This is a genomic window from Nonomuraea sp. NPDC051941, assembly GCF_044593615.1.
On sequence record NZ_JBIUCF010000018.1, the window covers coordinates 57672 to 115342 of the forward strand.

The 57671-nt window shown below is 71.1% G+C and carries 39 protein-coding genes (2 of these 39 cut by a window edge); 27 read left to right on the plus strand and 12 right to left on the minus strand.

Annotated features, from left to right (window positions below; translation table 11 throughout):
- Positions 1-1364: the 5' portion of an ATP-binding protein gene (locus ACIHFD_RS28790; protein WP_397369510.1), read on the minus strand. 739 nt of this gene lie to the left of the window's left edge; 1364 of the gene's 2103 nt are visible here — the first part of the coding sequence; the start codon lies at positions 1362-1364; its stop codon lies beyond the left edge, outside the window.
- A gap of 2 nt (positions 1365-1366) precedes the next feature.
- A complete protein-coding gene (locus ACIHFD_RS28795) occupies positions 1367-3721 on the minus strand; it encodes an ATP-binding protein (protein ID WP_397369511.1) in 2355 nt (784 codons plus the stop codon).
- Positions 3722-3978: 257 nt separating this feature from the next.
- Between ACIHFD_RS28795 and ACIHFD_RS28800 the strand changes: the two genes are divergently transcribed.
- The gene (locus ACIHFD_RS28800; protein ID WP_397369512.1) at positions 3979-5487 is read left to right on the plus strand and encodes a serine/threonine-protein kinase; all 1509 of its coding nucleotides are present in this window, start codon (positions 3979-3981) and stop codon (positions 5485-5487) included.
- A gap of 3 nt (positions 5488-5490) precedes the next feature.
- Here ACIHFD_RS28800 and ACIHFD_RS28805 read toward each other — a convergent pair whose 3' ends face one another.
- The 5 genes from ACIHFD_RS28805 to ACIHFD_RS28825 form a co-directional block, all read right to left on the minus strand.
- Positions 5491-6369, minus strand: a complete 879-nt coding sequence (locus tag ACIHFD_RS28805; protein WP_397369513.1) for a nucleoside hydrolase — start codon at positions 6367-6369, stop codon at positions 5491-5493.
- Positions 6370-6400: 31 nt separating this feature from the next.
- A complete protein-coding gene (locus tag ACIHFD_RS28810) occupies positions 6401-7219 on the minus strand; it encodes a carbohydrate ABC transporter permease (RefSeq protein WP_364255120.1) in 819 nt (272 codons plus the stop codon).
- Between the two features lie 2 nt (positions 7220-7221).
- Positions 7222-8082, minus strand: a complete 861-nt coding sequence (locus tag ACIHFD_RS28815; RefSeq protein WP_397369514.1) for a carbohydrate ABC transporter permease — start codon at positions 8080-8082, stop codon at positions 7222-7224.
- Positions 8083-8279: 197 nt separating this feature from the next.
- Complete coding sequence (locus ACIHFD_RS28820; protein WP_350733818.1) at positions 8280-9563, minus strand: sugar ABC transporter substrate-binding protein; 1284 nt, start codon at positions 9561-9563, stop codon at positions 8280-8282.
- A gap of 166 nt (positions 9564-9729) precedes the next feature.
- A complete protein-coding gene (locus ACIHFD_RS28825; RefSeq protein WP_397369515.1) occupies positions 9730-10245 on the minus strand; it encodes a hypothetical protein in 516 nt (171 codons plus the stop codon).
- Between the two features lie 175 nt (positions 10246-10420).
- Here ACIHFD_RS28825 and ACIHFD_RS28830 point away from each other — a divergent pair, with 175 nt between their 5' ends.
- The 18 genes from ACIHFD_RS28830 (at position 10421) to ACIHFD_RS28915 (ending at position 36314) form a co-directional block, all read left to right on the plus strand.
- Entirely contained in the window at positions 10421-11740 is a 1320-nt protein-coding gene (locus tag ACIHFD_RS28830) for a pectinesterase family protein (protein WP_397369517.1), read from the plus strand.
- Positions 11741-12114: 374 nt separating this feature from the next.
- On the plus strand, positions 12115-13437 hold the full coding sequence (locus tag ACIHFD_RS28835) for a hypothetical protein (protein WP_397369518.1): 1323 nt from the start codon (positions 12115-12117) through the stop codon (positions 13435-13437).
- Between the two features lie 56 nt (positions 13438-13493).
- Positions 13494-14390, plus strand: a complete 897-nt coding sequence (locus ACIHFD_RS28840; RefSeq protein ID WP_397369519.1) for a nucleoside hydrolase — start codon at positions 13494-13496, stop codon at positions 14388-14390.
- 704 nt (positions 14391-15094) lie between these two features.
- Positions 15095-16117, plus strand: coding sequence for a sugar-binding transcriptional regulator (locus ACIHFD_RS28845; RefSeq protein WP_363966733.1), 1023 nt, complete (start codon positions 15095-15097; stop codon positions 16115-16117).
- Positions 16118-16833: 716 nt separating this feature from the next.
- Positions 16834-19005 (plus strand): Ig-like domain-containing protein, encoded by a 2172-nt coding sequence (locus ACIHFD_RS28850; protein ID WP_397369520.1) that lies wholly within the window; start codon positions 16834-16836, stop codon positions 19003-19005.
- A gap of 16 nt (positions 19006-19021) precedes the next feature.
- Positions 19022-21004, plus strand: a complete 1983-nt coding sequence (locus ACIHFD_RS28855; protein ID WP_397369521.1) for an ABC transporter substrate-binding protein — start codon at positions 19022-19024, stop codon at positions 21002-21004.
- Between the two features lie 9 nt (positions 21005-21013).
- Complete coding sequence (locus tag ACIHFD_RS28860; RefSeq protein WP_397369522.1) at positions 21014-22012, plus strand: ABC transporter permease; 999 nt, start codon at positions 21014-21016, stop codon at positions 22010-22012.
- 6 nt (positions 22013-22018) lie between these two features.
- Positions 22019-23149: an ABC transporter permease gene (locus tag ACIHFD_RS28865; protein ID WP_355201089.1), complete on the plus strand. Its 1131-nt coding sequence runs from the start codon at positions 22019-22021 to the stop codon at positions 23147-23149.
- A complete protein-coding gene (locus tag ACIHFD_RS28870) occupies positions 23124-24119 on the plus strand; it encodes an ABC transporter ATP-binding protein (RefSeq protein ID WP_397369523.1) in 996 nt (331 codons plus the stop codon). The genes ACIHFD_RS28865 and ACIHFD_RS28870 overlap by 26 nt, the downstream gene beginning before the upstream one ends.
- Positions 24116-25156, plus strand: coding sequence for an ABC transporter ATP-binding protein (locus ACIHFD_RS28875; RefSeq protein ID WP_397369524.1), 1041 nt, complete (start codon positions 24116-24118; stop codon positions 25154-25156). The genes ACIHFD_RS28870 and ACIHFD_RS28875 overlap by 4 nt, the downstream gene beginning before the upstream one ends.
- Positions 25153-26193, plus strand: coding sequence for an exo-alpha-sialidase (locus ACIHFD_RS28880; RefSeq protein WP_397369525.1), 1041 nt, complete (start codon positions 25153-25155; stop codon positions 26191-26193). The genes ACIHFD_RS28875 and ACIHFD_RS28880 overlap by 4 nt, the downstream gene beginning before the upstream one ends.
- Positions 26190-27371, plus strand: coding sequence for an exo-alpha-sialidase (locus tag ACIHFD_RS28885; protein WP_397369526.1), 1182 nt, complete (start codon positions 26190-26192; stop codon positions 27369-27371). The genes ACIHFD_RS28880 and ACIHFD_RS28885 overlap by 4 nt, the downstream gene beginning before the upstream one ends.
- On the plus strand, positions 27368-28810 hold the full coding sequence (locus tag ACIHFD_RS28890; protein ID WP_397369527.1) for an ABC transporter substrate-binding protein: 1443 nt from the start codon (positions 27368-27370) through the stop codon (positions 28808-28810). The genes ACIHFD_RS28885 and ACIHFD_RS28890 overlap by 4 nt, the downstream gene beginning before the upstream one ends.
- Complete coding sequence (locus ACIHFD_RS28895; protein ID WP_397369528.1) at positions 28807-30195, plus strand: DUF5060 domain-containing protein; 1389 nt, start codon at positions 28807-28809, stop codon at positions 30193-30195. Before ACIHFD_RS28890 ends, ACIHFD_RS28895 begins: the two co-directional genes overlap by 4 nt.
- 2 nt (positions 30196-30197) lie before the next feature.
- Complete coding sequence (locus tag ACIHFD_RS28900; protein ID WP_397369529.1) at positions 30198-31193, plus strand: DUF5605 domain-containing protein; 996 nt, start codon at positions 30198-30200, stop codon at positions 31191-31193.
- Entirely contained in the window at positions 31190-33196 is a 2007-nt protein-coding gene (locus ACIHFD_RS28905; protein ID WP_397369530.1) for a hypothetical protein, read from the plus strand. Before ACIHFD_RS28900 ends, ACIHFD_RS28905 begins: the two co-directional genes overlap by 4 nt.
- Positions 33193-34494: a glycoside hydrolase family 28 protein gene (locus ACIHFD_RS28910; protein WP_397369531.1), complete on the plus strand. Its 1302-nt coding sequence runs from the start codon at positions 33193-33195 to the stop codon at positions 34492-34494. The genes ACIHFD_RS28905 and ACIHFD_RS28910 overlap by 4 nt, the downstream gene beginning before the upstream one ends.
- 206 nt (positions 34495-34700) lie before the next feature.
- Positions 34701-36314, plus strand: coding sequence for a hypothetical protein (locus tag ACIHFD_RS28915; protein WP_397369532.1), 1614 nt, complete (start codon positions 34701-34703; stop codon positions 36312-36314).
- A gap of 105 nt (positions 36315-36419) precedes the next feature.
- On the opposite strand, the gene ACIHFD_RS28920 is transcribed toward ACIHFD_RS28915, so the two are convergent.
- Positions 36420-38291: a glycoside hydrolase family 127 protein gene (locus tag ACIHFD_RS28920; protein ID WP_397369533.1), complete on the minus strand. Its 1872-nt coding sequence runs from the start codon at positions 38289-38291 to the stop codon at positions 36420-36422.
- 325 nt (positions 38292-38616) lie between these two features.
- On the opposite strand from ACIHFD_RS28920, the gene ACIHFD_RS28925 reads away from it, so the two are divergent.
- Genes ACIHFD_RS28925 through ACIHFD_RS28935 form a run of 3 tightly spaced genes read left to right on the plus strand, consistent with a single transcriptional unit; the run spans position 38617 to position 44217 of the window.
- Entirely contained in the window at positions 38617-40323 is a 1707-nt protein-coding gene (locus ACIHFD_RS28925) for a hypothetical protein (RefSeq protein ID WP_397369534.1), read from the plus strand.
- Entirely contained in the window at positions 40317-42983 is a 2667-nt protein-coding gene (locus ACIHFD_RS28930) for a family 78 glycoside hydrolase catalytic domain (RefSeq protein WP_397369535.1), read from the plus strand. Before ACIHFD_RS28925 ends, ACIHFD_RS28930 begins: the two co-directional genes overlap by 7 nt.
- 22 nt (positions 42984-43005) lie before the next feature.
- Positions 43006-44217, plus strand: a complete 1212-nt coding sequence (locus ACIHFD_RS28935; RefSeq protein ID WP_397369536.1) for a GDSL-type esterase/lipase family protein — start codon at positions 43006-43008, stop codon at positions 44215-44217.
- On the opposite strand, the gene ACIHFD_RS28940 is transcribed toward ACIHFD_RS28935, so the two are convergent.
- Positions 44154-45818: an acyltransferase gene (locus tag ACIHFD_RS28940; protein WP_397369537.1), complete on the minus strand. Its 1665-nt coding sequence runs from the start codon at positions 45816-45818 to the stop codon at positions 44154-44156. The two genes, ACIHFD_RS28935 and ACIHFD_RS28940, sit on opposite strands and share 64 nt — an antisense overlap.
- A gap of 15 nt (positions 45819-45833) precedes the next feature.
- Positions 45834-48758 (minus strand): glycoside hydrolase family 2 TIM barrel-domain containing protein, encoded by a 2925-nt coding sequence (locus tag ACIHFD_RS28945; RefSeq protein ID WP_397369538.1) that lies wholly within the window; start codon positions 48756-48758, stop codon positions 45834-45836.
- Between the two features lie 135 nt (positions 48759-48893).
- On the opposite strand from ACIHFD_RS28945, the gene ACIHFD_RS28950 reads away from it, so the two are divergent.
- The 4 genes from ACIHFD_RS28950 to ACIHFD_RS28965 are packed head-to-tail and all read left to right on the plus strand — an operon-like array spanning position 48894 to position 55282.
- Positions 48894-50381, plus strand: a complete 1488-nt coding sequence (locus ACIHFD_RS28950; RefSeq protein ID WP_397369539.1) for an alpha-L-fucosidase — start codon at positions 48894-48896, stop codon at positions 50379-50381.
- Between the two features lie 15 nt (positions 50382-50396).
- Complete coding sequence (locus tag ACIHFD_RS28955) at positions 50397-52889, plus strand: family 78 glycoside hydrolase catalytic domain (RefSeq protein WP_397369540.1); 2493 nt, start codon at positions 50397-50399, stop codon at positions 52887-52889.
- A complete protein-coding gene (locus ACIHFD_RS28960; RefSeq protein ID WP_397369541.1) occupies positions 52865-53881 on the plus strand; it encodes a hypothetical protein in 1017 nt (338 codons plus the stop codon). The genes ACIHFD_RS28955 and ACIHFD_RS28960 overlap by 25 nt, the downstream gene beginning before the upstream one ends.
- A 9-nt stretch (positions 53882-53890) precedes the next feature.
- Entirely contained in the window at positions 53891-55282 is a 1392-nt protein-coding gene (locus ACIHFD_RS28965) for a glycoside hydrolase family 28 protein (protein WP_397369542.1), read from the plus strand.
- A gap of 17 nt (positions 55283-55299) precedes the next feature.
- On the opposite strand, the gene ACIHFD_RS28970 is transcribed toward ACIHFD_RS28965, so the two are convergent.
- Together ACIHFD_RS28970 and ACIHFD_RS28975 are read right to left on the minus strand one after the other, a co-directional pair.
- Positions 55300-55956 (minus strand): response regulator, encoded by a 657-nt coding sequence (locus ACIHFD_RS28970; RefSeq protein WP_397369543.1) that lies wholly within the window; start codon positions 55954-55956, stop codon positions 55300-55302.
- A complete protein-coding gene (locus ACIHFD_RS28975; protein ID WP_397369544.1) occupies positions 55953-56945 on the minus strand; it encodes a histidine kinase in 993 nt (330 codons plus the stop codon). Before ACIHFD_RS28975 ends, ACIHFD_RS28970 begins: the two co-directional genes overlap by 4 nt.
- A gap of 322 nt (positions 56946-57267) precedes the next feature.
- Here ACIHFD_RS28975 and ACIHFD_RS28980 point away from each other — a divergent pair, with 322 nt between their 5' ends.
- Positions 57268-57671 carry the 5' end (the start) of an SLC13 family permease gene (locus tag ACIHFD_RS28980; protein WP_397369545.1) on the plus strand. It continues 883 nt past the right edge of the window, so the window shows 404 of its 1287 coding nt (coding positions 1-404); its start codon is at positions 57268-57270; its stop codon lies off the right edge, out of view.

The following is a 57671-nucleotide window of genomic DNA, read 5'->3' on the forward strand; positions in this document are numbered from 1 at the left end:
GCGACGCTCGATCGGGGTACGAGCGCGAGGCCGCGCTTCAGCCAGTACCGGCCTTCGCTGAGACCACCGGCGACGAGCCAGTTGGCCCACAGCTCGGCGGCGATCTCCAGACCGGCGGCGGCGGCGCCGGGCCGGCCGAAGCAGAGGTCGAGGGCGACGCGTACGTTGGGCAGCTCCGGCTCCAGCCTCCGCATGCGATCGATCTGGCCCGGCTCCACCCGGTCCACGCGCACCTGCTCGACCAGTTGGCGATAGTGCTCGATGTACCGCTCGCGCAGCGCCTCCGCGTGCGCGGGGGGCAGCTGTTCGCGGCCGTACGCGCGGATGGTCTCCAGCATGCGGTGGCGGGCCCCGGCGCCGTGCGGCTCCGCGACGCCCAGGATGGACTTGTCCACCAGCCCCATCATCAGATCCAGCACGTCCTCGCGGGCCAGGCCCTGCCCGGGGCAGACCGCTTCGGCGGTCTCCACGTCCACTCCCCCCGGGAACATCGACAGCCGTTCCCACAACCGCCGCTCGCCGGCTGAGCACAGCCCGAAGCTCCACTCCATGGTCGCCCGCAGGGTCTGGTGGCGTGCCAGCCTGCCGGGCCCGGCCTCGGCCAGCGCGTCCAGGCGCTCGTCGAGCTCGTTCACGAGGTCTTCCACGGAGGTCGTCCGCAGCCGCACCGCCGCCAGCTCGATGGCCAGCGGGATCCCGTCCAGGCGCCGGGCCAGCCGGGCGACGGCCCGGGCGTTGGCCGCGTCGACGTGGAAGCCCGGCCGGATCGTCGCCGCCCGCTCCGTGAAGAGGCGCACGGCGTCGCGCCGGGCGATGTCGCGGGTACGGTCGCCGGGCCGCGGGATCGGCAGGGACGGCACCGGCAGGACCCGCTCGCCGTACACTCCGAGCGACTGCCGGCTGGTGGCCAGGATCTGCAGCCGCGAGGTGCCGTACAGCAGATGCTCCACCAGCCGGGCGCACGCGCCGAGCAGATGCTCGCAGTTGTCCAGCACCAGCAGCAGCTGTTTGTCCCCCAGGTGCTCGATCAGCTGGGCCTCGAGGTCCGGCGTGCGGTCGTGGATGCCCAAGGAGGCGGCCACGGCGGGGGCCAGCAGGTCCTCGTCGTCGATGGTGGCCAGCTCCACCAGCCGGACGCCCTCCCGGTACCTCCGGGGCAGGATCTCGCTGACGCGGCGCGCCAGCCGGGTCTTGCCAACCCCGCCCACGCCGGTCAGGGTCAGCAGGCGGGTCTTGGCCAGGAGCCGCCTGACCTGGGCGATCTCGTGCCGTCGTCCGACGAAGCCGGAGGCCTCGGCCTGCCGCCGGTCCGCCGCCGGCTCCTCGGCGTCCGGAGGGCTCCAGATCGTGTCTTTCACGGACATGATCACTCGCCGCCGGGCGGCCTCTCGCCGGTGCGGCGGGCCTGCTCCGCGACCCAGCCGACGATCTGGGTCCTGGAGTTGAAGCCGAGTTTGCACAGAATGTGCTCGATGTGGCCCTCGACGGTGCGCTGAGCGATCACCAGCGCCGCCGCGATCTCCTTGTTCCGCATCCCCCGGGCGATGAGCTGGGCGATCTCGGTCTCCCGCGGGGTGAGCGGCGTGTACTGGTCCTCCCCGCCGGACGGGCCGGGCGAGGGCGCCTCCTCCATGAGGGCGTACGCGAGCGCCTGGTCGGCGGAGCGCCTGGTCCCGCGCTTGACGGCCGCCTGGAAGGCCGGTTCGCCAAGAGCCTGGCGGGTACGGTCCTCGCATTCGTCGTGGTACCGGACGAGGTGGCCGAATCCCAGCAGGGGTGTGCCGATCGCCTCCCAGACGTTGCGCAGAACGCCCAGCAACGCGCCGGCCCGCGGGTACTCCTCCTGTGCGGCGGCGATCCAGGCCAGCACCTCGATCGTGAGCCCGACCCCGACCGAGTCGTCCAGAGCGTGGAAGACGCGCAGGCTCTCCTGCTCCAAGGCGGTCGCGCGCCGCACGTCGCCCTGGCGCCAGCGTTCGATGCCGAGCGCCGTCATCGTGTACGCCCGGTGCCAGCCCTCGCCGTGGGCGTCGCAGATGGCGATGCCCTCCTCGGCGGCGGCGACGGCGCTGTCCGAGCCGCCGAGGAACGAGTGCGCCAGGCAGAGCCAGGTCAGCGCCTGGACCTGGCCCGCCGGGTCCCCGCCGGCGCGATGATGGGTCACCGCCTCCTCGAAGGACTTGACGGCCGACTCGGTGTCTCCCGCGTGCATGGCGACCATTCCGGAGTAGAGCGCGACGTAGCCGAGCACCGGTTCCAGCCCGAGTTTCTCGCCGAGCGTCCTGCTCTTGGCCAGCAACCCGACGGCCGAGGCCTGATCGCCCTGGATGATGGCGAGCGAGCCGCATGCCCACAGCGCCCGGGCCCTGACCTCGGACCGGGCGGCGGGCTGCGCGAGTCCCTGTTCGAGCCAGTCGCGGCCTTCGCCCAGGTGGCTGCTGGTGATCCAGTGGTCGAGCAGGTCGCTCGCCATGTCGATGCAGAGCCCGGCGCGCTCGGCCTGGCAGTACTCCAGGGCGGTGCGCAGGTTGGGGTGCTCGACGCGCAGCCGGGTCAGCAGTTGCGCCTGCGCCGGGCCGAACAGCTGCGCCTGCGCCTCACGCGAGAGCCGCCGGTAGTAGTCGCGATACCGGCGTTTCAGCTCCTGCTCCTGCCCGGAGGCCACGAGACGCTCGCGCCCGTACTGCCGGATCGTGTCCAGCAGCCGGAATCGCACTCCGTACGGATGTTCCTCGCGGATCAGGACGGACTTCTCCACCAGGCCGATCATCAGATCGAGGATCTCGTCATGGGCGATGCCGGCCCCGGCGCAGACCGCTTCGACCCCCTCCAGATCCAGGCTGCCGGTGAACACCGACAGGCTCGCCCACAGCCGGCGTTCGTCCTCGGTGCAGAGCCCGTGACTCCAGTCGATCAGGGCGCGGAGCGTCCGGTGGCGGGACACCGTGGCGCTCGGCCCCGTGTTGAGCAGCCCGAACAGATCGTCCAGCCGGTCGAGCAGCTGGTGGAGCGAGAGCACGCGCAGCCGTACGACGGCGAGCTCGATGCCGAGCGGCAGACCGTCCAGGCGGCGGCAGATCTGCTCGATCATGTCCTGGTTCTCGCTCGTGACGGTGAAATCGGGCAGAACGGCCGTGGCTCGCTCGGCGAAGAGCCTTACCGCGTCGGACATGGCGGACGCGGTGTCAGGCTGGGAGTCGCAGCCCGGCAGCGGCAACGTCGGCACGGGGAACGCCTGCTCGCCGACGGCTCCCAGCGGCTGCCGGCTGGTGGCCAGGATGCGCAGGTCCGGGGCGCAACGCAGCAGCGCCTGGGCCATCACGGTGGACTCGTCGAGGACGTGCTCGCAGTTGTCCAGGACGACCAGCGCCCGCCGTGCGCGCAGGTGCTCGGTGAGCACCTGGAGGGGCGGCCGGGCGGTGTGACTCTGGATCTTCAGCGCGGCGATCGTGGCCTGGGGCAGCAGTGCCGGGTTGTCGAGTTCGGCGAGCTCGACCAGCCAGACCCCGTCGGGGAAGGCCCGCCGCAGGTCGGTGGCGACGCGCAGGGCCAGCCGGGTCTTGCCGACGCCGCCTGGACCGGTGAGGGTGACCATCCGGGCCTCGGAGAGCAAGCGCTTGATCGCCGCTACTTCGTGCCGACGCCCGATGAAACTGGTCACCTCAGCGGGCAGACCGCCGGCGTACGCCTGCGCCGAGGCGCGCAACGTGGCAATGGTCATAGATGCCTCGCATCGGCTCCAGCGAGTGGGTCACCGTACGCGACCAAGAGCCGATATAACCAACATATGCCCAGGACGGGCGCCGATGACCCGGACGATATGCCTGGTCAACGGGCATATCTGGACCTTGTACCGAATCATGGGCAACCCCGGCCTCGCGCGTGGAACAAATTTTGCGCTGAGTGCCTGACTCGTCACTTAACTGACCTTGGCGGTGCTCTGATACGATCTTGGCCCACTGACGGGCTGGAGGCTTGGTGGCCGAAGTGTTGGCCCTGTTGGCCGAGGATCCCAGGACGGTGGGGTCCCACCGCCTGGAAGGGCGGCTTGGGGTAGGCGGGCAGGGCACCGTCTACCTGGGGCGCGGCGGCGACGGCGGCCCGGTGGCGGTCAAGCTCCTGCATCCCCACCTGATGGCCGACCACCGGGAGCAGAAACGGTTCCTGCACGAGGTGGAGACCGCCAGGCGGGTGGCGCCCTTCTGCACGGCCCAGATCCTCGACTGCGGGTTTGTCGGGGGCAGGCCGTACATCGTCAGCGAGTTCGTGGACGGGCCGTCGCTGCATGACGCCGTACGCGACAACGGGCCGCGCGGGGCGGCCGCCCTGCAGCGGCTGGCGATCAACACCGCGACCGCCCTGATGGCCATCCACGAGGCCGGCGTGGTGCACCGCGACTTCAAGCCCGGCAACGTGCTGCTCGGGCCCGAGGGGCCGGTCGTCATCGACTTCGGCATCGCCCGGGCGCTGGACCTCAGCCAGTCGGTCGTCAGCAGCCAGGCCATCGGCAGCCCCGCCTACATGGCGCCCGAACAGATCTCCGGCGGCGACGTCGGGCCCGCGAGCGACCTGTTCGCCTGGGGCGCGACCATGGTCTACGCGGCCACCGGGCAGCACGCCTTCGCCGGCGAGTCGATCCCCGCCGTCCTGCACACGATCCTGCACGGCGAGCCGGACCTCGGCGGGCTGGACGGGGCGGTGCGGGCGCTGCTGGAGGAGTGCCTGTCCAAGGTCCCGGCCCGGCGGCCCACCGCCGCGCAGGTGATCGAACGCCTGCGCGCTCTGCCGTCCCCCGTCTGGAACACCGTTCCGGTGAGCCGACCGGGACGCCCGGCCGTCGCCGTTCAGAAGGCGGACGGCCGGAGGCGCGGCCTGATCATGGGTACGGCGGGCGCGACCCTGCTCGTCGCCGCCGCGGCAGCCGGCTACTTCGCGCTCGTGCCCGCCGCGTCCGGCAGCAAGGCGACCGGGACGACCGCGGCGACCGCGGTGGCGTCGGTGCCCGTGGCCATGCCTTCCTCCAGCGCGCCTGAAACGCCGACCACGCAGGACACACCCGCCCCGGCGGAGATCGAGCGGTCGTCGGCGGCCGAGGCCGTGCCCAGTACGAGCGCCGTCCCGCGCGGCACGTCTAGCCCGACCCGCAGGGCGCCGCGTACGAAAGCCCCGGTCGTCGAGCCCACCCAGAAGCCGACCAAGAAGCCGACCCGCAAGCCCACGACCAGGCCGACCAGAACCACAACGCCCCCGAGCAGCCCGCCGGCGCCCTCCCAGGGCTCGATCACCTTCAACGACGCCCATGAATACTGCAAAGCGCAGGGCTACAGCATGGCCGCCGGAAGCTGGAGCTCCCTGTCGTGCTTCGGCATGACGACCAAGCCCATCACCGCGACGGCGGTGTGCCAGTGGAAGTACCAGGGCCGCGAGGCGGTCGCCGAGGAGCCTCAGTTCGCGTACTCGCAGGAGACGGCCTGCCGGCTGTCATGATGATCATGCCTTCGTGGCGGCGGCCACGATACGGCGGACGATCTCCTGGGCGATGGGCTCCGGCGAGCCCGAGACGGTGACCCGGGTACGGCCGCCCCCGGGCACGAACGTGCTGGAGCCGTCCGCCCCCACCTCCACCCGACCCTCCGGGCTGAAGGCGAACAGGTCCGGCGCCAGCATGCTCAGCACCGTGATCGGGTCGTGCGGGCTGTTCCACTCCTCGTTCCAGAACCGCCACCACTGCTCGATCTCCGCCTTCAGCGCCTCCCCCAGCGCCCCGGCCCCCGCGACGGCGGCCACGTCGGCGGCGTCCATCCGGACCGTGGTGGTGATCTCCAGGCCGGTCACCGTGATCGGCGCCCCCGAGCCGAAGACGATGGCCGCCGCCTCCGGGTCGCAGCGCAGGTTGTGCTCCGGCTCGGGGGCGTCGAAGCGGCCGCCCATGATCCACAGGTGCCGGACGTCCCGGGCGAACGACGGCGACGCCGTCAGAGCGTTGGCGAGGTTGGTGAGGGGCCCGACCGCCACGACGTCCACCTGGCCGGGCGCGCGGCTCACCTGGTCCACCAGGTACGCCGCCGCGTCCCCGGAGTCGACCGCCTCGGTCTCCAGGTCGGTGAAGAGCCTGCCCTCGTGACCCGCCCACCAGACGGGCCGGTCCGTCAGGGTCTTGGCCGCCCCCGGGATGACGGTCAGGGACCGGTCCGCGAGACGTACCAGCCGCTTGGCCAGGCGCGCCCGCAGCAACGTGTCACCGTAGACGGTCGTGCAGCCGACCAGGTCCACCTCCGGCGAGCCGAGCAGGACGGCGAGCGCCAGCGCGTCGTCCACGTCGGAGCCGATGTCGGTGTCGAAGATGACGCGCATGGTCGAAGAACTCATGGAGACCCTTCTCGGAGGTTGTTCTCGGAGGTTATTTGAGGCCCGTGGTGGCGATGGACTGCGTGAAGTGACGCTGGAAGCGCAGGATGATCAGCAGCGGGATGACCGTCAGCACGATCGAGCCCGCGAACAGTTGCCCGTAGTCGATGGTGAACTGGCCGCGCATGTTCGCCAAGGCGATCGGGCCGAGCTGGTGCTCGGCGTCGGTGCCGATGAGCAGCGGCCAGACGTACGACTGCCACTGGAAGATGAACAGCGTCAGGCCCGCGCTCACCAGGGCGGGACGCGAGAGCGGCAGGTAGATCCTGGCGAACACGCCGAACCAGCCGAGCCCGTCGATGCGCGCCGCCTCCACCAGGTCCTTGGGGATGGCCAGGAAGAACTGGCGCAGCAGGAAGATGGCCAGGCCGTGGCCCAGGCCCGGGAGGATGAGCCCGGCGTACGTGTTCGTCAGGTCCCAGTCGCGGAACAGCGTGGCGAGCGGGATCGCGATCGCGTCGAAGGGGATGAGGAAGCTGAGCACCACGATCGCGAACAGCGCCCCCTGGCCCCTGAACCGCACCGCCGACAGCCCGAACGCGGCCGCCGCCGAGATCAGCAGGCCCACGGCCACGGTGGCCAGCGCCACGAGCAGGGAGTTGAGTATCGCGCGGCCGAAGTCGCCGGTGACCAGGCTCGCGTAGTTTCCGAGGGTGGGATCGGCCGGTACGAGCGTCTCCCACGACAGCCGCGAGATGTGCCGGAAGATCTCCGAGCCGCCGCGCAACGAGCTGGACAGGGCCCAGAGCAGGGGCAGCGCGAAGGCCAGGCCGATGATCGTGCCCAGCAGGGCGTACAGACGTCTGGACACGGTCAGTCCCTCCCCCGGAGCAGCCGGAACTGCACGATCACCACGGCCAGGACGAGCAGCACGAGCAGCATCACCTCGGCCTGGGCGAGGTTCAGGTCGCCCACGGAGTAGGCGCGGGTGAAGATGTCGAACATGGTGACGTTGGTGGAGCCCTGCGGGCCGCCGTTGGTCAGCATCTGTACGGGGGCGAAGACGAGGAAGTTCGAGACCGTGTCCGCCACCAGCACGAACGCCAGCGGCCTGCGCAGCAGCGGCAGCGTGACGTGCCAGAAGCGCGCCCAGGCCGACGCGCCGTCGATCGCGGCGGCCTCGTACAGGGAGGTGGGGATGTCCTGGAGCCCGGCGATGAGGAACATCATCCAGTAGCCGACGCCGATCCACGACAGCAGCACGATCAGCGACCACAGGGCCTGGCCCGGCGAGGTGAGGAACGGCTGCGGCGGGATGCCCAGCACGCTCAGCACCGAGTTGAGCAGGCCGTCCGGCCGGTACGCGACGCTCCAGATCGCCGCCGAGACCGCCGGGGGCACCGCGATCGGCAGGATCACCAGCACCCGCAGGAACCGGACGCCCGCGAAGCGGCGGGTGAACAGGACCGCGAGGGCCAGGGCGGCGGCGATCTGCAGCGGGTTGACGATCAGGCTGAACACGAGCGTGACGCGGACGCTCTGGAGGAACGTCGGGTCGGCGAAGAGCGTGGCGTAGTTGCCCAGGCCGACGAACGCGGTCTCGCCGGTGACCAGGCTGGTGTGGCTCAGGCTGCTGGCGAACGCCATGACGGCGGGGATCAGCCGGAGGACGAGGAGCGCGACCAGGGCGGGCGCCAGGAACGCCAGCGACACCAGCACCGGCCGCCCGACCACCCGGCCGCTCCGCTTACGCCGAGACGACGGCCACCCGCCCGCCACGCCTCCGCCTTTGCCTCCGCCTCCGGATGACGGCCGCCCATCCGGCGCGCCTTCGCCGCCGGACGACGGCCGCCCATCCGGCGCGCCCGACATACCCGCCAGGCCTCCGCCTCCGCCTCCAGACGACAAGTGGTGCCCGTCCGACGCACCCGTCATCGCAGCTGGGCCCAGGCCGTCTTGACCTCCTGCGTGGCCTGTTCGAGCCGGGTCTTGGGATCGGCTCCGTTCCGGATGTCGGCGAACGCCTTGGTCATGATGTCCTCGAACTGGATGTACCCCACCGACCTGGGCCGCGCGACCGCCGTGTTGTCGGCGTCGTACGTGAGGATCTCGCCGACCCCCTTGCTCTTGTCACCGCCCAGCGCGTCGAGGGTGGGGACGTACTTCTCGAAGGCGGCCCGGTTCGACGGGATGATCGTGGTGGCCTTCGTGGTCAGCAGGTTGCCCTCGGGGTCGAGCGAGGCGTACTCGAGGAACTTGCGCGCGAGCGGCTGGTTCTCCGACGCCGGGTTGATGCCCCAGGACCACGAGCCGGTCGGCGTCACCTGCTTGCCACCCTTGAAGTAGGGGTACGGCGCCACGCCCCAGTCGAGGTCCTTGGCCCCCGAGAAGACGCCCACGTCCCACGGACCGCCCGCGAAGAAGGCCACCTTGCCCTCGCTGAACAGCGGCGAGGTCTGGAACGAGCCGACCCCGCGCGGCGCCAGCTTGTTCGCGAACAGGTCGCGGTACCACGTCATCGCCTTCACCCAGCCGTCGGTGGTCAGGTCGGGCGTCAGCATGTCGGGGCCGGTGATCCCGGAGCCGCCGCCGAGCGACTCGGCCAGGCTCTGCAGCTGGTAGTACTGCTCGATCTGCTCGGGGATGAACGCCCACTGGGCGCCGCCCTCGGCCTGCGCCTTCTTGCCCGCCTCGATCGTCTGCTCCCACGTCCAGCGCTTGGCGGGGTCGCTCGGCGGCGGGGTGATCCCGGCCTTCTTCAGCAGGGTCTTGTTGTAGAAGAGGAACTGGTCGGAGGTCCAGATGGGGACGGACCAGAGCTTGCCGTTGTGTTCGTTGACCTCGTACTGGGCGGGCAGGGCCGCCTGCTTGACCCGGTCCTTCCAGTCGCTCAGGTCGACCAGGAACCCCCGGGTGGCCAGCGCCGCGACGCGCGGCTGGTCGACGGTGTAGACGTCGATCGTGTCGTCCTTGGCGGCCAGCCGCTGCTGCAGCGTGCTGTTGAGCTGGTCGAAGGGGATCTGCGTGTACGCGACCTTCACGCCGGGGTTCTTGGCCTGGAACCCGTCGATGACCGGCTGGAACGTCTTGGGATCTTCGGGCCCGACGAACCGCAGCGTCTTCGACGCCGAATCTCCCCCGCCCCCGCCTCCTCCGGATCCGCACCCGGCCGCCAGCACGGCCAGCAGGCTCACCAGGGCCAGGCTCTTCTTCATGGCTTTGCTCCTTCAAGCCTTCCGGCCGCTGACCAGGTCAAGCGCCGACTCTACACGTGTCACATCCACGATGGCCGCCCAGCATGCCACGAACCCCCACGAACCGACAAGACCTCCCACTCTTGACCGATCTTGTCGAGACGTCTACATATATATTCAAAGCCAACTATCCATTCGCTCTCAGAGAGGTGAATGTGAAGGCCCCGATCACCGCGCTCCTCACCACAGCGCTCGCCTTATCCCCCACTCCCCCACCCTTCACCTCCCCGGGAACGACCCCCCTAGCCAGCGCCGAGACCGCATCCACCAGCAACACCTCACCCACCACCGCCAGGACGACCACCAGCAGAGCCACAACCACCATCGGCGGGACAACCACCGGACACGCCCCCGTCCACCGTGACCGGCACCGCCGAGCCACAACCACCACCGACGGGACGACCACCCGCACCAGAACCACAGCCACCCCCAACGGAGCGACAACCAGCGCCAGCACGACAGCCGCGACCACCGCGGCAGCGGCCACCACCAACAGGGGCCCAGCCACCATCGACGGAGCCACGACCACCAGCAGCAGAGCCAACGCCGCCATCGACAGAGCGACGACCAGCGGAGCCGCAGCCGCCATCGGGGCGGCAAGCGTCAACGGACCAAGCACGACCGAGGCGGCGGGGACCCTCACGCAACCAACCGTGGCCGATGGGGCGGGGGCCCTCAGCGGACGGGATGTGCCCAACGGGGCGGGAACCCTCGGCGGACCAGACGTGGCCGATGGGGCGGGGACCCTCACGGAACCAACCGTGGCCGGTGGGGCGGGGGTGCGGTTTTCGGTGCCGGGGCGGGCGAGGGGGACCTGCGTGGACGCGCCGTTGAAGATCAGCTTCCCGGCACCCCCGACGCTGGGGTCCTCTGGCGCGATCGAGGTGCGCCGGGTCACCGACGGCACGTTGGTCGATCGGGTCGAAGCCGCCGCGGCCAAGGCCGACAAGAAGAACATCGGCGCCGCCGTCTCCGACACGGGCCTGCCGCACGACTTCTCGTACGAATCGATCATGATCGACGGCAACACGGCCAACGTGTACCTGCACCGGCAGCTCGAGTACGGGCAGGAGTACTACGTCACCGTCGACCCCGAGGTGTTCGCGGGGTTCGGCGGGGTGCAGGAAGCCGGAAGGTGGGGCTTCAAAACCCGGAAGCGGGGGGTTCAGAGCCGGCACCTGACGGTTTCCGGGGCTGGGACCGGGGACTTCTGTACGGTGCAGGGCGCCGTCGATGCCGTGCCGACCGGCAATCAGTCGCCTGTGACGATCGATGTCCGGCCGGGTGTCTACACCGAGATCGTCTACGTACGCGAGGACCGGCCGCACATCACCGTGCGCGGGGCGGGTGCGGGCCGGACCGTGATCCAGTACGCCAACAACGATCTACGCAACGGCGACGCGGCACTGCGTCAGGGCGGCCCCGCCGATGTGTGCCCGCGCCGCGTGCTGGAGACCTCGGACCTGCACAACTGCTGGCGCGCCATGTTCGGGGTGGACGCGGCGGACTTCCGGATTCAGAACCTCACACTTCACAACACGACCCCCGACGGCGGCTCGCAGGCGGAGGCGTTCCGGGGCAACAACGAGCGGATCGCACTCGAACGCGTGGACCTGCGCAGCCACCAGGACACCCTGCGCCTGCAGGGCAAGGGGTTCGTCACCGGCAGCCGGATCAGCGGCGACACCGACTTCGTGTGGGGCACCGGCACGGTGTTCATCCAGGACTCGGTGCTGGAGTCGACGGATGCCGGCTACATCTCGCAGAGCCGTAACGACGTCACCAGGCCGGGCGCGGTGTTCGTCCGCACCAAGCTGACGCGCGCCCCCGGCGTTCCGGACGGCTCGGTGGTGCTGAGCCGCAGCGCCGTGTGGCGGTTCACGCACAGCCAGGCGGTGTTCATCGACACCGAGATGGACGGCCACATCGCCCCTGTCGGCTGGGCCATCGACCCGAACGACTGCGCGCAGGCACAGACTCTCTCCTTCTGGGAGTACGGCAGCACCGACCTCACCACGGGCCGCGCCATCGACACCGCGCAACGACTGCCCTGCTCCCGCCAACTGACGACCGCCGAGGCGGAGAAGTGGAGCGACCCGTCGTTCGTCCTGGGCGGCTGGAATCCCCAGTCACGCTGAGCCGGGCAGCGGCGCACCTCTGGCCACCGAACCAGGGCGATGCGCTCCTGGCGAAAAGGACCGCCGCGGTACCTCTCCAGGCCACCGGACCGGAGCGGTGCACCCCGGCCACCGGACCAGGGCAGTGCGCCTCCTGGCCGCCAGACCAAGGCGGTGCACCTCCCGACCACCGAACCAAGGCGAGACGCCTCCCAGAGAACGAGCCAGGGAGGTGCACCTCCCGGCCACCGGACCAAGGCGGCGCATCCCGGCCATCGGATCGGGGCGATACGGCTCCGGCCACTGAGCCGGGGCGGTGCACCTCCCGGTAACCGGGTCGGGGTGGTGGCGGGGGCTGAGATCACGGGTTTGACGTAGTGGAAGGAATGGATGAGATGGACAAGTTGGCGAGTAGGCGTGCTCTGCTGGGCGGGGTGCTGGGTGGTATCGGGGCTGCCGTCGTCGCGGGGCCGGCCGAGGCGGCGAGTCGTACCGGTGCGGGGGCCGGGGTCGTGGGCCGCGCCGGGAGCGGGAGCGCGGCCGGGGCCGAGAGTGCGGCCGGGAGCGGGAGTGCGGCGGGGACGGGTGGGCTGAACGAGGGGGTGCGCGGGGGGAAGGGGGCGCCGCGGCCGGTGGCGCCGGTCAATCAGGAGGTGGCGGACAGGTTCGGGCCCGAGTACAAGACGCTGCCGGCCGCCGTCGCCGGCGTCGACATCGAGCCGCTGATCGGAATCGCGTCGGCCGCCGACATCGCCGCCAAACGCAAGGGCATGATCGACTACATCTGGAAGGGCGCGGGGCAGCCGAAGACGCTCCCCACCGTTGAGACCGACGTGTCGGCTCCCGACTTCGCCTCCCTGACGGGTGTTCGCCGGATCGACCGGCTGACGGTCCCCCTGGGCTACCAGGTTTCGGCCAAGGTGTACGACATCGTCCCGCGCCGCGCCTGGAACCGGCGCCTCGCGCTCTACCACAACGGCCACGGCGAGCCGTTCGACACCATGCTCCGCACCGTCCAGGCCCTGCTCGACCGCGGTTATCGGGTGATGGCGTACGCGATGCCGTTCCAGCACTGGAACCAGCAGCAGATCGCCGACCCCAAGGACCCGGCGAAGCTGCTGCCGAACCCCTCCCACCGCGAGCTCCCGCCCTGGGAGAGCACCGAGTTCTCCGCCCTCACCTTCTTCCTCGAACCGCTCACGATCACCCTCAACTATGCGCAGGCCACGTACCGGCCGGCCTCCGTCGAGATGATCGGCCTGTCGGGCGGGGGCTGGACGACAACGGTGTTCGCGGCGCTCGACCCGCGCGTCACCCGCAGCTATCCCACGGCCGGGTCGCTGCCGTTCTTCCTACGCCCCGCCTCGCCGAAGCCGCGCCCCACGACCGGCGACTGGGAGCAGACCAAGGAGGCGCTGCCCGGCTTCTACGCCGCCACCTCCGACGACTTCCTCGACATGTACGTGCTGGCGTCCGTCGGTCCGGGGCGCGGGCAGGTGCAGATCCTCAACCGGTTCGACGAGTGCTGCTTCAACGGGGTCGGGCACCGCGTCTACCAGGCCCCGGTACGCGACCGGGTGGCGCTGCTCGCCGGCGGGCGGCCCGAGCACGGACGGTGGGATCTCCTTGAGGACGCCACGCACGACGACCACACCATCTCGCCGTTCGCGCTGTCCGTCATCCTCTGGGACCTTGACACCACAAATGTCACAACATAATATCGGAATATAGATACGTACTTGAATAGATATTCAAGATAATTGGAAGGGTGTGCATGGCGGGCCGTACCTTTTCCCACCGGCGCAGAGTGATCGTCAACACCGACGCCAAAAACGAGGCGGACGACCAATTCGCCATCGTGCACGCCCTGCTCTCACCGAGCCTCGATATTCGCGGGCTGATCGCCGCGCATTTCGGCAATCGCCGCACCCGGTCGAGCCTGGAGGAAAGCCGCGCGGAAATCGACCTGTTGCTGCGGTTGATGAAGCTCGACGGCACGGTCAGGGTCGAGGACGGCGCCCCGTACGCGCTGCCCGACGTGGTCACCCCGGTCCCGTCGCCCGGCGCGGACCTGATCATCGAAGAGGCCATGCGGGACGTCCCGGAGCCGCTGTACGTGGCCTTCCTCGGCCCGCTGACCGACATGGCCTCGGCCCTGCTCCTGGAGCCGCGCATCGCCGAGCGGGACGTGACCGTGATCTGGATCGGCGGCAACGGGTACGACGGGCGCGGCGGCCTGCCCGCCCGGCCGGAGTTCAACCTGTCCAACGACATCGTGGCGGCCAATGTCGTGTTCTCCTCGGCGGTCAAGGTCTGGCAGGTCCCGGCGCCGACGTACCGGATGACGGCGGTCGGATACGCCGAGCTCGACGCGAAGGTGGCGCCGTACGGCGAGATCGGCGAGTACCTCGTGCGCCAGCTCGTCGAGTGGAACGAGCAGCACAGCGGGCCGTCGATCGAGTTCCGCGCGCTCGGCGATTCGCCCGCGATCGGGCTGATGCTCCACCCCGACTGCGGGACGTGGGTGGAGCGCCCCGCCCCGAACTTCCGCCACGACGGGTCGTACGACTTCTCCCTCGAAAATCGGGCGATCCGTACGTACGACTCGATCGACTCGCGGTTCATCTTCGAGGACTTTTTCGCGAAGCTGCAGGCCTTCGCCCGGCGGTAGGCGCGATGGTGGGAGGGAGGGGTGCGACGTGGGCTCGCTGGCGTTCGGGGGTGGGAGCGGGGCGGTCGGGCACCCTGCCGGCGGCCTGCGGCTCGGGCGGGGCTCGCCCGGCTCGCGACCCTGGGCCGGAGGAGTGGGCTGCACACGATGCTGGGGTCGTTCGGCGGCCTCGGCGCGGCGCGGACCAGGTCGAACGGGCCGCGGGCCGATGGTGCTGACCCGACCACGTCGAACGGGCCCTTCCGCGGCGATGGACGGGCGACGGCGACCTGGGAGCGGGCCGACGGCGCTCGACCGACCACGTCGAACGGGCCCTTCCGCGGTGCCGGACGGGCGACGGCGACCTGGGTGCAGGGCGACGGTGCTGGGCCGACGACCTCGAAGGGGCCGTTCGGTGGTGCCGGACCGACCACGGCGACCCGGGTGTGGAGGGACGGTGCTGGGGCGGCTGCGGCAACCGGGGCAGCGGGGCGACGGTGCTGGGGCGGCGTGGCTGGCGGGTGGAGCCGGCGGGGGTGGCGGTGGCGCGGTCGGTGTACGGTCCCGTCGGGTGCTGTCCTGGGTGGCGGGTCGTGGCGCGTGCCACGTACCCGGGGCATCGTGGTGCGAGCGTGGCCGCGGGCTAGCAGAATGGCACTCGGCAGTGGCCCGGGCTCGCCACCGGACCAGCATGAGCGGCGGAGCCGAAGCGGAGGCCAGCGATCGTGGGAGCTGACAGTCAGTTCGAGAAGGGCCGCTCCGGCGGTGAGCCCATGAGGTTCAGCGGTCGCCGGCTCAGCCAGGAGTCGGAACGCATGCGGCTCCTGGTGCGGGTCGCCCGCCTCTACCACGAGCACGGGGTACGCCAGCCGCAGATCGCGGCGCAGCTGCGCATCTCGCAGCCGCGGGTGTCGCGGCTGCTCAAGGAGGCCGCGGAGATCGGCATCGTACGCACGGTGGTCGTGGTGCCCAGCGGCGTGCACGCGTTACTGGAGGAGGACCTCGAGCGCAAGTACGGCGTGGAGCAGATCATCGTCGTGGACGCCACCGGCGACAACCACGACGTGGTGGCCGCGCTGGGCTCGGCCGGCGCCACTTACCTGGACGCCACGCTGATCGGCGGCGAGCACCTGGGCATCTCGTCCTGGAGCGCCAGCCTGCTGGCCACGGTGGAGGCCATGCAGCGCCGCCCGGTGCAGGTGGCGGAGGAGGTCGTCCAGCTCATCGGCGGGGTGGGCAAGGGCTCCGCGCAGGTCCAGGCCACCCGCCTGGCCGCCCACCTGGCCGACCTCACGGGCGCCGAGCCCGTCTTCCTGCCCGCGCCCGGCCTGGTCGGGTCCGCCGCCGCCCGGCAGGCGCTTTCGGACGATCACGTCGTACGGCAGGTCGTGGATGCCTGGTCGCGGCTGACCACGGTGCTGGTGGGGATCGGGAGCCTGGACCCGTCGCCGCTGCTGCGTGACAGCGGCAACGCCATCTCGGAGGAGGACTTCGAGACGTTGCGGGAGTTGGGGGCGGTGGGTGACGTGTGCCTGCGCTTCTTCGACGCCGAGGGACGGCTGATCGCGTCGCCGCTCGAGGAGCGCATTCTTGGCATCTCGGCGGCTGATCTGCTGCGGGTGCCGCGGCGGATCGCCATCGCGGGGGGTCGCCGGAAGACGGCGGCCATTCGGGCGGCGTTGCGTGGGGGGTGGGTGAACACGCTCATCACGGATGTGGGCGTGGCTGAGCAACTCCTGAAGGACTGACCTTCGCCTGGTCAGGGGGCGGTCTTGCTGGGGCCCGGTTGGGCGCGGCTGCCTGAGGGCCGGTGAGGAGCCGGCTGGGCGCCGTGCCTCGTGCGCCGAGCCGCGCCCGCGTGCCGGAGGGCGGTAGGTCTTGCGCGGCGGAGGTCGCCTGGCTTGCATGCCGGAGGAGGCCGCCGGGGTTGCGTGCCGGAGGTGTGCCGGGCTTGGGCGGCGGGTCGGCGATCCCGCGCGACGGAGGCCGTCGGCGTGCGCGCCCAAAGGCGTAATCACGGCATCGGGCTAGTGAGGGCCTCAGGCTCGTGGGGGCGGGGCAGGCCGGGCGGCCCGGGGCGGTGTGAGGTGGGTGGGCGGGTTCGGGTGGGCCCGCTGCGGGGGTTGACGCTGGATCTGGCGGGTTGGAAAGCGCTCTTGACAGTCACAACGGTGTCGTTCACGATGTGATGAATCCACTCCATTCATGGCTGAATAAAAATTCTCACTTAGCGACAGCGTGGTCCGGAGTCGTGCCGAAAGACGGCACAGCCCTGTCTATTCGGGGCAGAAAGCGAGCGTTTCGCATGAGCGAGGCCGAAGGCTTCGATCGCCAGCAATCAGAATTCAGTCGCCGGGATTTCGTGCGGTCCGCGGCGTTGGTTCCGCCCGCCGTGGCATGGGCGGGCACCTCCGGTGTGGCGGCACCGCCCAGCCCGAGCCCCACGCCCACCATCGCGCCGAAGGTGAGGGCGAAGGGTGTGCCCGCCTTCCCCGGCGCCGAGGGGGCCGGGATGTACTCCACCGGCGGCCGGGGCGGCGCCGTGTACGAGGTGACCACCCTCGACGACGACGGCCCCGGGTCATTACGCGAGGCGGTGGCGAAGTCCGACGGGACGGTCGTCTTCCGGGTCTCCGGGAACATCAAGATCAAGGGCGGCCTCGACATCACCGGCTCGAACCTCACCATCGCCGGCCAGACCGCCCCCGGTCACGGCATCACCGTCATCGGCAACGAGACGCAGATCAAGGGCAGCAACATCATCCTGCGCCACCTGCGCTTCCGCGGCGGCGACGAACTCGGCACCGCCATCGACACCTTCGGCGCCCGTGGCGTGCGGGACATCATCATCGACCACTGCTCCTTCAGCTGGGGCGTGGACGAGTGCTTCTCCGTCTACGGCAACACCAACGTGACCGTCCAGTGGTGCATCATCTCCGAGGGCCTGGTGAACTCGGTGCACCCCAAGGGCCGGCACGGCATGGGCGGCCTGTGGGGCGGCGACACCATCACCTACCACCACAACCTGCTCATCCACGAGAACGGCCGCAACCCGCGCTTCAGTTTCACCGAGGGCATGAGCCTGGTGGTGGACCACCGCAACAACGTGATCTACAACCCCGGGATCACGACCTGCTACGGCGGCGAGTGGGCCAACGGCATCAACATCATCGGCAACTACTACAAGCCCGGCCCCAACACGCTGCCCCCGATCGCCAGAACGATCGTGGCACCCGGCCGGTTCGGCGAGTGGCACGTCAGCGGCAACACGGTCGAGGGCCACGCCGACCTCACGACCGACAACACGCTCGGCATCACCTACCCGACCGGCGGCATCACGCTGCGGCCCAGGCCGGTGGAGTTCGAGAACGGCATCACGGAGCAGCCCGCGCAGCAGGCGTTCGCGACGGTCCTGGAACAGGCCGGAGCCATTCTGCCGCGACGGGACGCCATCGACGCCAGGTTGATCAACGAGGCGCGCACCGGCACGGGACGCCACATCAACTCCCAGAAGGACGTGGGCGGCTGGCTGCCGGCGCCGCCCGAGGCGCCCGCTCCCGCCGACAGCGACCACGACGGCATGCCGGACGAGTGGGAGACCGCCCAGGGGCTGAACCCGGAGAACGCCGACGACGCCAAGACGGTGGACGGCAGCGGGTACACGAACCTGGAGCGCTACCTGAACTCCATCCAGCGAGCCGGGGCCCGCAACCCCGAGGTGGCGATTCTCTCCCCCAAGATCGACCAGGTGTTCGCGGCGGACACGGACCAGCAGTCCGTCGTCGTCCAGGCCGACGCCAAGGCCCTCGACGGCGCGTCCATCGCCAAGGTCGAGTTCTTCCACGGCGACAAGAAGATCGGCGAGGCCACCGCGGCGCCGTACCAGGCGACCTGGACGGACGCGACCGACGGCACCTACTCCCTGACGGCGCGCGCGACCGACAGCACAGGGTCGGCGACCACCTCGTCGCTGGTGCCGATCCACGTCACCCGCACCATGACCCACAAGCCGTGGACGGCGAAGGACATCGGCGAGGTGGCCATCCCCGGGAGCACGGCGCTGAAGGACGGCGTGTTCACGCTGAAGGGGTCCGGGAAGATCGCCGGTTGGAAGGACTCCTTCCACTTCGCCTATCAGGCCGTCGGGTTCAGCCAACGGGGCGAGGTCATCGAGATCACCGCGCGGGTGGACAGCATCAGCATGGGGCACGTCGACGCCGTCGCGGGCATCATGGTGCGTCAGGACCTCGCGCCGAACTCACCGTTCATGATGGCCGGCATCGGCCTGTCCGCGAGCGGTGACGACGGCGCCGGCATGCGCGCCAAGGCCATCAGGGTCGCCTCGAACGGCAAGCAGCCCAGCGTCGGCATCTGGCCGGCCGCCGGCGAGGACCCGCTGAACCCGAAGAAGCCGTACTGGCTGCGCCTGGTCTGCCGGAGCCTGCTGACCGGGGACAACGAGTTCGAGGCCTTCCTGTCGTCCAACTCGCTGAACTGGGACCGCATCGGCTACGAGCGCATCGTGATGCGGACCGGCCGCTTTTACATCGGCCTCGCGGTCGACGGCAACCAGGAGGCGAACGCGGTCCACGCCTACACCACGGCCAGATTCAGCCTGGTGCAGGTCAATCGTTAGAACTGGAGTACCCCCCATGACCCACCAACCGTTCACGAGGAGGAACCTCCTCCGCGGCGGCGGCCTTCTCCTGCTGACCACCGCCACTGGCTGCAGCTTCCTCGACACCAGCCCCGACACCGGCGGCGCCGTCCAGGCCGCCGACATGTCCGCCAAGGAGTCCCCGGCGCTGGCGCAGCTGGTCAAGAGCGGCAAGCTGCCGCCGCTGGAGCAGCGCCTGCCGAAGAACCCCCTCGTCGTCACGCCGCTGAAGGAACCGGGCGCGTACGGCGGCACCTGGGCCTCGGCCATCGTCGGCGACGACGACATCGACTGGCTGATCAACACCATCGGGTACGAGCCGCTGGTCAGGCTCAAGCCCGGCACGAACGGCCAGAAGGGCCCCGAGGACATCGTGGCCAACGTGGCGGAGTTCGAGGTCAAGGACGCGGGCCGGGAGTACGTCTTCCGCCTCCGCGAGGGCCTCAAGTGGTCGGACGGCCAGCCGTGCACCGCCGACGACCTGATGTTCGCCTTCGAGGACGTGGCCACGTACCACGACCTGCACACCACCGGCATCTACGACCTCTTCCTGGAGAACGGCAGCACCACCGAGCGGGTGAAGGTCGAGAAGGTGGACGACCGGACCGTCCGCTATGTCTACAAGGAGCCGAAGGCGGGGTTGCTGTTCCAGATCGCGGTCGCGACCTTCGAGCGGCCCGGTTTGAGCGGGTTCCTGCTGCCCAAGCACTACCTCAAGCAGTTCCACAAGAAGTACAACCCGGAGGCCGACCAGCTCGCGAAGGACCAGCAGCTCGAGGACTGGACGCAGCTGTTCATGCTGAAGCAGGACCCGTGGCACAACGCCGACCAGCCCACGCTGCACGCCTGGAAGGTGACCAACCCGATCGGCAAGGGCACGGCGCTGGTGGCCGAGCGCAACCCGTACTACTGGAAGGTCGACCAGCAGGGGCGCCAGCTCCCGTACATCGACCGCTACCGGGCGGAGGTGCTGGGCGACGTCCAGGTCGAGCTGCTGAAGATCATGAACGGCGAGATCGGCATGCAGCTGCGCAACTTCAACACGCCGGAGAACAAGCCGCTGGTCTCCCAGAACTCCGCCAAGGGCAAGTACCGGCTGTTCGACATACCGAGCCGGCTCAGCAACACGATGATCATCCAGTTCAACCAGAACATCGCGGACGACGAGCTGCGCAAGCTGTTCCAGAACAAGGACTTCAGGATCGGGCTGTCGTACGCGATCAACCGCAAGGAGATCATCGACGGCGTGTACGCGGGCCAGGGCGAGCCGTGGCAGGCCGCGCCGTCCAAGCGGAACGTGGTCCACAACGAGGCGTTCGGCAAGCAGTACACCGAGTTCGACGCGGCGAAGGCGAACGAGCACCTCGACAAGGCCGGGCTGACCAAGAAGGACGCCGACGGCAAGCGCCTGGGCCCCGACGGCAAGCCGCTGATCGTCACGGTCATGGCCAGCACCGAGTTCCCGCACCACACCGAGGCGCTGGAGTTCGTCAAGAAGGGCTGGGAGGCGGTCGGGGTCGGGCTGCGGGTGGACCCGGTGGCGGGCACGCTGTTCACCGAGCGCACGATGGCCAACCAACCGCAGGCCTCCACGTACACGTGCAGCGACTTCGACATCATCACGGGCACCGGCGGCGACCACTACTACGTGCCGAGCAACTCCGGCAGCGCCCGCTACGCCATCCGCTGGGCGCAGTGGTACGGCAGCAAGGGCAAGGCCGGCGACGAGCCGCCCAAGGAGGTGCGCGACCAGCTGGAGGCGTTCACCACGATGCGCACCGAGCCCGACACCACCAAGGCGATCGAGTCCGCCAGGAAGGTGGTCGAGATCGCGGCGCAGCAGTTCTACGCGATCGGGATCAGCACGTACCCGGACGAGTACGGCATCGTGTCGAACAGCTTCAAGAACGTGCCCGACTCGATGGCCAACGCACTCACCAGCCCCGGGCCGACCCAGCCCGAGCAGTACTCCCTCTGAGGAGCCGACGTGCTGGGATACTTCGGCCGCCGCCTGGTCTACGTGGTGGTGACGCTCTGGGCGATCTCGATCGTCACGTTCGTCATCATCAACCTGCCGCCGGGCGACTACGTCTCGACGCTCGTGGCCAACGCGCAGGCGGGCGGCGAGGGCCTCACCCCCGCGGAGATCGCCAACCTCAGGCACCGGTACGGCCTCGACGACCCGCTCCTGCTGCAGTACTGGCGCTGGATCACGGCGATCCTCCTGCACGGCGATTTTGGTCAATCGTTTGCCTGGAACCAGGCGGTCTCCACGCTCATCGGCGAGCGGGTCGCGCTGTCGGCGGTGCTGTCGATCAGCTCGCTGCTCATGGTCTGGGCGATCGCGTTCCCGATCGGCATCTACAGCGCGGTCAAGCAGTACTCGTGGGGTGACTACGGCTTCTCGTTCCTGGGGTTCATCGGCATGGCGGTGCCGGAGTTCATGCTGGCGCTGGTCCTCATGTACGTCGGCTTCCGCTTCTTCGGCCAGAGCGTCGGCGGCCTGTTCTCCCCCGAGTTCCAGGACGCCGCCTGGAACCTGGGCAAGGTCCTCGACCTGCTCGGCCACCTGTGGGTGCCGATCGTGGTGATCGGCGTGTCGGGCACCGCCGGCATGATCCGGGTGACCCGGGCGAACCTGCTGGACGAGCTCTACCGCCCGTACGTGCACACGGCCAGGGCCAAGGGCCTGCCGGAGTGGAAGCTGCTGCTGAAGTATCCGGTGCGGATGTCGCTCAGCCCGTTCTTCAGCACGGTCGGCTGGCTGCTGCCCGGCCTGATCGGCGGGGAGACGATCGTGTCGGTGGTCATGAGCCTGCCGACCGGCGGCCCGCTGCTGCTCAACGGCGTCATGAACCAGGACATGTACCTGGTCGGCAGCTTCATCATGATCCTCAGCACGCTGACCGTGATCGGAACCGTGGTGAGCGACCTGGCGCTGGCTTGGTGGGACCCGCGAATCCGTAAACGGTACAAGAGAGAGTAGCGCCGCATGTTCCTCAGGCGACCGACCAAGGAAGTGGGAACGCTGCCGCAGTGGCGGCTGATGTGGCGGCAGTTCCGCAGGCACCGGCTCGCGCTGGCCGGGATGGCCATCCTGGTGCCGGTGTATTTCGTGGCGATCTTCGCGGAGTTCTTCGCGCCGATGTCCAGCTCGACCGCGAACACGTCGATGACGTACGCGCCGCCGCAGGTGCTGCGCTTCTCGGGCGACCTCGGCCTGTACGTGCACGGCTACCGCACCGAGCGCGACCCGAAGACGTACGAGCAGCGTTACACCGAGGACCCCGGGCAGCGGATCGACGTCGGGCTGTTCGTGCACGGCGACGAGTACGAGCTGCTGGGCCTGATCCCGTCGGACCTCCACCTGATCGGCCCGGTCACCAAGGGCGAGCCGGTCTTCCTGCTGGGCTCCGACCAGAACGGGCGCGACCTGCTGTCCAGGCTCATCCACGGGGCCCGGGTGTCGCTGTCGATCGGCCTGGTGGGGGTCGCGGCGAGCTTCTTACTCGGCATGCTCATAGGCGGCATATCCGGATATTTCGGGGGCGGCGTGGACAACGCCGTGCAGCGGGTCATCGAGTTCCTGATCGCTATCCCGACGCTGCCGCTCTGGATGGCGCTCTCGGCCGCGCTCCCGACCGACTGGGGGCCGCTGACGAGGTATTTCGCCATCACGGTGATCCTGTCGCTGATCGGGTGGACCGGGCTGGCGAGGGACGTGCGCGGACGCTTCCTGTCGCTGCGCGAGGAGGACTTCGTCATGGCCGCACGGCTGGACGGCGTGGGCCGGCTGTCGATCATCTTCCGGCACATGATCCCGTCGTTCGCCAGCCACATCATCGCGTCGCTGTCGCTGGCCATCCCGAGCATGATCCTCGGCGAGACCAGCCTGAGCTTCCTCGGGCTCGGCCTGCAGGCGCCGGCGGTGAGCTGGGGGGTGCTGCTGGAGGGCGCCCAGAACATCCGCGTGGTCGCGAACGCCCCCTGGCTGCTGGCGCCGGGCGTCGCGGTGGTGGTGGTCGTGGTGGCCATGAACTTCTTCGGTGACGGCTTGCGTGACGCCGCCGATCCGTACGGGAACAGGAGGGTCCGGCGTGGCCGCAGACGACGTGCTGCTTGAGATCGAGGACCTGCGCACCCACTTCCTGCTCGACGACGGCGTGGTCTGCGCGGTGGACGGCGTGGACCTGCGGGTGCGCAAGGGCGAGACGCTCGCCATCGTCGGCGAGTCCGGCTGCGGGAAGAGCGTCATGGCCCGGTCGATCCTGCGCCTGGTGGACCCGCCGGGCCACATCGAGGGCGGGCGGATCACGCTGCACCGCGACAGCGGCCCCGTCGAGCTGGTCGGCGCGAACCGCCGGCTGCTGCGGCAGGTCAGGTGGCGGGACATCGCGATGGTGTTCCAGGAGCCGATGGCCTCGCTGAGCCTGGTGCACACGATCGGCAGCCAGATCGTCGAGGCGGTCCGGCTGCACGAGAACGTCGGCAAGGCCGCCGCCCGGCGGCGCGCGATCGAGATGCTCGACCGGGTCGGCATCCCCATGCCGCAGCGCCGGGTGGACGCGTACCCGTTCGAGCTGAGCGGCGGGATGCGGCAGCGCGCGATGATCGCGATGGCGCTGTCGTGCCGGCCGAGCCTGCTCATCGCCGACGAGCCGACGACGGCGCTGGACGTGACCACCCAGGCGCAGATCCTGGAGCTGCTGCGGGACCTGCAGGCGGACTTCGGCATGGCGATCATGATGATCACGCATGACCTGGGGGTGGCCGCGCAGGTGGCCGACAGCATGGCGGTCATGTACCTGGGCCGGGTCGTGGAGTACGGGGCGGCCGAGCAGGTGCTGGCCGCGCCCCGGCATCCGTACACGCGGGCGCTGCTGCGCTCGATGCCCCGGCTCGGACGGGCCTCGCGGACCCGGCTGACGGCCATCAAGGGCATGGTGCCCCCGCCGTACGCGCGGCCGGACGGCTGCCCGTTCCACCCGCGCTGCGACTCCGTCGTGGCCGGGAAGTGCGACGTCGTGCTGCCGCGCCGGGTCCCGATGGCCGACCGCGAGGTCTCCTGCCTGCTCTACGAGGAGGAAGCGTGAGCACGGAACCCCTGCTCAGCATCGAGGGGCTGACCAAGCACTTCCCCATCCGCAGCGGGCTGCTGGGCCGCCAGGTGGGCGCGGTGAAGGCGGTGGACGAGGTCGACCTGGCCATCGAGCCGGGCAGCACGCTCGGCCTGGTCGGCGAGTCCGGCTGCGGCAAGACCACGCTCGGCCGGTGCATCGTGCGGGCGCACGACCCGACCGGCGGGCGCATGCTCTACCGGCAGCCGGACGGCTCGGTCATCGACGTGGCGGGGCTGCAGGAGAAGGAGCTCAAGCCGTACCGGGCGCAGGTGCGGATGATCTTCCAGGACCCGCACTCCTCGCTCAACCCGCGCAAGACGCTGCGCGAGATCATCGGCGAGCCGATGCGCGCCCACAGGTACGGCTCCAAGGAGGAGATCGACGAACGTGTCGGCGAGCTGCTCGACCGGGTGGGCCTGCGCCCCGAGTACGCCAACCGCTACCCGCACGCCTTCAGCGGCGGCGAGCGGCAGCGGGTCGGGATCGCGCGGGCGCTGGCCCTGTCACCCCGGCTGGTGGTGGCCGACGAGGCCGTGAGCGCGCTGGACGTGTCGGTCCGCGCCCAGATCCTGAACCTGCTGAGGGACCTGCAGGAGGACTCGGGCCTGGCCTACCTGTTCGTCAGCCACGACCTGGGCATCGTCGAGCACGTCTCGGACGTGGTCGCGGTCATGTATCTCGGCAAGGTCGTCGAGCAGGGCCCCACCGAGGAGCTGTACACGCGGCCGCTGCACCCGTACACCGAGGCGCTGCTGTCGGCGGTGCCCGACCCGGACCCGGCGGCCAAGCGGCACCGGGAGCGGATCAAGCTGCTGGGCGACATCGCCGACCCGGCGCACGTGCCGACGGGCTGCCCGTTCCATCCGCGCTGCGTGTACGCCAGGGACACCTGCCGTACGGAGCCGCCGCCGCTGCGCGAGATCGGGGGCCGCCGGGTGGCCTGCCACCTGGCCGAGGAGCTGGAGCTGCGCGGCGTGCCGGACCCGGACGTACGGGAGGTGAAGGCATGAGTGATCCCCGCTTCGACGGCGTTGTCAGGCCGTCGGCGGACCTTCCGGGCGCGCGCGAGGCGCTGCTGCCCGCACCGCACGGCCCGGACAACCACGCGGCCAACCTGCTGCGCACCCAGGGCGGCGACCTGCTGTGCACCTGGTTCAGCGGCCCCGAGGAGGGCCACCCCGGCACCGACGTCGTGCTGTCGCGGCTGGCCGGCGACCGCTGGGAACCGCCCCAGGTGATCGCCGCCGACCCGGAGCGCAGCGAGCAGAACCCGGTGCTGTTCGAGGCGGACGGGCTGCTCTGGCTGCTGCACACCTCCAGCGAGCCGTACGACCAGAAGAGCGCGCACGTCGTGGCCAGGACCTCGGCGGACGCCGGACGTACGTGGAGCGAACCCCGGGTGCTGCTCGCCGAGCCAGGGATCTTCGTGCGGCACCCGCCGCTGATCCTGGACGACGGCACCTGGCTGCTGCCCGCCTACCACTGCGGCGCCTCCGGCGACCGCAGCGTCGTCGAGGTCAGCGCGGACGGCGGGCGCACCTGGACCGAGCACCCGGTCCCCGGCAGCCGCGACCTGGTGCAGATGACGATCGCGCGGCGGCCGGACGGCCGGCTGCTCGCGCTGTTCAGGGACCGGAAGGCGGGCCGCGTCCACGCCTCGGCCTCCGCCGACGGCCGTACGTGGTCGGCTCCCGAACGGACCGACCTGCCGAACAACGACTCCTCCGTCCAGCTCACGAGGGTGGATGGCCGGCTCGCGCTCGTCTACAACGACGCGAGCCTGGAGCGCGACCAGTTCAGATGGGTGACCAAGAACGGGGAGCGGCGCAGGAAGGCACTGCGCACCCCGCTGGTCCTCGCGGTGTCGGAGGACGGCGGCGCCCGGTGGCCGCACCGGCGGGTGCTGCAGGACGCCGACCCCGAGTACTGGCAGAACGAGCTCGGCTACTCCTACCCGAGCGTCATCGACGGCGGCGGCGGACGCCTCCACGTCGCCTTTTCCTACCTGCGGAAGACCATCAAATATCTGGAGATTGACCAGCCATGAGATTCAGGCAGAGCATCTTGTACGGCGCGCTGGCGGTGGCCGTGGCCGTCCCGTCGTACGTCACCGATGACGGCGGCGGCGTGGTGCGGGTGGAGCCGACCGGCTCGTACGCCTGCCGCCAGGACGTGGCCGCTCCCGACCCGAACGTGCCCAAGGTGCACGCGGCCGCGATCGCGCAGGCGCCGACGGGCGACATCCTGACCGTCTACTACGGCGGCACCTCGGAGGGAGCGCCCAACCAGGCGCTCTACCTGTCGCGCCTGGCGGTGGGCAAGAAGACGTGGTCCAAGCCCGAGGTGGTGTTCGACGAGCCGGGCAAGGCCGACGGCAACCCGGTGCTGTGGTCGGACGGCAAGCGCCTCTACCTGTTCTTCGTGACGATCGAGGGGCACGGCTGGGAACAGGCCCCGATCCGGCTGATCACCTCGGACGACGGCGGCCACACCTGGAGCCAGCCCACCTACATCCGCAAGGAGTGGGGGTGGATGGTCGGCACCAACCCGATCCGCATGTCCAACGGCGAGGTACTGCTGCCGATCTACGACGAGGCGGGGTCCAGCTCCGGCTTCTACGTCTTCAGCCAGGACATGAGCACGTGGAAGGCGTATCCGGAGGAGCACACGAGCTGGATCAAGACGGCGAAGAGCTCGATCCAGCCGACGGTCGTCGAGGTGGAGCCGGGCAAGCTGGTCGCCTACATGCGCACCGGCGACGGCGCGATCTACAAGAGCGTGTCGACCGACTTCGCCCGCACCTGGAGCGCGCCGGTGGCCGAGCCCATCGGCAACCCGAACTCGCGGATCGCCGCGCTCAAACTGGACGACGGCAAGCTGGTGCTGGCCTATAACCCCTGGGTCGAGCACCGCTCCCCCATGCGGGTGTCGCTGTCTCCCGACAAGGGCCGGACCTGGGAGAACTCCGTCGACGTGGAGGCACAGTCGGGGCCGCAGTTCACCTATCCGGTGATGACGCAGAGCAGCGACGGCTTCATCCACATGGTCTATTCCTACAACCGCAACAACATCCGGCACGTCGTCTTCAACGAGTCCTACCTGCGTGACGCCGTGGGCCTGCTGTCGAACTGGCCCGAGCACACGATCACCGAATTCAGGAGCGGCGTCCGGCGGAATGTCGTGCGCCAGTGCAGCTACACGCCTTCCAAGGGGGAGACCGAATGAACCACAAGACCCGCGGGCTCGCGCTGCTCGCGCTCGCTCTGACCGTCGTCGCCACCCCCGCGAACGCCTCGGCGGGCGCATCGACTGGGGAGTGTAAGAACGTCCCCAACAAGTACAACCAGCCGTTCAGCGTCTGTGACGACGAGCTGTTCATCTTCGCCGCCAACTACAAGCCGTTCGAGTCGAGCGTCGACGGGAACAGGCAGGGGACCAGGGTCTTCGACGAGATCATCGGGAACAGGCTGCGGGCTGCGTTCCCCGGTGTCAAGATCAAGTACGCGACGTGGGACCTCCCCGTACGCTACGAGAACCTCAAGAGCGCCGGGGTCACCCCCGACATCATCATCGAGGACCCGAAGTCCCGCATCGACCGCGACCTGGAGCCGATGGGCTGGGTCGGCGACCTCACCCCCGACCTCCAGAAGGCCGGCATCGACCTGAGCAAGCTCAACAAGGCCAGCGTGGAGCTGGTCAAGTCGCGCTCCGACGGCGGGGTCTACGGCGTGCCGCTGTTCATCGACGAGCACGTGCTGCTCTACAACAAGAAGATCTTCGACAAGTTCGGGGTGAAGTACCCCAAGCCCGGCATGACGTACGACGAGGCGTACACCATGGCCAAGAAGCTGACCAGGGACGACGGCCTGGACCACTACAAGGGCTACATGCAGCACCCCGACCAGTACCTGGAGTTCAACCAGCTCGGCCTCTACCCGTTCCAGCCCACCACGAGCGAGGAGCCGAAGCCCGAAGAGGTCAAGGTCAGCATCAGCGGCAACGGCTGGAAGCAGTACGTGGAGAACCTGTACCGCTTCCTGGAGATCCCGCGCAACGACTTCACCACCGTCACCGACTTCTTCAAGGGCGACATGAGCCGGCCGGGGCACCTGGCCATGGCGGTCGAGACGCTGTCGCGGCTGAACATGTACGCCGGCAGCGAGCTGTTCATCGAGGACGGGGACGAGGAGTCGTTCAAGGAGCAGGCCAAGAACGTCGACATCGGGGTCACCTCCATCCCGGTGCTCAAGCGGGGCTCCAAGGCGATCTACCAGCCGAACACCCGGGCCGCGTTCATCCCGCCGTCCTCGGCGAAGAAGGAGCAGGCGCTGCAGATCGTCAAGTGGCTGGTCTCTGAGGAGGCCCAGACCGAGCTGTCCAAGCAGGGCATCAAGGCCGTCCTGCAGACCGACAATGTCGTGTCGAACTTCGGCAAGAGCGTCCCCGAGCTGGCCGGCATCGACACCTCGGGCGTGTACTGGGGCGAGAACGCCACCGTGTCGAACTACCAGAACACCGAGTTCTGGGACCTGCCGCTGTACTCGGTCTTCCGCCAGCACGTGCTGCGTGACGGCATGACGGCCGAGCAGTCGCTGACCGTCTCCGAGCAGCAGGACATCCCCGCCTACATCAAGGCGCAGGCCGCCGCTGGGAAGGACTGGTGACCTCTCCGGACACCGTGGAGCGCTGGGGCGTCCACGAGATCGAGCTGGCCGGACCGGCGGGCGGCAACCCCTTCGCGGAGGTTCGCCTGTCGGCCCGGTACCGGTACCGCAACCGCGTCGTGGAGGCCGAGGGCTTCTACGACGGCGACGGTGTCTACCGCGTCCGGTTCATGCCGGACGCGGTGGGTCCGTGGCGGTTCACGACCGTCAGCAACGTGAGTGAGCTGGACGGGCACGCGGGCGGCTTCGAGGTGACGCCCGCGTCCGCCGGCAACCACGGTCCCGTGCGGGCCGTGGGGACGGGCTTCGCGTACGCCGACGGGACGCCGTACCTGCCGTTCGGGACGACCTGCTACCACTGGACGCACGACATGGACGAGGAGCGCGAGCGCGAGACGCTGCGGACGCTGGCGGCCTCGCCGTTCAACAAGCTCCGCATGTGCGTGCTGCCGACCGGGCGGATGTCGCCGCCCGAGGTGCCCTTCGCCGGGGACGACCCCGGCGGGCTGGACAAGACGCGCTTCAACCCGGTGTTCTTCCGGCACCTGGAGGCCCGGATCCGGGACCTGCGGGACATCGGGGTCGAGGCCGACGTGATCCTCTTCCACCCGTACGACGAGGGTCTGCGCGGGGTGGAGGACATGGGGCGCGAGGCCGATCACGCGTACCTGCGCCACGTCGTCGCCCGCCTGGCGGCCTACCGCAACGTGTGGTGGTCGGTCGCCAACGAGTACGACTTCAACCACGCCAAGACCGTCGCCGACTGGGACGACCTGCTGCGGACCGTCGTGCGGCTGGACCCGTACGAGCATCTGCGGTCGATCCACAACGGGACGCGGATGTACGAGGTCGCGTCCCTGTACGACTTCACCAAGCCGTGGGTGACGCACCAGAGCGTGCAGCACTGGGACGCCACGCTGACGGACGAGTGGCTGCGTACGTGCCCCAAGCCCGTGGTGATCGACGAGATCTCCTACGAGGGGGACGCGGGCAAACGCTGGGGCAACATCGGCGGGCCCGAGCTGGTGGACCGGTTCTGGGAGGGCATGGTGCGCGGCGGGTACGTCGGGCACGGCGAGGTGGTGACCGGCGGGCCGGGCCGGCCGTGGGTCGGCAACGGCGGCGAGCTGCGCGGGCAGAGCCCGGCCAGGATCGCGTTCCTGCGCGAGGTCATGGAGGCCCGCCGCGACGGCGTCCTGCTCCGTTACCTCGGCCGGCGCCGGCCCTCCTCCGTGACCGTCGAACTCCCGGAAGGGAACTACGAGGTGGAGCTGATCGACGCCTGGAACATGACGATCACCCCGGTGGACGGGGTGCACCGGGACCGGGCGCGCGTCGGGCTGCCAAGCCGGCCGTACCTGGCGCTGCGAATGACGAGGGTGTGATCATGATTTCGCTGGCCACTACCGCGCTCGGCTGGCACCTGCAGGGCGAGAAGCGGCGGGCGCGGACGCTGGCCACGCTGGAGTCGTCGCCGTTCGACCGGGTGCGGATGGCGGCGTTCGCGACGCGGTGCTCGCTGGACTCGCTGGAGGAGCGGGTGGCGGAGCTGGGCGCGATCGGCGTGACGGCCGAGCTGGTCCTGCTGCACCCCTCCGACGGCATCGGGGACGTGGACGCGGCGGCCCGCCTGGTGGCGGAGGTGGTGCCGCGGCTGGCCGCGCACGCGAACGTGTGGTGGTCGCTGGCCGCCGACCCCACCCTTTTCCCCGAAATTTCCGAACATGACTGGGTACGTCTCGCGGACCTGGTCGCCGAGGAGGACCCCGGGCACCACCCGCTGTCGATCACCGCAGAGGCGGGCTCGCCGCTGCTGTGGCGGCGCGCGTTCACGCACGGGAGCGTGGCCGCGCGCAGCCCGCGCGACGCCTGGGTGGGGACGCGCGACCACCACAAGCCGGTGCTCATGGACATGTGCGGGTACGAGGGGGACTCGGACGATCCATGGCACAGCCTGACCCCCGAGGAGGTCGTCGCCCAGGCCTGGGACGGGTCGGTTCGGCGCCGGTACGTCACGCACGGGGAGTCGTACCTCGACGACGAGGGACTGACCTGGTCGGAGGCCGGCGGCACGCTGGCGGGCGCGGCCGTGGCGCGGCTGGGGCTGCTGCGGGAGGTGATCGCCGAGATGCCCGCGCAGGCGCGTTACCGGGATCGGGACGCGCCGATGCTGGAGGTGCCTGGAGAGTTCTACCTGGAGTACTGCGGCGAGCACCGGTTCCCTGAGCGGGTGTACGAGGTGCCGGCCGGGCGGTACGAGGTCGAGGTGATCGACACGTGGGAGATGACGGTCGGCTCGCTCGGGGTCCAGGAGGGCGGGACGCTGACGGTCCCGCTGCCGGCCATCGGGGCCCAGGCCGTCCGCCTCAGGAGGCACGCGTGACGGCGTCCGCTGTTGTCGCCGCCCTCACCGAGCCGGGCGGGAAGGTCGTCGAGGTGGTGCCCGGCGAGGGCGGCCCCGAGGTGCGGCTGCGCCACCGCGACGCGGACGGCCCGCACCTGCGGGCGCCGCTGCGCGGCCTGCTCACCGCCTCCACCGGCCGCCCCTGGCGGATCGAGCACCCGGGCTCCGTCCAGCTCGCGCCCCTGGGCGAGGCTCTGGTGGTGACGGCGCGGACGGGGCCGCTCGGGGCCAGGCTGGAGCTGGCCTTCACCCCCGGCGGCCTGCTCACCCTCACCGCCACCTGGCACAACGACTCCGAGCACGAGGTGACCGACGTGGCGGCAGGCCTCCTGCTCCCCCTCCCCACCGACGACGCGAACGTCACCATGCCCGGCGTCCTCTACAACGGCAACCCCTCCTCCGACCCCCACCGCAGGGTCCCCCGCGTCGAGCCGGGCGGCGGGTTCGTGTGCGAGCAGGACCGCCTGCCCGTCCCCGCCGTCAACGCCGCCTGGTCCGGCCGGTACGTCAGCCTCTTCGCCCACCCGGCCCCCCGCCGCGACAAGGAGGGCAGGGTCACCTACGACTCCCTGGGCGTCATCAGGTCACCGGGCCTGACGGTGGCGGCGATGACCGGCGTGATCATGTTCGACGGCAGGCCCGACGTCTGCTACGTCAGCAAGGCGGAGGTCGCGGACGACCCGATCGGCTACCGGACCCTGGCCCCGGGCGAGACGATCACCACCAGGCACACGCTCGACTGGGGCGCGGTCGAGCCGCGCGGCCACGGCTTCAGGAAGCTCGTCCATACGCGGATCCACCCGGAGGACGACGGCGCCCGCCCGCTCGGCCGGGAGGACATCGTCCGGCTCAAGGCCAACGCCATGGACGCGCGCTGGGCCGGCCACGGCTACCTCGCCTACGAGGGCACCCGCCACGGGCGGCCCCGGTCGTACCTGTACGGCTGGACCGGCCAGTGCCTCAAGCTCGCGCTGTGCGACGCCCTGCTCGGCCGCCCGGAACGCACCCGCCGGGCGGCGGACTTCTACGTCGAGGGCAGCCGGACGCCGACCCCGGGGCTGCGGCACGGCCGGTACCTGCTCGACGACGGCCGGTGGGAGACGTTCCGCAAGGACGGCGCGGACTTCGTCTCCAGCCGCGCCCACGGCGAGACGGTAGCCGACCTGGCCGGGATCGCGCTGCACTTCAGGGAGGCGGGGCTGCCGGTCCCGCCCGCGTGGGAGGAGGCCGTGGAGGAGGCCGCCGCCTTCTTCTGGCGGACCAGGCTCCAGGAGGGCATCGTCCCGATCGGCTGGACGCCGGACGGGCGGCCGTTCTCGGCGATGGTCAGCGCGGCCGGCATCGCCTGCGTCCAGGCCATGCTGGGCGCGTACCGGCTGAGCGGCGAGCGGGTGTGGCTGCGGCGGGCCGAGGAGGTGCTGGGGCACTATCACCGGCTGCACGCGGCCACGTTCGAGCGGCCGTTCGCGCACGCCACGCTGGACGCCTCCGGCGAGGACAAGGAGGCCGGGATGTACTACTTCCTGGCCGCCTTCGAGCTCTACCGGCTCACCGGCCGCGACCTGTACGCGCGGTGGGCGGAGGCGGCGGCGGACTGGCTGCTGACGTTCGTCTACGTGTGGTCGCCGGAGTTCGACGCGGGCAGCACGTTCGGGCGGCGCGGGTTCAAGGCGTGCGGCTGGCCGTCGGTCAGCGTGCAGAACCACCATCTCGACGTGTTCTTCCCGACCTCCGAGCTGATGGAGTTCGGCCTGCTGACCGGCCGGCCCCGGTACGCGGTCAGGGCCGAGACGATCCTGCACGCCATGGGCCAGGGCATCTGCCGCGAGCCCGGCGACTGGGGCTTCGAGACGCCCGGCGAGCAGGGTGAGGGGTTCTTCCAGACCAACTGGCAGCGCAAAGGCGAGGCGAACACGTGGAACCCGTCCTGGGTGATCGCGCTGCCCCTCTACCACGCGCTGCGCATGAGGAAGGTTCCATGAACGAGGAAGAGGCGTGGCGGTACGCCGACGAGTTGCGCGAGCGCGTGCGACCGCCGGAGTTCCCCGACCGGTGGTTCGACCTCACGGAGTTCGGCGGCTCGGGGGGCACGTGGACGGGGGCGTTCCACGCCGCGATCGAGGCGTGCCACCAAGCGGGCGGCGGCCACGTGCGGGTGCCCGCGGGCACGTACCCCACCGGCGCCGTCCACCTGCTCAGCAACGTGGACCTGCACGTGGAGGCGGGCGCGACGATCCTGTTCAGCACCGACCCCGCCGACTACCTCCCCGCCGTCTACACCCGCTTCTCGGCCATCGAGTGCTACAACTACTCCCCCTTCGTCTACGCCTACGGCCAGGAGAACATCGCGATCACCGGCGCCGGGACGCTCGACGGCGGGGCGGGGCCCGAGCACTGGTGGCCGTGGGTGGGCACGCCGGAGTTCGGCTGGCGGCCGGGCACGCCGCATGAGGCCGACGACTGGGCCGCGCTGCAGCGGATGGCCGCGCGGAACGTGCCCGTCGAGGAGCGCGTGTTCGGCGCGGGCCACTACCTGCGGCCCAACCTGATCCAGCCGTACCTGTGCCGCAACGTGCTGGTCGAGGGCGTGCGGATCGTCCGCTCCCCCATGTGGGAGATCCACCCCGTACGCTGCGAGAACGTCCTGGTCAGGAACGTGACGATCCACTCGCGCGGCCCCAACAACGACGGCTGCGACCCCGAGTCGTGCCGCTCGGTGGTGATCTCGGGGTGCGTGTTCGACGTGGGCGACGACTGCATCGCGATCAAGGCGGGGCGCGGCCCCGACGGGCGGCGGGTCGGGGTGCCGTGCGAGGACGTGCTGATCGAGGACTGCGACATGCGTTACCGGTACGGCTCGGTCGCGATCGGCACGGACACGACCGGCGGGATCCGCAACGTCTTCGTCCGCCGCTGCCGCTGGGGCGGGCCCGGCCTGTACTTCGGGCTCTACATCAAGACGAACTCGGTGCGCGGCGGCTTCGTGGAGAACGTCTTCGTCAAGGACATCGAGATCAGCGGGCTGACCAAGGAGGCGGTCTCGATCGATCTCTACCACGGCGACGGTCACAACGGCGACGAGGCGCCGCTCATCCGCAACATCAACGTCGCGGGGCTGCACAGCGACCGGACGCGCAGCGCGTACCTGCTGCGGGGGTATCCCGAGCAGCCGCTAAGGGAGATCACGATCAGGGACAGCTCGTTCACCGGCGTGCAGCGGGCCGACGTGGCACAACACGTCGAGGACCTGTCGGTCACCGGCGTCACGGTGAGCCGCTGATCACGATCCATCGGCGTGCGTGATTCACGGGAAAGCGGTGATGCCGTTAGGCCAAACTGGTGCCGTAGCGGGCTCGAGAAAAGGCAATGGGGAGCGGTCCTGAAAGGACGACTCCCCTGCCTAAGTCTTACCGAGGATAGTCCCCGTCAACATCCGTCCGCAAACAAACGCATCGGCTGCCATACCCGTACCTCTGGAGGAACTCCGTGGCGATCGCCGTCCCCACTGATGCAGACGCGCTGGTCCGCGCCCGCATCGGAGAGCTCCTCGAATCCTGGCAGCCCTGGCACCGGCGGTTGTGGGATCTCGGGACGGTCCTGGCGATGCGGGAGGCGGTCGAGGCAGCGGACTGGGTGGGACACCATGTCCTCCATCCGAAGACTCTGGCGTGGTACGTCCGGGAGTCCCTGTTGCCCAGGCTCAGGACCGACAGCGCCATCGGGGATGGGGAGTTGCGGCGGGAGATCCACAGGGCCTGCAACGCCCCGATCAAGCCAGGGGCACGAAGCCAGCGCACCCTGACGCTCCTCGCCGACCTCGTGACCGACGGTTACCTGCGCCGATGGCGCGATCTGCTCGCGGCCGGACCAGTCCATGTCGAACGTGCCGCCCGGTGCATCGCGGCGCACATGCTCGATATGGGATTTCATCAGGATTATCTCTACAGCGAGGTCAAGACTCGCCTCCGAGCGACCGGAACCGCGGTCGACCTGATTGAGCTGTTCCTGGACCTCGAAGCCCGTGGCGACCATGAGTACGAAGGAATGATCGTCCTGCGGGACAAACTGCCGGCCGCACAGGTTGCGGCCAAGTCCTCCCACTGGATGTCCCCGGAGGAGGTGAGCCGACGGCTCAGTACGGAGTTCCCGGGAATCGCTTCGGTCCGTGCCAGCGGCGGCCTGCTGTTTCGCGTCCGAGCCCGGGACCGTGTCGCGGCACTCCATGAGATCACCGAACGTTTCGACCGGATCCGGAACCGGGTCCGTTACCGGCGGGGGCAGACGTTTCTCGACGTCCATCCTCAGATCTTCCTGTCCGGTCTGGCTGAACCTCAGGATTTCAACCGTGGCGACCCTGCGGTGACCGTCCTGTCGCTGGAACGTGTCGGCTTGCTGTACGAGCTTCCGGAGTCAGGCTCCGACGGTGCTCGGATCGACGACGCGCTGGAGCTGGCTGCCCCGCTGACCGAGAGTTCGCCGAGCACCGCAGTCGCAGGCGCGTGGGCCGCCTTGGAGTCGCTGCTCTTCTGCGACACGGACGAGGCCGATCATGAGGAGGGCCGCGTGGTCTCCGCCGACCGGGCAGCCGCGCTGGTGACTGCCGGATGGCCGCGCGCCGAGCTGACGGCATTGAGCCACACGCCCAAGATACGGGCGGCGGATCCTCGGCTCCGCCGCGATTTGCACCTCATCGGAGACAACAACTGGGAACGATCCAGACGCCTGGCCGAGTGGCTGGCCTCTCAGCCGGCCCGTCCGGCATGCGACCTCACCACGGCGGCGGCCTTCGAGCGAACCCGGGAACTGGTCGCCGCCCCGACAAGAATTCTTCATCGGGTCAACGGCTATCTGCGGGGTACGTTCCGGCGCCTCTACCGGCAGCGGAACATCGTCCTCCATGGAGGCTCCACCCGCTCCATCGCGCTGGCCGCCACCGTTCGGACCGCCGGACCGCTCGTCGGCGCGGCACTCGACCGACTCGCCCATGGCCATGCCGTCTCCGGGATCGCGCCGCTCGAGCTGGCCAGCCGCGCAGGGCTCTGCCTTCGCATGGCAGGTGACAAGGACGGCTGGCCTCTACACGATCTCCTGGGAGCCTGAGAGGAGCCGGCGACCGCCGCGTCTCAGGAGTAGGTCCCTGGGAGGTATGGCCGGGCGCGCGCGGCGACGGCCGTGGTCAGGCCACGCGCGCCCGGAGATCATGTGTCAGCCGTGCATCGGCGCCCAGACCGTCATCGGGCCCGCCCCCCGGTTCGCCCACGCGTAGTACGGCACGAACGTGAGGTCGACCGGGCCCGCGTGCTCCGGTTCGCGGGGGGCGGCGGCGGTGCGGTAGGGGAAGCCGCCGTCCTCCTCCCGGTGCACGTGGGCCCGGCCGCGCGCGATGACCGGCACCACCTCGTCGGGCAGGCCGGTGACGGCGGTCCCGTCGCGGAGGTCCGCGCCCGCCACGCACAGGTCGTCCACGATGACGCCGGGATGGTCGGCCTGCTCCAGGCAGTAGACCAGCGGGCCGCGCTCGACGGCCACCTGCCCGCGGGCCACGTCCAGGCGGGGTACGGCCACCGTCAGCCGGGGCCGGATCCCGAGGTCGAGCACGATCCGGTCGCCGGGCCGCCAGGTCCTGCGGACACGGTGGTAGGTGCCGGGCTCGGCCGGCCGGTCGTCCACGCCGGCGGCGTCGGCCCAGGCGGGGATGCGGGCCGAGAGCGTCCACGGCCGGTCGGGGGTCTCCCTGACCGTGATCTCGATCCGGCCGCTCCACGGATAGCCGGTCGCCACCTCCAGTACCACGGAACCCGCCCGCACGGTGCCGGGCGCGTACAGGTGGAGCTGGACGCCGTCGCCGTCCCGGGTGGCGAGGTAGTGGTCGAGGGAGGAGAGCAGGCGCATCACGTTGGGTGGACAGCAGGCGGTGCCGTACCAGTCCTGGCGGCCGCGCGCCGGCGAGCGCAGGTCGTCGGGGTCCGCTCCGGCGCGCACGCGCAGCGCGTTGACGTAGAAGAAGCGGTCGCCGCCGAGCGAGACGCCGGGCAGGACGGCGTTGTAGAGCGTGCGCTCGATCAGGTCCGCGAACGCGGGCGCGCCGGTGGCCAGCAGCATCCGCCACGACCACTGGATGCTGCCGATGGCCGCGCAGGTCTCGCAGTAGGCGGTGTCCGGGGCCAGCTCGTGGTGACCGCCGAACGCCTCGCCGTACCAGTTCGAGCCGAGGCCGCCGGTGAGGTACGTCTTGGTCGCCACCATGTCGTGCCACTGCCGCTCCAGGGCGGCGAGCAGCTCGAGATCGGAGGTCTCCACGGCGACGTCGGCCGCCCCGGCGGCCAGGTACATGGCGCGTACGGCGTGTCCCTCGACCGTGGCGGCCTCGCGCACCGGCACCCGGTCCTGCCGGTAGCCGGGCCCGTGGTGGCCCTTGAGCGGGATGAGCGCGTGGCCGCGGGTGGCGACCTGGCGTGCGGCGAGGTCGAGGTACGCGCGCGTGCCGGTCTCCCGGTGCAGCTCGGCCAGGCCCATCTCGACCTCGGGGTGGCCGTCGAGCGCGTCCGGGGGCAGCGCCGCCGCCAGGTGGTCGGCGAACCGGGTGGCGACCCCCAGCAGCGTACGGTCGCCGACCGCCCGGCTGCCCGCCACCGCCGCCTGCATGAGGTGGCCCGCGCAGTAGAGCTCGTGGCTGGAGGCCAGGTCGGAGTAGCGCTCGGCGCCGGTGAGCCGGGTGTGGGTGTGCAGGTAGCCATCGTCGCACTGGGCGGCCGCGACCAGCTCGGACGCTTCCTTGTACGGCCGCGCGAGGTCGTCGTCGTCCGCCCGGCCGCGCTCCCAGGCGAGCGCCTCCAGCCACTTGTAGACGTCGGAGTCGGCGAACACCTTGCCGCGATGCGGGCCCGCCTGCCTGAGGTTGTCGAACGCGCCGGACTCGCGTACCCGCTCGCCGCCCAGCGGGATCGTGACCTCGCGGTTGACCCGCTGCCGCGCCCCCCAGAACCCGCCCTCGACCCGCCCGCCCGCCACGGGGCGCAGGGCCACCGCCGCGTCGGGGCCGGGCCGTACGACCGAAGACATCCGATCATCGCTCATACTGCTCATCCTGCCTCAGGGCCAAATATCCAACAAGGGTCGAATATTTATGCTCCACCATGCTGTATCCGGGACCCGCCGACCGGGGTTGCCGTCCCTTGGGGAGGGCACCCACCGGAATCGGGGTGGCGGCGCGCACCACCGACCGCCCGTCGTGCGTCGCCGCTTGGAGCGCGGCGTGGGGCGGGGCGTACACCCTTGGCCGCCCCTTCCCCCAGAAGGACCTCGGCCGAAGTGCGGAGGTGCACCTTGACGGGGCGGGAGGGACGACGCACGCTTGATGGGACGTCTATGCATGTATGAATATTTATGCGAAAGGACGCCCATGCCCGAAATCCCCGACACGGTGCTGCTGGAAGAACGGGCCGAGCTGGCCATGAACGCGGTGGCCGGACTGCCCGACCAGGACATGGACGGCATCCCGTACTTCAGCGCCGACCTCCTGGCCCGCCCCGCGGCGCTGCGGCACGGCGACTGGGACTACGGCTCCAGCCACGGACGGCTCCTGGACGCCTGCGTGCTCGCCCGGCAGATGACCGGCAAGGACACCTGGCGAGAGGTGGAGGAGGGGTTCAGGCGGCGGCTGATCGGCTTCTTCGGCGACGACGGGCTGAGCTACCGCCTGGCGCGCCCCGAGGTGGGCTGGCCCCCGAACGCCAACCTCATCGACCAGCGGGCGGTCCTCCTCTCGCTCACCACCTGGTACGTCTCCGACGGCGACCCCGAGGCCAGAAGGCTGGCCGACCGGCACGTGGCCGCGCTCAAGCGGATCGCGATCAAGGAGCGGGACGTGTGGTTCTACCCCGCCTCCGAGTACACCCCCGGCGGCTGGCCCTCGCCGAACGCGATCGCGCTCCACCTCGCCCCCGACCCGGCCTCGTTCAGCGGCCGGCTCATCATGCCGCTGCTGCGCTACCACCAGGCGACGGGCAACGAGGACGCGCTGGAGCTGTGCGGATGGTTCGCCCGGCTGATCGTGCACAAGAGCGGAGTCTTTGGGGACGATGGGAGCTTCAACCCCGCCCGCGCGTACCGCAGCGCCCACTTCCACACCCGCCTCGGCACGCTCGAAGGGCTCGCCCGCTACGCCCGCCACGTCGGCGACCACGAGCTGACCGCGTACGTCCGCCGCGCCTACGACTGGGCACTCGGGCAGGCCACCGCGTTCGGCTGGACGCCCGGCGATCTGGCCGACCAGCGCTACGAGCACGAGAGCTGCTCCCTGGTGGACCTGATCGGCACCGGGACCACGCTGGCCGGGTCGGGCCACACCGCGTACTGGGGCGTGGTGGAGCGGTTCCTGCGCAACCACCTCGTGGAGTCGCAGCTCCTGGACCTGAGCTGGGTGGAGTCCGCGCCCGACGCCTCGGGGGACGAACCGGGCTGGGTCACCCACGTGCGGGTGGGCGAGCGGGTACGCGGGGCCTTCGCCGGGTACGGCGCGCCCAACGACTTCGTCTGCGACGTGGAGCTGGGCCGCGGGCACACGGCCGACGTGCAGGCGTGCTGCGTCGGCTCGGGGCTGCGCGGCCTGTTCTGGGGCTGGAACTCGATCGTCACCGCCGATCACCACGCCGTCCGGGTCAACCTGCTCCTCACCCGGGCCACCCGGCAGGTCACCGTGCTCAGCCACCTCCCCCACGAGGGCCGCGTCGACCTGGACGTCCACGAGGACCTGCGCGAGCTGCGGATGCGGGTGCCCGACTGGGCCGGGTACGCCAAGGTGCGCGTCGCCCGCGAGAGCGGGGACTTCGACGGGACCCAGGCCGGAGCATGGGCGCCGGACGGCTATCTGTCGATCCCGGCGCCACGGCGAGGGGAGCGCGTCACGGTCACGTTCCCGGTGCCCGAGACGGCGACCACCGAGGTGGCGGCGGGGCGGGAGTACCGCGTGCGCTGGCGGGGGGACGACGTGATCGGCATCAGCCCGGAGGGGACCGCCCGGCCGATGTACAGCGGGCGCAAGGTCCATCCGACCGCGCCCCGGCGCGACTACGAGCCGGCCCGGCCGGCGAAGGAGTGGGCATGGTGAACCGGTCTCTCCCCGAGGTGCCCGCAGGCGGCTCGCTGCGGCCGTACGACCTGCGCTGCGAGCACCGCGGCACCCCGCTCGGCATCGGCACGCCGGTGCCCCGGCTGAGCTGGCGGCTGGCCTCGGACCGGCGCGGCAACGCGCAGGACGCGTACCGGATCCGGGTCCACGCGCGCGGCGCGCTGGTCTGGGACAGCGGCTGGGTCGAGGGCCAGGACGTCAGCGCCGACTACGGCGGCGCGCCGCTGGCGTCGTTCACCCGCTACACCTGGAAGGTCGAGACAAGACCGGGCGGGGTGGCGGAATCGTGGTTCGACACCGGGGTGATGCACCAGGACGAGTGGGTGGCGGCGTGGATCGGGCACGATCCCGAGACCGAGCCGCCGTTCGAGCCGCCCACCGACGAGGGCGAGCCGCGTTCCGCCCGCACCGCGGGCCTGCCCGCACCACGGTACTTCCGGCGCGTGCTCGACCTGCCCCCGGCGACCGCCGTGCGGATCGCGTGCAGCGCTCGGGGACTGTACGAGCTGCGCGTCAACGGCCACCGGGTCGGCGACGGCGAGCTGACGCCGGGCTGGACCGACTACCGGCAGCGGGTGCCGTACCAGGTCTACGACGTCACGGACCTGGCCGGCGACGGCCCCGTCTGCGTGGGGGCGATCCTCGCGGACGGCTGGTGGTCCGGCAGCCTCGGCTGGGACATGCGGCAGCAGGCGCAGCGGTACGGCCGGCGCCCGCAGCTGCTGGTCCAGATCGTCGCCGAGCACGAGAACGGCTCCCGTACGGTCGTCGGCACCGACGGGCGCTGGCGGGAGAGCACCGGGCCGCTGCGCCACGCCGACCTGCTCATGGGCGAGTGGTACGACGCCCGCCTCGAACAGCCCGGCTGGGACCTGCCCGGATTCGACGACGCCTCCTGGGCCCCCGCCGGAGTCGTGGACACCGCGCACGACGTCCTCGTCCCGTCCGCCGCCGAGCCCGTCCGCGTCACCCAGGACCTCGTGCCGGTGGACGTCCACCGGGGCGACGGCCGTACCATCGTCGACCTGGGCCAGAACATCGCGGGCCGGGTCCGCCTGGTGGTGCGCGGCGCCCCCGAGGGCGCCCGGGTCACGCTGCGCCACGGCGAGGCGCTGGACGACGACGGCGGCCTCTACACCGCCAACCTGCGCTCGGCCGAGGCCACCGACCACTATGTGGCGGCCGGGGCGGCGGTGGAGACGTTCGAGCCGCGCTTCACCGTGCACGGCTTCCGGTACGTCGAGGTCAGCGGGCACGCGGACGTCGAGGTCGTGGGGCGGGTGCTGCACTCCGACACGCCGGTCGCGGGCGAGTTCTCGTGCTCGGACGACATGGTGCGGCGGCTGATGAGCAACATCCGGTGGAGCCAGCGCGGCAACTTCGTCTCCGTGCCGACCGACTGCCCGCAACGCGACGAACGCCTCGGATGGACCGCCGACGCCCAGGTGTTCCTGCCGACCGCCTGCTACAACGCGGACGTGGCCGCCTTCTTCACCGGCTGGCTGGCGGACCTGCGGTACGCGCAGACCGGCGAGGGCGCGGTGCCGGACGTGATCCCGCACGTGATGACCGAGCGGCACGGCACGCCGGGCTGGGGCGACGCCGCCACCGTCGTCCCGTGGCACCTGTACCGGGTGTACGGGGACGAGCGGGTGCTGCGCGACAGCCTGCCCAGCATGCGGCGCTGGGTGGACCACGTCGAACGCCACAACCCCGACCTGATCTGGCGCAACCGGACCGGCAGCCACTACGGCGACTGGCTGCAGGCGGGCGTGCGGACCTCGCGTGAGGTGATGGCCACCGCGTACTTCGCGCTGAGCGCGGAGCTGACCTCGAAGGCCGCCTCCGTGGTGGGCGACGTGGCCGCTTCCGCCCACTATGCCGAGCTGCGTTCGAGGATCGGGGAGGCTTTCGTCCGGGCGTTCGTGTCGGCGGACGGCCGCGTCACGGGCGACACGCAGACGGGCTACCTGCTGGCCCTCGCGCACGGCCTGATCCCCGAGCCCCTCGTCCCTTCGGCCGTCGGGCACCTGGTGGCCGACCTGGAACGGCGCGGGCGACGCCTGACCACCGGCTTCGCCGGGGTGGGGCTGCTCGGTCCCGTCCTGTCGGCGCACGGCCACCACGACCTGGCCTACTCCCTGCTGCACGACGACCGCTACCCGTCGTGGGGGTACTCGATCAAGCGGGGCGCGACCACGATCTGGGAGCGGTGGGACGGGTGGACGGAGGAGAGCGGCTTCGGGCCCGTCGCCATGAACTCCTTCAACCACTACGCGCTGGGCTCCGTCGGGGCGTGGCTGTACGGCGGGGTCGCGGGGATCGGGCAGGAGGAGGGGTCCGTCGGGTTCCGCCGCCCGCTTATCCGGCCGCTGCCCGGCGGGCGGCTCCAGTGGGCCGCGGCCTCGTACGACACGCCGCTGGGCCGGCTGGGCAGCCGGTGGGAGGTGGACGGGAACACGCTCCGGCTGGAGGTCCGCATCCCGCCGGGGGCCGAGGCCACGGTGCACGTGCCGACCACCGATCCGGCGTCGGTCCGCGAGTCCGGCGCGCCCGTGCCCGGTGAGGTCGCCGGCGGGGCGCTGGTGTGCCGGGTCGCGTCCGGCCGCTACGAGTTCACCGCGGCGTGGGAGCGATGACGGGAGACCGTCCGGTGACCACGTGGCAGCCACCGCCGAGCGGGCCGGGAGCAGCCTGATGATGGGAGGCCGTCCGGTGACCACGTGGGCGGCAGCCGCGGAGCGGGCTGGGGCCGGGCTGCGGGATCTCACCGTACGCAACCTGGTGCGGACCGGCACGGGCGGGACCGGCCTGCGGGTACGGCTGACCAACGCGCTCGGAGACCGGCCGGTGACCTTCGGGCACGTCCGCGTGGGCGTCCCGAGCTCCGGGGCGGCGCTGGTGCCGGGGTCGAACCGGACGGTGACGTTCGGCGGGCGGCCGGAGGTGACGCTGGCCCCGGGCGCGACCGCGCTCGGGGACGCGCTGCCCGGCCGGGTGGCGCCCCGGCAGCGCCTGGCCGTCAGCCTGCACCTGCGGGGCGACGGCGGTGTCCTGACCGGCCGCAACCGGGCCACGGCCCCGCCGGACGACGCGGCCTACCGGTCGCTCCCCGGTGACCACACCGCCGACGAGGACGGGGCCGCGTACGTCGAGGGGGTGGCGGTCTGGCACTGGCTGGACGCGTTGATCGTCACCGCGCCCGAGCCGGTGTCGGCCGTGGCGGTGCTCGGGGACTCGATCACGACCGGGGTCGGCTCCGAGACCGGCCACGGCTGGCCGGACCTCCTCGCCGACCGGGCCCTGCTGGAGTCGTGGCCGCTCTCCGTGGTGAACGAGGGCGTGTCCGGCGGCCGGGTGCTGGCCGCCGGGACGGGACGCGACGCCGAGGCGCGGCTGGCCGCCGAGGTGCTGGCCAAGCCGGGGATCGGCGCCGTGATCCTGCTGGCGGGTGTCAACGACCTCGGGGCGGGCGCGCGGGCGGAGCCGCTCGTCGCCGCCTACCGGCGCATCGTCGAGCGGGCGCACGCCGCCGGGGTACGCGTGATCGGCGGCACGCTCCCGCCCTTCGCGGGCGCGGAGTACCACACGGCAGAGGGCGAGCGGGCCCGGGAGGCGGTGAACGCGTTCGTACGGGACGGCGGCGTGTTCGACGGGCCGGCCGACTTCGACGCGGCGCTTCGCGACCCCGACGACCCCCGCCGCCTGCTGCCCCGCTACGACTGCGGCGACCACCTGCACCCGAGCGCGGCGGGCCACCGGGCGATGGCCGCCGCGCTCGAACCGCGCGTGTTGCTCGACGCCGCCGGTCAGCGGCCGGGTCTGGGCAGGCGCGCCGCCGGCTCCGGGCGGTGGATGCCCCGGGGGCGGTAGCCGAGCGCGTCGGAGACGCCGAGGTAGTCGGCGAGCAGCCAGATGATGGCCAGCCACATCTCGGTGCCCTGCAGCCCGGGCGTACGGGCCGCGCCGCTCCCCCTGGTCAGGGCGAAGCTGAGGCCCGCCCCGTCGTGCCAACCGCCGACTGCCCGTACGAGGTGCTCCTTCGCCCACGCCGCGCCCTCCTCGCGGCGGTGCCGGGTCTGCCTGCCCAGCAGCCACAGCGGGTGGATGACGTCGAGCACGTTGCAGGCGTTGCCGGTGTCCGGGCCGAAGTAGCGCGGGTCGCGGGCCTGGGCGAGCACGGTGTCGACGGCCCGCTCCGGGTACGGCACCGGCACTCCGAACTGCGCGAACGTCCCCCGCGTGAGCCGGTAGAACCCGTTGACCACCTGCAGCCAGCCCGCGTCCGGGTCCGGCTCGCCCCACATCCCGTGGGCCTGGCTGCAGCGGGTGAGCAGCCACCCGTACAGGGTCTCGGTCTCGCCGCGCACGCCGAAGTCGGCGAGGTTGCGGTGCAGGCCGGTGCCGAACGCGTCCACCCACGAGCCCGCCGTCCAGGCGTTGCGCTCCCAGTCGAGGGCGTCGAGCGAGGCGATCAGGTCCTGCGAGGTGACGTTCGCGACGGCGTGAACGGGGTGCCGGAACCGGGTGCCGAGCAGGTCGAGGGCGTAGCCGACGCAGAGCACGTGATAGGCGCTGATCCCGTCCAGCGACGGTGGCCCGGAGGCGTCGATCTCGGGGACCAGGCCCGTGGCCGGGTCCTGGCGGTCCCGCAGGAACGCGACGATCTCCTCCCGCGCCGGGGTCGGGGGCGGGCCGTCCAGGAGGAGGTCGGCGATCTCCACCGCGTCGCACCAGGCGCGGACGGTCGGCGGGGCGTCCGGGCGGTCCACGTACCGCTCCCCCGTCCAGCACCGCCCCAGCACGTCCTCCGCCTGCTCCCTGGCGCGGGCGGCGAACCCGGCGAGCAGCCCTTCCAGATCGTCCCCCGAGCCGGTGGCGGAGGACCGGCCGGCCGCGGATGGCCCGCCGCCCACTGGGCTCCGGCGGTCGCGGATGCGGCGGGCCGGGTTGCCCGCGACCATGGCCCAGGCGGGCACGTCCTTGGTGACCACCGCGCCCGCGCCGACGACGGCGTGGTCGCCGATCGTCACCCCGTCGAGCACGACCACGTTCGAGCCGATCCACACGTCGTCGCCGATCCGGATGCCCTTCGACGTGGTCGGCTGGCGGAAGACCGGGCGGTCGGGGGCGGTGCCGTGGTTGAAGCCGAGCAGGGACGTGTGCGCGCCGATCCGCACGGCGTCGCCGAGGACGATGTTCCCGCGCACCACGGCGTACGGGTTGACGGTGCAGTCGTCACCCATGACGACGTCATGGGTGACGTACGCGTGGGCCGCGATGTAGCAGTGGTCGCCCATGCGCAGGCGGTCGGCGTACACGGCGGCCAGCGGCGAGACGAACACCTTGCCCGCCTTGAGGTCGAACCTGGCCCGCAGCTCCTCCAGGTGGCTCTCCTGGGCGCGGCGGTCCTCCTCGGTCGCGTGGTCCCAGAACAGCCACGGGCAGAAGTCGAACTTGGTCGGTTCCGTCATGTGATCAGCATCCTCTCAGGCGGTCAACGTCATCGACCAGGAGTGGCGGCGGACCGGCAGCCGGTACCGCTCGGGCAGGGCGGGGCCGCAGGAGGCGCTGCCGAGGCCCTGCTGCCCGTGGTCCAGGTTCAGCCAGACGCGCCCGGAGTCGCGCAGGTCGTGCGGCCTGCCCGCCGCCTGCAGCGCCTCGCTGGTCCAGCGGCGGGCGGTGAAGTCCAGGTGCGGCTCGCCGTCCACGCGCAGGGTCGGCAGCCCCGGGCCGGACAGCTCCAACCAGCGGGTCTCGACGTGGTTGCCGTTCTCCTGCGGCACCACGTACGGGGTCTGGAGCGCGTCGATCGCCAGCGCGTACCGGCCCACCCGCGCGGCGTCCCGGCTGTCCGCGTACGACTCGCCCGGGCCCCGCCCGAACCACGTGACGTCGGTGTAGCCGCCGGGCAGGGCGAACCTGGCGCCCATGCGCGGCGGGCTCACGTTCAGGTGGCCGTAGGCGGTGTCGTGCCAGTCACCGACGGGCTCGGCCTCGATCCGCAGGTGCAGCGCGCCGTCGCGCCACTGCCAGGTGTACGTGGTGAGGAAGCCGAGGGTCCGGGTGGCCGGGCCGCTCCGGCCGCGGACGACCAGCGTGCGGTCGTCCGGGCTTTCGAGGGCGACGGTCCGGTGCAGGAAGCGGTCGAGCCCCACGGCCTCCCAGTCGGCGGCGAGCGCGTTCCTGGGGCCCTGGCCGCGGTCGTTCTCGGTCGGGGCTCGCCACACGTCCAGCACCGGCCCGTCCAGCTCGACCCCGTGCAGCCGGACCAACCGCCCTGTCCTGGGCTCGAACACCGCCCCACCCAACCGCAACCCGCCACCCGGCGCACTGCCCGCGAGGGTCGCCGGCGGGCGGCGGTGGGGGGCGGTGCCGAGGCGGGACTGGGTGAAGGCGACCACGTGCCCCGCCGGCGCCCAGCCGGTCGCGGTCGCGAGCGCGGCTTCGATCGTGATCCACGTCTCGCCGTCCCCCGCGACCGCGACCTCCGGCAACGGCACCCGCACCGTCTCCCGCGGCCCGCACCCCGGAACCCGCAGCACCCCGCCCTTCGACGCAGGGACGCCGTCCACCTCCACCCACCACCGGAACTCCAGGTGGCCGAGGTCGATCAGGTCGTGCTTGTTGGCGACCACCACCTCCCCCGCCCCCACGTCCACCGCGATCCCGACCGGCTCGATCGCCTTGCGCAGCTCCGCCAGCCCCGGGGACGGCGTGCGGTCGGGGAACAGCAGCCCGTCCAGGCAGTACCGGCCGCCGTTCGGCTGGTGGTCGACGTCCCCGCCGTGCCGGAAGTACGGGCGTCCCTGCGCGTCGTGCCCCGCCAGCCCGTGGTCGATCCACTCCCACACGAACGCCCCGCAGAACCGCTCGTACGACTCCAGGATCGCCTGGTAGTCGGCCAGGGAGCCGGGCCCGTTCCCCATGGCGTGGGCGTACTCGCACAGCAGGAACGGCAGCCCGCGACGGCGGACGTCGTCGGCCGACCCCGGCACGACCCCGTCCGGCGGGTCCTCCTCGCGCCGCCCGATGCGCTCCAGGTCGTCCAGCGACGGGTACATGAGGCTGTGGAAGTCGGAGTGCCGGTAGCTCGGGTCGCGCTCGTAGTGCAGCGGCCGGCCGGGGTCGCGGGCCCGGATCCACCGCTCGATGTCGCCGAACGCCGGCCCGCTCCCGCTCTCGTTGCCCAGCGACCAGATGACGACGCTGGGGTGGTTCTTGTCGCGCTCGACCATGCGCCGGGCCCGGTCGAGCAGGGCGTCGCGCCACATCGGCTCGGCCGGCGGGTTGCCCTCCCAACCGGCGTAGATGAACCCGTGGGTCTCGATGTCGCACTCGTCCACCACCCACAGCCCGTACTCGTCGCACAGCCGCAGGAACTCCGGGTGCGGCGGGTAGTGGGCGGTGCGGACGGCGTTGACATTGTTCCGCTTCATCAGCACGATGTCGCGGATCATGGTGTCGCGGTCGAGGGCCCGGCCGCGTTCCGGGTGGTGTTCGTGCCGGTTGACGCCGCGGAAGAGGACCGGCGCCCCGTTGATCAGCAGCCGCCCGCCGGCGATCTCGACGGTCCTGAACCCGATCGGGAGGTCGATCGTCTCCCCGGCCGCCGTGAGGGTGCCGCGGTAGAGGCGCGGGCGCTCCGCGCTCCACGGTTCGACGCCGGGGACGGTGACCTCCTCCCCGGTCGCGACCGCGAGGCCCAGCTCGGGGATCTCGACCAGGCCGGCGGCGTCGGCGGTGACGAGGAGGGTGCCGGCGCCGTCGGAGGCGTCGTAGGAGGCGCGGACGGTGAAGTCGTCGATGCCGCCGGAGGGGCGGGCCAGCAGCTCCACGTCGCGGAAGATGCCCGGCAGCCACCACATGTCCTGGTCCTCGAGGTAGCTGCCGGACGACCAGCGGTGCACGCGTACGGCGAGCAGGTTGCCGCGCGGCCGGACGAGCCCCGTGACCTCGAACTCGAACGGCAGCCTGCTCCCCTTCGAGTGGCCGAGCAACGAGCCGTTCAGCCACACCGTGCCGCAGGAGTCCACCCCCTGGAAGCGCAGCACGGCCCTGCCGCCCGGCCGGCCGTCGGGCCAGTCTTCGGGCAGGTCGAAGCGGAGGCGGTAGTCGCCCGTGGGGTTGCCGTCGGGCAGGTGCGGCGGGTCGATGGGGAACGGGTAGGCGGTGTTGGTGTAGAGCGGGCGGTCGTACCCCTCCAGCACCCAGTGCGACGGCACCCGGATCGTCTCCCAACCGGCGTCGTCGAGCGCCGGGTCGGGCAGCGAGGGGCCGGTGCCCTCGGCCGTGCCGGAGAGCCGGAAGCGCCACTGACCGTTGAGCGACAGGCGTGGCGCGTCGGAGAGGAAGTCCGCGCGTGCCGCCCGCCGCCCGGAGCCCGGCCCGGGGTCCTCATGAAAATCGACCATCCGCACGTCCCTCCGAGACAAAACGTTTTAACCCTATACGCGAAGATTCCCGCCCGCCATGCTCAATATGCATTGACATCAGGGGTTGAATAAATATATCATGCGTAAATCGTTTCAATAAGGTAGGTGTGCCCATTGAGAGGGTTTCTGCCGGATTGGGAATCGTTACGCCGTCACCGCATCCCCGAGTGGTTCGGGGAGGTCAAGTTCGGCATCTGGTCGCACTGGGGCCCGCAGTCCGTGGCGAGCTCGGGCGACTGGTACGCCCGCCACCTCTACGGCATGCAGCCCTGCTCCGAACCCTGGGAGCGGCGAAGGGCCGACCGCCAGCACGCCCACTTCGGCCGGGTCGGCGGCGCGAAGGACCTCTTCCCTCGCTGGCGCGCCGAGCGCTTCGACCCCGCCGAGCTGATCGACCTGTACGTCTCCAGCGGCGCCCGCTACTTCGTCGCCCTGGCCGCCCACTGCGACAACTTCGATCTGTGGGACTCCGGGCAGCATGCCTGGAACGCCACCCGCGTCGGCCCGCGACGCGACATCGTCGGCGCCTGGGAGCGGGCGGCCCGCGCGGCCGGGCTGCCGTTCGGGCTCAGCTTCCACAACAACTGGACCTGGCGCTGGCTCGACGTCGCGCACGGCGCCGACCCGGCCACCGGCCGGCCGCACGACGGCGGGCTGACCAAGGGCGACGGCGCCGGCACCTGGTGGGAGGGCCTCGACCCGGCCGAGCTCTACCCGGCCAGGCACGCCCCGGGCGCCAAGCCCCCGCCCCAGGTGGCGGACCGCTTCTACGCCCGCGTGCGCGAGGCGATCGACCGCTACCGCCCCGACCTGGTCTATCTCGACGACGGCCGCCTGCCGTTCGACGCGGGCAGCGTGGTCGAGTCGGAGCCGGTCAGCACGCGCGGTCTCGACCTGCTCGCCCACTACTACAACACCTGCCCGACCGGCGGCCTGGTGACCGTCAAGGACGTCCCCGACGCCGACCGCACCGCCGTCGTCCTCGACTGCGAACGCCGCCAGCTCGACGCGGCGCAGCCGTACCCCTGGCAGTTCGACACCAGCGACGGCGAGTGGTTCGACTGCTCGGACGACGACCCGATGTTCCACCCGCGCAAGACGTCCCAGCAGGTCGTGCACACGCTGATCGACGTGGTCAGCAAGAACGGCACCCTGCTGCTCAACATCCCGCAGCGCGCAGACGGCACCGTGGACGCGCACGCCCGCACCCTGCTGGGCGAGGTGGGCGACTGGCTGCGGGTGTGCGGCGAGGGCGTGTACGGCACGACGCCGTGGAAGCGCGCCGCCGAGGGCGCCACAGGCCTGGGCGAGACGAAGGGGTACGAGGGCTACAACGAGGCCGACCGCGCCTACCGGCCTGGCGACATCCGCTTCACCCGGCGCGGCGACGCGGTGTACGCCACGCTGCTCGCCTGGCCGGAGGAGGGGACGGCCGCGATCACCAGTATGGGCACCGGCGAAGGGCTGCTGGAGCGCCGCCCCGCCCGGGTCGAGCTCCTGGGCCACGGCCCCGTCGCCTGGCGGCCGGCCGAGGAGGCCCTGTATGCCGACCTGCCCCCGACGCCACCCACGAAAGCCGCGTACATGCTCAAAATCACCTGACCTGGAGCCCCTGCCATGGCGACCAACCTGCGAACGTGCGACCTGATCGACCCCCTCGGCATCGAGATCACCCGCCCGACACTCAGCTGGCAGCTGACCGGCGCCACGACGCAGACCGGTTACCACGTACGGGTCGAGCCCGACTTATGGGACACCGGCGAGGTCGAGTCGGCCGACCAGCGCCTGGTGTACGACGGGCGACCCCTGACCTCCCGGACGGCGGCGCGCTGGCGGGTGCGGATCCGCGACGGCGACGGCCGATGGTCCGGCTGGAGCCCGCCCGCCCGCTTCGAGCTGGGCCTGCTGAGCCCGGACGACTGGACGGCCTCGTGGATCACCCACCCCGACTGGCACGACGAGGGCAACCCGCGCGCGGGCGAGGGCAGGCCGCTGCCGCTGCTGAAGGGCGAGTTCGTCCTGGCCCAGCCGGTCGTCCGCGCCCGGCTTCACGTGGCGGGCCTCGGCGTCTACGTCGCCACGGTCAACGGCGGGCCGGTGACCGACGCCGTGCTGGAGCCGCCGTACACGGACTTCACCAGGCGTGTCGTGTACGCCACCCACGACGTGACCGAGCTGCTGCGCGAGGGCCGCAACACGCTCGGCGTCGAGCTGGGCCCGGGGATCGCGCACGTCTTCCCGCACCAGGACCGGTACATGAAGTTCTTCGGCTCCAAGGCCGCCCCGCGGGCCATCGCGCAGCTCGAACTGGACTACGCCGACGGCTCGTTCGGCCGGTTCGTCACGGGCCCCGACTGGCGGGCCGCCGAGGGCCCGACCGTGCGCTCCCACTGGTACGGCGGCGAGGACCACGACGCCCGCCGCACCGCCTCCGCCTGGCGACCCGCCACCGTCGTCCCCGGCACGAAGGACGTGCTCAGGTCGCGCGCCTGCCCGCCCATCAGGGTCACCGAACGGCTGCCCGCGACCGCCAGGCTCGCCGCCACCGACGGCACGCCGGTCTTCGACGTCGGCACGGTCGTCGCGGGCTGGGCCGAGCTGAGCCTGGACCTCCCGGCCGGCCGCCACCTGCGGCTCGTGCCCGGCGACCAGCTCGACGAATACGGCCGGGTCATCCAGTCGAAGCCCACCACCGGTGCGCCGATCTTCAACACGTACGTCACCAAGGACGGCCCGCAGACCTGGCACCCGAGCTTCCGCTACGACGGCTTCCGTTACGTCGAGGTCCAGGGCCTGCCCGAACACGTCGGCCCGGAGGCCGTGACCGCGCTCGTGCTCCGCGCGGACAACACTCCCACCGGCGCGTTCGAGACCTCCGACGCCCTGGTCAACGACATCCACACGATCATCGACCGCGCGGTGCGGGGCAACATGTACAGCGTCCTCACCGACTGCCCGCACCGGGAGAAGCTGGGCTGGCTGGAGCAGACCCACCTGCTGTTCGACGTCGTCGCCTACAACTACGACGTGGCCGCCTACTACCGCGAGCTGCTGGTCACCATCGCCGAGGCGCAGACCGGGGACGGGCTGGCGCCGGACATCGCGCCGGAGTTCCTGGTGTTCGACGCGCCCTTCAGGGACGACCCCAACTGGGGCGGCGCGATCGTCCGCATCCCGTGGCAGCTCTACCGCTGGTACGGCGACCCGTCGGCGATGGAGACGCACTACGACGCGATGCGCCGCTACGTCGATTACCTCACGTCGAAGGCCGAGGACGGCGTCCTCGGCCACGGGCTGGGTGACTGGATCGGACTGGACGACTCGACGCCCGTCCCGCTGGTCTCCACCTGGGGCTACTGGCGGGCCGCGGGCACGCTGGCCCGCGCCGCCGGCGTGCTGGGCCGCGACGACGACGCCAAGCGCTACCGGGCCCTGACCGAGCAGATCACCGCGGCGTTCTCCCGTACTTTCGCCGGCTCCCGCAGCCAGGCGTCGGAGATCCTGGCGCTCGACATGGGCGTGATCACGGACGAGCGGGTGCTGGACCGGATCTCCGAGGCGGTGGCGGGCGGCGGCATCACGGTCGGCGAGATCGCCCTGCCCGCCCTGTTCAGGGTGCTCGGCCGCGCGGGACGGCACGACGCCCTGTGGGCGTTCGCCACCTCGACGAGCCACCCCAGTTACGGCTACCAGGTACGGCACGGCGCCACCGCGCTCACCGAGGCGTGGGACGGGCCGACGAGGGGCCTGTCGCAGAACCACTACATGCTGGGCGCCGTCGACGCCTGGTTCTACCGCGGCCTCGGCGGCATCGGCCAGGCCCCCGGCTCGAACGGCTTCCGCAGGCTGCTGATCGAGCCTGCCGCGCCCGGCGACCTGGAGTCGGTGCGGGCGAGCACCGTGACCCCGTACGGCGGGGTCGAGGTGTCCTGGACCCGCGCGGACGGGGAGTTCACGCTCGACGTGGCGGTCCCGCCGGGCTCGTCGGCCGAGGTGCGGCTGCCCGATCTCGGGCTCGCCCGGCACGCCGTGCCGGACGCGGCGGTCAAGCTCGGGGCCCGTGCCTATGAGGTGCCGGCCGGGCGGTGGACGTTCGGGGCAGGCAGGTGATCGGCACGTACGACGCCGCCCGCGTCAGGACCCCGCACAAGGCCGGCAGGCTGCTGGTCGAGGGGTCACGGGAGCCGGGCAGGTTCGACAGCCTCTTCGTGGACTGCCCGTTCGTGTGCTCCGACGCCGGCGAGTACCTGATGACGTACGTCGGCTTCGACGGGACCGGCTACCAGACCGCGCTGAGCCGATCGGCGGACCTGGTGTCGTGGACGCCGGGGGAGGTGATCCTGCCGCGCGATTCCGCGCACCCGTACCGGGGCTACAACGCGGCGCTCACGTCGATCGTGCGCGACAACCGCCTCGACTCCCCCGGCCAGGTGACCTGGCTGGACGGCCGGGCGGTCGGCACGTACCACGCCTACCCCGAGGCGGGCATGGAGATGGGCGCGGCGGTCATCGGGTTCGTGGCCAGTGACGACCTGCGTACCTGGGCGGACGTCGGGTCGGTGCTGCGCCCGCAGGACGGCGGCGCGTGGGAGCGCGGCGGCCTGTACAAGTCGTGGCTGCTCCGCCACGACGGCCTCTACTACTGCTTCTACAACGCCAAGAACCGCACCTACGACGGCTGGCGCGAGCAGATCGGCTACGCCGTCTCCCCCGACCTCGAACGCTGGGAGCGCCCGGAGCCCGGCCCGGTCGTCCCGCACGGCGGTCCTGGCGAGTTCGACGAGCGCTTCGCCTCCGACCCGTGCGTGCTGCGCGACGGCGACTGGTGGGTGATGTTCTACTTCGGGCTCTCGTTCGACGGGCACGCGAGGGAGAGCTTCGCGGTCTCCCGCGACCTGCGCACCTGGCGCAAGAGCGGCGAGATCCTCATCGACGTGGGCCCGCCGGGCTCGGCCGACGACACGTACGCGCACAAGCCCGCGCTCGTCTCCCACGGCGGGCGGCCCCACCACTTCTACACGGCGGTACGGCGGGTCGAGCCGTACCAGGTCGGCGAGCACACGCTGGTCGAGCGGCGCGGCATCTCCCTGGCCCATGGATAGGAGCGCACCATGAAGTCCCGCAGGAGCTTCCTGGCCGTGGCGGCCGGCGCCGTGCTGGCCCCCCAGCTGGCCGGGCGCGCGGAGGCGGCCCCCGACCTGGACGGCTGGGCCAGGGTGCCGCGGATCCGGCGGCGGATCAGGCCGCCCCGCTTCCCCCGCCGCACCTTCCCCGTCACGCGCCACGGGGCGGTCGGCGACGGGACCGCGATGTGCACCGGCGCCTTCAGGCAGGCGATCGCGGCCTGCGCGGCGGCGGGCGGCGGGCGCGTGCTCGTGCCCGCGGGGACGTACCTCACGGGCGCGATCCACCTGGCCGACAATGTCGAGCTGCACCTGGAGGCGGGCGCCACGATCCGGTTCAGCCGGAACCCCGCCGACTACCTGCCGGTCGTCCACACCCGCTACGAGGGTGTCGAGCTGATGAACTACTCCCCGTTCGTCTACGCCTACGAGCGGGAGAACGTCGCGATCACCGGCAGCGGCACGATCGACGGCCAGGCCGACGCCACGCACTGGTGGGACTGGTCGGGCGACCCGCCGCCGTCCGAGCGTCCCGACAAGAACCTGCTGGCCGCCATGGCCGAGCAGGGCGTGCCGGTGGCCGAGCGGGTGTTCGGCGAGGGTCACTACCTGCGCCCCAACCTCATCCAGCTCTACCGCTGCCGCAACGTCCTGATCGAGGGCGTGACGGTCAAGGACTCCCCCATGTGGAACATCCACCCGGTCCTGTGCACCAACGTGACGATCCGCGAGGTCACCGTGGACAGCCCGAACGGCCCCAACAACGACGGCTGCGACCCCGAGTCCTGCGTGGACGTGCTCATCGAGCGGTGCGAGTTCAACACCGGTGACGACTGCGTGGCGATCAAGGCGGGCAAGAACGCCGACGGCCGCCGGGTGAACGCGCCCTCCATGAACGTCCTCGTGGACTCCTGCGTGATGCGCGACGGCAACGGCGGCGTGACGATCGGCAGCGAGACCACCGGCGGCGTGCGCTGGGTCTACGCCTGGAACTGCACGATGAGCAGCCCCCGCCTGGAGCGCGCGATCCGCGTCAAGACCAACCCCGACCGCGGCGGCTACGTCAGGGACGTCTACTTCAGGGACATCACGGTGGGGCAGGCCGCCGACGCGGTGATCGAGGTGGCCCTGAACTACGAGAACAAGGACACCGGCCCGTACTTCCCCGACGTGGGCGCCATCGACGTGCGCCGCCTGCGGGCCGGGCGGGCGCCCAGGGCGTTCAACCTGATCGGCAACCCGGGCAACCCGATCAAGGGCGTGCGGGTGACCGGCAGCGTGTTCGAGGAGATGGCCGAGGACGACGTCGTACGCGACGTGACGGGGCTCGTGCTGCGCGACGTCTGGATCAACGGCCGCCGCGTGGACTCCGGGGGATGAGACGGTTCCGCCCCTGATCAGGGCTCGACGAGGCCCGCGCGGATGGCGTAGCGGGTCAGGTCGAGGCGGTCGCGCATGCCGAGCTTCTGCAGGATGTTCGCCCGGTGCCGGTCCACGGTCTTCACGCTGATGACCAGCGTCTCCGCGATCTCCTTGGCCGAGTTGCCCTCCGCGATCAGCTTGACGATCTCCTCCTCCCGGGGCGTCAGGATGCTCTCGGGCATGCGCTCGCCCTCGCGCGAACGCTGCAGGTAGTCGCGGATGAGCGCGGTGACCGCCCCGGGATACAGGAACGGCTCGCCGCGCATCGTCGCCCGGCACGCCTCCAGCAGGTCCTGGTCGGCGACCGACTTGAGCACGTATCCCGAGGCGCCGACCTTGAGGGCCTCGAAGAAGTACTGCTCGTTGTCGTACATGGACAGGATCAGGATGCGGATGCCGGGGGCGCGGCGGGAGATCTCGCGGGCCGCCTGGAGCCCGGTCATGCGCGGCATCGCGATGTCCAGGATGGCCAGGTCCACCGCGTCCTCCGACGCGGCCGCGACGGCCTCCGCGCCGTCGGCGGCCTCGGCGACGACCTCCAGGTCGGGCTCCGCGTCGAGGATCATCTTGAGTCCCTGGCGGACCAGCGCGTGGTCGTCGGCCAGCAGGATCCTGGTCTTGGCAGTGCTCACCGCGTTGGGCTCCGATCGTTCGGGATGGTCAGGTGGACGCGGGTGCCTTCCCCCGGTGGGGAGTCGACGGTCAGGCGGGCGCCGATCAGCAGGGCTCGCTCGCGCATGCCCCGGATCCCGGCCCCGTCCTGGCGCGCGCCGCCCTGCCCGTCGTCGGTGACGCGCAGGGTCAGCCGCCCGTCGTGCGTGGCCAGTGACAGCTCGGCACGCGTGGCGCGGGCGTGCCTGGCGATGTTCGTGAGGCTCTCCTGGGCGATCCGGTACAGCACGAGCTCGACGTCCGCGCCCAGCTCGGGCAGGTCGTGCTGGACGGCGCGGGTCACCTGGACCCCGCTCATCTGCGAGACGTCGCTGCACAGGGCGCTCAGGGCGGCGTGCAGCCCGAGGTCCTCCAGCACGCCGGGCCGCAGCCGGCGGGCGACCTGCCGGACCTCGTCGAGGCTGGCGCGTACGGTCTCCTGCACGCCGTGCAGGTCCTCGCGCAGGTCGTCGGGCGCGCGGTCGACCACCCGCTTCAGGCCGAGGAGCACCACGGTCAGGCTCTGGCCGATCTCGTCGTGCAGCTCGCGGGCGATGCGCCGCCGCTCGCCCTCCTGGGCGGCCAGGGCGTGGCCGCTGCTGGCGCTGCGCTCGGCCTCCAGGCGGTCGAGCATCGCGTTGAACGTGGCGATCACGTGGGTGAGGTCGCTGTTGCCGCCGTCGGTCAGCCGCTCACCGGTACGCAGCAGGTCCACGCGCTGCATGAGCGTGGTCAGCGCGTCCAGCGGGGCCAGGCTGCGGCGCAGGAGCAGCGCGTTGGCGGCCAGCATCAGCGCCAGGCCCACGATCAGCACCGGCACCTCGGCCAGCACGAGAGGCGCGGACACGGTGGCCGGTGAGATCGCGAGGACGAGCGTGGCCACCGCGAACACCAGCCCGTTGATCATGAACAGCCGCCGGAACAGCGCCTGTGCCGGGCTCCCGGTCGTCCTCTTCGCCCCGTCGGTCATTTCACCAGCCTCTTTGTCTCCCGGTCCGGTTGTCGATCCGGCCTGACCCCCATCCTGCGGGACGTCCCTACATGCTCCAGCCCTCCCGGTATGGGTGCTGGACCCGATGGTGCCGGGCCCGCCCGGGCCACGAGACTGGGACGGAGCCGCCGCCCGCGAAGGATGTCCTCGAAGCGGCGCGCGCGACGAGACGATCATCCTGGAGCGGCGGCTCACCAAGCCCGAACCCGTTCCGACCCCGGAGGTCGATAGTCGTGTGCCGCCAATCCCGCCTTGTATCGTCATGCCCCGCCGCCCGGTCCGGGCCGCCGGGGCTTGACGGATGAGCGCATACGTAGCCCTCGCGATCTTCCTGGTCGCGTTCTTCTTCATCGCCACCGAGAAGGCCGACAAGGTCAAGGTGGTGCTCATCGCCGCCGGACTGATGGCCGTCCTGGGCCTGGTCCCCGGCGCGGAGGTGTTCTTCTCCGAGCACGAAGGCATCGACTGGAACGTCATCTTCCTGCTCTTCGGCATGATGATCATCGTGGGGATCATCAAGCAGACGGGGGTCTTCGACTACCTCGCCATCTGGGCCGCCAAGCGGTCGCAGGGCAGGCCGTACCGGCTGATGGTCATGCTGATGGCGATCACCGCCATCGCCTCGCCCTTCCTCGACAACGTCACCACGATCATGCTGGTCGCGCCGGTCACCGTGATGGTGTGCGACCGGCTGCGCATCCCCGC

Excerpts from the sequence above, each read along its gene's own strand:
- ACIHFD_RS28795 (WP_397369511.1), bottom strand. The coding sequence starts at position 3,721 with ATGACCATTGCCACGTTGCGCGCCTCGGCGCAGGCGTACGCCGGCGGT.
- ACIHFD_RS28805 (WP_397369513.1), bottom strand. The coding sequence starts at position 6,369 with ATGAGTTCTTCGACCATGCGCGTCATCTTCGACACCGACATCGGCTCC.
- ACIHFD_RS28820 (WP_350733818.1), bottom strand. The coding sequence starts at position 9,563 with ATGAAGAAGAGCCTGGCCCTGGTGAGCCTGCTGGCCGTGCTGGCGGCC.
- ACIHFD_RS28835 (WP_397369518.1), top strand. The coding sequence starts at position 12,115 with ATGGACAAGTTGGCGAGTAGGCGTGCTCTGCTGGGCGGGGTGCTGGGT.
- ACIHFD_RS28840 (WP_397369519.1), top strand. The coding sequence starts at position 13,494 with ATGGCGGGCCGTACCTTTTCCCACCGGCGCAGAGTGATCGTCAACACC.
- ACIHFD_RS28855 (WP_397369521.1), top strand. The coding sequence starts at position 19,022 with ATGACCCACCAACCGTTCACGAGGAGGAACCTCCTCCGCGGCGGCGGC.
- ACIHFD_RS28865 (WP_355201089.1), top strand. The coding sequence starts at position 22,019 with ATGTTCCTCAGGCGACCGACCAAGGAAGTGGGAACGCTGCCGCAGTGG.
- ACIHFD_RS28880 (WP_397369525.1), top strand. The coding sequence starts at position 25,153 with ATGAGTGATCCCCGCTTCGACGGCGTTGTCAGGCCGTCGGCGGACCTT.
- ACIHFD_RS28885 (WP_397369526.1), top strand. The coding sequence starts at position 26,190 with ATGAGATTCAGGCAGAGCATCTTGTACGGCGCGCTGGCGGTGGCCGTG.
- ACIHFD_RS28890 (WP_397369527.1), top strand. The coding sequence starts at position 27,368 with ATGAACCACAAGACCCGCGGGCTCGCGCTGCTCGCGCTCGCTCTGACC.
- ACIHFD_RS28900 (WP_397369529.1), top strand. The coding sequence starts at position 30,198 with ATGATTTCGCTGGCCACTACCGCGCTCGGCTGGCACCTGCAGGGCGAG.
- ACIHFD_RS28910 (WP_397369531.1), top strand. The coding sequence starts at position 33,193 with ATGAACGAGGAAGAGGCGTGGCGGTACGCCGACGAGTTGCGCGAGCGC.
- ACIHFD_RS28920 (WP_397369533.1), bottom strand. The coding sequence starts at position 38,291 with ATGAGCGATGATCGGATGTCTTCGGTCGTACGGCCCGGCCCCGACGCG.
- ACIHFD_RS28925 (WP_397369534.1), top strand. The coding sequence starts at position 38,617 with ATGCCCGAAATCCCCGACACGGTGCTGCTGGAAGAACGGGCCGAGCTG.
- ACIHFD_RS28930 (WP_397369535.1), top strand. The coding sequence starts at position 40,317 with ATGGTGAACCGGTCTCTCCCCGAGGTGCCCGCAGGCGGCTCGCTGCGG.
- ACIHFD_RS28940 (WP_397369537.1), bottom strand. The coding sequence starts at position 45,818 with ATGACGGAACCGACCAAGTTCGACTTCTGCCCGTGGCTGTTCTGGGAC.
- ACIHFD_RS28945 (WP_397369538.1), bottom strand. The coding sequence starts at position 48,758 with ATGGTCGATTTTCATGAGGACCCCGGGCCGGGCTCCGGGCGGCGGGCG.
- ACIHFD_RS28955 (WP_397369540.1), top strand. The coding sequence starts at position 50,397 with ATGGCGACCAACCTGCGAACGTGCGACCTGATCGACCCCCTCGGCATC.
- ACIHFD_RS28965 (WP_397369542.1), top strand. The coding sequence starts at position 53,891 with ATGAAGTCCCGCAGGAGCTTCCTGGCCGTGGCGGCCGGCGCCGTGCTG.
- ACIHFD_RS28975 (WP_397369544.1), bottom strand. The coding sequence starts at position 56,945 with ATGACCGACGGGGCGAAGAGGACGACCGGGAGCCCGGCACAGGCGCTG.